Origin of the sequence: Citricoccus sp. GCM10030269 (genome assembly GCF_042665635.1) — a bacterium.
GTDB lineage: Bacteria > Actinomycetota > Actinomycetes > Actinomycetales > Micrococcaceae > Citricoccus.
In genome coordinates, this window is the sequence record NZ_JBHTCV010000001.1 from 338,749 (window position 1) to 395,396 (window position 56,648).

The 56,648-nt window shown below is 66.7% G+C and carries 53 protein-coding genes (2 of these 53 only partly in view); 29 read left to right on the forward strand and 24 right to left on the reverse strand.

The window, feature by feature from the left end; all coding sequences use genetic code 11:
- The 3 genes from ACFQQD_RS01620 to mscL form a co-directional block, all read left to right on the forward strand.
- A protein-coding gene (locus ACFQQD_RS01620) for an amidase (protein WP_378085518.1) crosses the window boundary here: on the forward strand, positions 1-523 show its 3' portion. 977 nt of this gene lie to the left of the window's left edge; 523 of the gene's 1,500 nt are visible here — the last part of the coding sequence; its start codon lies beyond the left edge, outside the window; it ends in the stop codon at positions 521-523.
- A gap of 4 nt (positions 524-527) precedes the next feature.
- The gene (locus ACFQQD_RS01625) at positions 528-1,226 is read left to right on the forward strand and encodes a cysteine hydrolase family protein (protein ID WP_378085520.1); all 699 of its coding nucleotides are present in this window, start codon (positions 528-530) and stop codon (positions 1,224-1,226) included.
- 160 nt (positions 1,227-1,386) lie between these two features.
- Complete coding sequence (mscL, locus tag ACFQQD_RS01630) at positions 1,387-1,812, forward strand: large conductance mechanosensitive channel protein MscL (RefSeq protein WP_378085522.1); 426 nt, start codon at positions 1,387-1,389, stop codon at positions 1,810-1,812.
- A gap of 144 nt (positions 1,813-1,956) precedes the next feature.
- Here mscL and ACFQQD_RS01635 read toward each other — a convergent pair whose 3' ends face one another.
- The 8 genes from ACFQQD_RS01635 to ACFQQD_RS01670 form a co-directional block, all read right to left on the reverse strand.
- A complete protein-coding gene (locus ACFQQD_RS01635) occupies positions 1,957-2,193 on the reverse strand; it encodes a hypothetical protein (protein WP_378085524.1) in 237 nt (78 codons plus the stop codon).
- A 23-nt stretch (positions 2,194-2,216) separates the two neighbouring features.
- Positions 2,217-3,575 carry a phosphoglucosamine mutase gene (gene glmM, locus ACFQQD_RS01640; RefSeq protein WP_378085526.1) on the reverse strand — a complete coding sequence of 453 codons (1,359 nt, stop codon included), beginning with the start codon at positions 3,573-3,575 and terminating at the stop codon, positions 2,217-2,219.
- A gap of 118 nt (positions 3,576-3,693) precedes the next feature.
- On the reverse strand, positions 3,694-5,292 hold the full coding sequence (locus ACFQQD_RS01645; RefSeq protein WP_378085528.1) for an alkaline phosphatase D family protein: 1,599 nt from the start codon (positions 5,290-5,292) through the stop codon (positions 3,694-3,696).
- Between the two features lie 137 nt (positions 5,293-5,429).
- Complete coding sequence (locus ACFQQD_RS01650) at positions 5,430-6,806, reverse strand: FAD-dependent oxidoreductase (protein ID WP_378085530.1); 1,377 nt, start codon at positions 6,804-6,806, stop codon at positions 5,430-5,432.
- Positions 6,763-7,584, reverse strand: coding sequence for a class I SAM-dependent methyltransferase (locus tag ACFQQD_RS01655; protein ID WP_378085532.1), 822 nt, complete (start codon positions 7,582-7,584; stop codon positions 6,763-6,765). Before ACFQQD_RS01655 ends, ACFQQD_RS01650 begins: the two co-directional genes overlap by 44 nt.
- Before the next feature lie 10 nt (positions 7,585-7,594).
- Entirely contained in the window at positions 7,595-8,797 is a 1,203-nt protein-coding gene (locus ACFQQD_RS01660) for a type III polyketide synthase (RefSeq protein ID WP_378085534.1), read from the reverse strand.
- Between the two features lie 3 nt (positions 8,798-8,800).
- Positions 8,801-10,276, reverse strand: a complete 1,476-nt coding sequence (locus tag ACFQQD_RS01665; RefSeq protein ID WP_378085536.1) for an APC family permease — start codon at positions 10,274-10,276, stop codon at positions 8,801-8,803.
- A 57-nt stretch (positions 10,277-10,333) separates the two neighbouring features.
- The gene (locus ACFQQD_RS01670; RefSeq protein WP_378085538.1) at positions 10,334-11,125 is read right to left on the reverse strand and encodes an SDR family NAD(P)-dependent oxidoreductase; all 792 of its coding nucleotides are present in this window, start codon (positions 11,123-11,125) and stop codon (positions 10,334-10,336) included.
- A 331-nt stretch (positions 11,126-11,456) separates the two neighbouring features.
- Between ACFQQD_RS01670 and ACFQQD_RS01675 the strand changes: the two genes are divergently transcribed.
- The 3 genes from ACFQQD_RS01675 (at position 11,457) to ACFQQD_RS01685 (ending at position 14,568) form a co-directional block, all read left to right on the forward strand.
- The gene (locus ACFQQD_RS01675) at positions 11,457-12,518 is read left to right on the forward strand and encodes a phosphotransferase enzyme family protein (RefSeq protein ID WP_378085540.1); all 1,062 of its coding nucleotides are present in this window, start codon (positions 11,457-11,459) and stop codon (positions 12,516-12,518) included.
- Positions 12,515-13,834, forward strand: a complete 1,320-nt coding sequence (locus ACFQQD_RS01680; RefSeq protein WP_378085542.1) for an aspartate aminotransferase family protein — start codon at positions 12,515-12,517, stop codon at positions 13,832-13,834. Before ACFQQD_RS01675 ends, ACFQQD_RS01680 begins: the two co-directional genes overlap by 4 nt.
- 170 nt (positions 13,835-14,004) lie before the next feature.
- Positions 14,005-14,568 (forward strand): TetR/AcrR family transcriptional regulator, encoded by a 564-nt coding sequence (locus ACFQQD_RS01685; RefSeq protein ID WP_378085544.1) that lies wholly within the window; start codon positions 14,005-14,007, stop codon positions 14,566-14,568.
- 9 nt (positions 14,569-14,577) lie between these two features.
- Here the strand turns inward: ACFQQD_RS01685 and ACFQQD_RS01690 are convergent, their stop codons facing one another.
- Complete coding sequence (locus ACFQQD_RS01690) at positions 14,578-15,036, reverse strand: GNAT family N-acetyltransferase (protein WP_378085546.1); 459 nt, start codon at positions 15,034-15,036, stop codon at positions 14,578-14,580.
- 145 nt (positions 15,037-15,181) lie between these two features.
- Entirely contained in the window at positions 15,182-15,340 is a 159-nt protein-coding gene (locus ACFQQD_RS01695; protein ID WP_378085548.1) for a hypothetical protein, read from the reverse strand.
- Between the two features lie 311 nt (positions 15,341-15,651).
- On the opposite strand from ACFQQD_RS01695, the gene ACFQQD_RS01700 reads away from it, so the two are divergent.
- The 5 genes from ACFQQD_RS01700 (at position 15,652) to ACFQQD_RS01720 (ending at position 20,733) form a co-directional block, all read left to right on the forward strand.
- Positions 15,652-16,455, forward strand: coding sequence for an AraC family transcriptional regulator (locus ACFQQD_RS01700; protein WP_378085550.1), 804 nt, complete (start codon positions 15,652-15,654; stop codon positions 16,453-16,455).
- Between the two features lie 258 nt (positions 16,456-16,713).
- A complete protein-coding gene (locus ACFQQD_RS01705) occupies positions 16,714-17,790 on the forward strand; it encodes an iron-siderophore ABC transporter substrate-binding protein (RefSeq protein ID WP_378085552.1) in 1,077 nt (358 codons plus the stop codon).
- On the forward strand, positions 17,787-18,773 hold the full coding sequence (locus tag ACFQQD_RS01710; protein ID WP_378085554.1) for a FecCD family ABC transporter permease: 987 nt from the start codon (positions 17,787-17,789) through the stop codon (positions 18,771-18,773). Before ACFQQD_RS01705 ends, ACFQQD_RS01710 begins: the two co-directional genes overlap by 4 nt.
- Entirely contained in the window at positions 18,770-19,831 is a 1,062-nt protein-coding gene (locus tag ACFQQD_RS01715; RefSeq protein WP_378085556.1) for a FecCD family ABC transporter permease, read from the forward strand. Before ACFQQD_RS01710 ends, ACFQQD_RS01715 begins: the two co-directional genes overlap by 4 nt.
- Positions 19,828-20,733: an ABC transporter ATP-binding protein gene (locus ACFQQD_RS01720; protein WP_378085558.1), complete on the forward strand. Its 906-nt coding sequence runs from the start codon at positions 19,828-19,830 to the stop codon at positions 20,731-20,733. Before ACFQQD_RS01715 ends, ACFQQD_RS01720 begins: the two co-directional genes overlap by 4 nt.
- Here the strand turns inward: ACFQQD_RS01720 and ACFQQD_RS01725 are convergent.
- The 9 genes from ACFQQD_RS01725 to ACFQQD_RS01765 all read right to left on the reverse strand — a co-directional run bounded on the left by ACFQQD_RS01725 (position 20,660) and on the right by ACFQQD_RS01765 (position 30,572).
- A complete protein-coding gene (locus tag ACFQQD_RS01725) occupies positions 20,660-21,424 on the reverse strand; it encodes an HAD family hydrolase (protein ID WP_378085560.1) in 765 nt (254 codons plus the stop codon). The two genes, ACFQQD_RS01720 and ACFQQD_RS01725, sit on opposite strands and share 74 nt — an antisense overlap.
- Complete coding sequence (locus ACFQQD_RS01730; RefSeq protein ID WP_378086084.1) at positions 21,421-22,182, reverse strand: GntR family transcriptional regulator; 762 nt, start codon at positions 22,180-22,182, stop codon at positions 21,421-21,423. The genes ACFQQD_RS01725 and ACFQQD_RS01730 overlap by 4 nt, the downstream gene beginning before the upstream one ends.
- Before the next feature lie 18 nt (positions 22,183-22,200).
- Positions 22,201-23,538, reverse strand: coding sequence for an aspartate aminotransferase family protein (locus tag ACFQQD_RS01735; protein ID WP_378085562.1), 1,338 nt, complete (start codon positions 23,536-23,538; stop codon positions 22,201-22,203).
- A gap of 111 nt (positions 23,539-23,649) precedes the next feature.
- On the reverse strand, positions 23,650-24,678 hold the full coding sequence (locus tag ACFQQD_RS01740) for a phosphotransferase (protein WP_378085564.1): 1,029 nt from the start codon (positions 24,676-24,678) through the stop codon (positions 23,650-23,652).
- 69 nt (positions 24,679-24,747) lie between these two features.
- Positions 24,748-25,731 (reverse strand): phosphotransferase family protein, encoded by a 984-nt coding sequence (locus tag ACFQQD_RS01745; RefSeq protein WP_378085566.1) that lies wholly within the window; start codon positions 25,729-25,731, stop codon positions 24,748-24,750.
- Positions 25,728-27,230: an amidase family protein gene (locus ACFQQD_RS01750; RefSeq protein ID WP_378085568.1), complete on the reverse strand. Its 1,503-nt coding sequence runs from the start codon at positions 27,228-27,230 to the stop codon at positions 25,728-25,730. Before ACFQQD_RS01750 ends, ACFQQD_RS01745 begins: the two co-directional genes overlap by 4 nt.
- Positions 27,227-28,621, reverse strand: coding sequence for a hydantoinase/carbamoylase family amidase (locus ACFQQD_RS01755; RefSeq protein ID WP_378085570.1), 1,395 nt, complete (start codon positions 28,619-28,621; stop codon positions 27,227-27,229). The genes ACFQQD_RS01750 and ACFQQD_RS01755 overlap by 4 nt, the downstream gene beginning before the upstream one ends.
- Entirely contained in the window at positions 28,618-30,210 is a 1,593-nt protein-coding gene (locus ACFQQD_RS01760; protein ID WP_378085573.1) for a sodium:solute symporter, read from the reverse strand. Before ACFQQD_RS01760 ends, ACFQQD_RS01755 begins: the two co-directional genes overlap by 4 nt.
- The gene (locus ACFQQD_RS01765; RefSeq protein ID WP_378085575.1) at positions 30,207-30,572 is read right to left on the reverse strand and encodes a hypothetical protein; all 366 of its coding nucleotides are present in this window, start codon (positions 30,570-30,572) and stop codon (positions 30,207-30,209) included. Before ACFQQD_RS01765 ends, ACFQQD_RS01760 begins: the two co-directional genes overlap by 4 nt.
- 244 nt (positions 30,573-30,816) lie before the next feature.
- On the opposite strand from ACFQQD_RS01765, the gene ACFQQD_RS01770 reads away from it, so the two are divergent.
- The 3 genes from ACFQQD_RS01770 (at position 30,817) to ACFQQD_RS01780 (ending at position 34,881) form a co-directional block, all read left to right on the forward strand.
- Positions 30,817-31,935 (forward strand): hypothetical protein, encoded by a 1,119-nt coding sequence (locus ACFQQD_RS01770; RefSeq protein WP_378085577.1) that lies wholly within the window; start codon positions 30,817-30,819, stop codon positions 31,933-31,935.
- On the forward strand, positions 31,932-33,770 hold the full coding sequence (locus ACFQQD_RS01775) for a glycoside hydrolase family 15 protein (RefSeq protein WP_378085579.1): 1,839 nt from the start codon (positions 31,932-31,934) through the stop codon (positions 33,768-33,770). Before ACFQQD_RS01770 ends, ACFQQD_RS01775 begins: the two co-directional genes overlap by 4 nt.
- A gap of 139 nt (positions 33,771-33,909) precedes the next feature.
- Positions 33,910-34,881, forward strand: a complete 972-nt coding sequence (locus ACFQQD_RS01780) for a siderophore-interacting protein (RefSeq protein WP_378085581.1) — start codon at positions 33,910-33,912, stop codon at positions 34,879-34,881.
- A gap of 12 nt (positions 34,882-34,893) precedes the next feature.
- On the opposite strand, the gene ACFQQD_RS01785 is transcribed toward ACFQQD_RS01780, so the two are convergent.
- On the reverse strand, positions 34,894-36,228 hold the full coding sequence (locus tag ACFQQD_RS01785) for a glycine cleavage T C-terminal barrel domain-containing protein (RefSeq protein WP_378085583.1): 1,335 nt from the start codon (positions 36,226-36,228) through the stop codon (positions 34,894-34,896).
- Positions 36,229-36,337: 109 nt separating this feature from the next.
- Positions 36,338-37,357, reverse strand: coding sequence for an ABC transporter substrate-binding protein (locus tag ACFQQD_RS01790; RefSeq protein WP_378085585.1), 1,020 nt, complete (start codon positions 37,355-37,357; stop codon positions 36,338-36,340).
- Between the two features lie 280 nt (positions 37,358-37,637).
- On the opposite strand from ACFQQD_RS01790, the gene ACFQQD_RS01795 reads away from it, so the two are divergent.
- The 4 genes from ACFQQD_RS01795 (at position 37,638) to ACFQQD_RS01810 (ending at position 42,035) form a co-directional block, all read left to right on the forward strand.
- On the forward strand, positions 37,638-38,594 hold the full coding sequence (locus ACFQQD_RS01795; RefSeq protein ID WP_378085587.1) for a LysR family transcriptional regulator: 957 nt from the start codon (positions 37,638-37,640) through the stop codon (positions 38,592-38,594).
- Positions 38,595-38,758: 164 nt separating this feature from the next.
- Positions 38,759-39,964: an N-acetylmuramoyl-L-alanine amidase gene (locus ACFQQD_RS01800; RefSeq protein ID WP_378085589.1), complete on the forward strand. Its 1,206-nt coding sequence runs from the start codon at positions 38,759-38,761 to the stop codon at positions 39,962-39,964.
- A 51-nt stretch (positions 39,965-40,015) separates the two neighbouring features.
- The gene (locus ACFQQD_RS01805; RefSeq protein ID WP_378085591.1) at positions 40,016-40,768 is read left to right on the forward strand and encodes a DNA-binding response regulator; all 753 of its coding nucleotides are present in this window, start codon (positions 40,016-40,018) and stop codon (positions 40,766-40,768) included.
- A gap of 208 nt (positions 40,769-40,976) precedes the next feature.
- Positions 40,977-42,035: a peptidoglycan DD-metalloendopeptidase family protein gene (locus ACFQQD_RS01810; protein ID WP_378085593.1), complete on the forward strand. Its 1,059-nt coding sequence runs from the start codon at positions 40,977-40,979 to the stop codon at positions 42,033-42,035.
- Positions 42,036-42,294: 259 nt separating this feature from the next.
- On the opposite strand, the gene rpsI is transcribed toward ACFQQD_RS01810, so the two are convergent.
- Positions 42,295-42,792 (reverse strand): 30S ribosomal protein S9, encoded by a 498-nt coding sequence (rpsI, locus tag ACFQQD_RS01815; RefSeq protein ID WP_378085595.1) that lies wholly within the window; start codon positions 42,790-42,792, stop codon positions 42,295-42,297.
- A 35-nt stretch (positions 42,793-42,827) separates the two neighbouring features.
- Positions 42,828-43,271: a 50S ribosomal protein L13 gene (rplM, locus tag ACFQQD_RS01820; protein ID WP_378085598.1), complete on the reverse strand. Its 444-nt coding sequence runs from the start codon at positions 43,269-43,271 to the stop codon at positions 42,828-42,830.
- A 942-nt stretch (positions 43,272-44,213) separates the two neighbouring features.
- Here rplM and ACFQQD_RS01825 point away from each other — a divergent pair.
- The 9 genes from ACFQQD_RS01825 (at position 44,214) to ACFQQD_RS01865 (ending at position 53,441) form a co-directional block, all read left to right on the forward strand.
- Positions 44,214-45,806 carry a DUF222 domain-containing protein gene (locus tag ACFQQD_RS01825; protein WP_378085600.1) on the forward strand — a complete coding sequence of 531 codons (1,593 nt, stop codon included), beginning with the start codon at positions 44,214-44,216 and terminating at the stop codon, positions 45,804-45,806.
- A gap of 330 nt (positions 45,807-46,136) precedes the next feature.
- Positions 46,137-46,346 (forward strand): Flp family type IVb pilin, encoded by a 210-nt coding sequence (locus tag ACFQQD_RS01830; RefSeq protein ID WP_378085602.1) that lies wholly within the window; start codon positions 46,137-46,139, stop codon positions 46,344-46,346.
- A gap of 112 nt (positions 46,347-46,458) precedes the next feature.
- On the forward strand, positions 46,459-46,911 hold the full coding sequence (locus ACFQQD_RS01835; RefSeq protein WP_378085604.1) for a TadE/TadG family type IV pilus assembly protein: 453 nt from the start codon (positions 46,459-46,461) through the stop codon (positions 46,909-46,911).
- Positions 46,899-47,990, forward strand: a complete 1,092-nt coding sequence (locus ACFQQD_RS01840) for a pilus assembly protein TadG-related protein (RefSeq protein WP_378085606.1) — start codon at positions 46,899-46,901, stop codon at positions 47,988-47,990. Before ACFQQD_RS01835 ends, ACFQQD_RS01840 begins: the two co-directional genes overlap by 13 nt.
- A 98-nt stretch (positions 47,991-48,088) precedes the next feature.
- Positions 48,089-48,868, forward strand: a complete 780-nt coding sequence (cpaB, locus tag ACFQQD_RS01845) for a Flp pilus assembly protein CpaB (protein ID WP_378085608.1) — start codon at positions 48,089-48,091, stop codon at positions 48,866-48,868.
- Positions 48,865-50,070, forward strand: coding sequence for a CpaE family protein (locus tag ACFQQD_RS01850; protein WP_378085609.1), 1,206 nt, complete (start codon positions 48,865-48,867; stop codon positions 50,068-50,070). The genes cpaB and ACFQQD_RS01850 overlap by 4 nt, the downstream gene beginning before the upstream one ends.
- Complete coding sequence (locus tag ACFQQD_RS01855; protein WP_378085611.1) at positions 50,067-51,632, forward strand: CpaF family protein; 1,566 nt, start codon at positions 50,067-50,069, stop codon at positions 51,630-51,632. Before ACFQQD_RS01850 ends, ACFQQD_RS01855 begins: the two co-directional genes overlap by 4 nt.
- Positions 51,629-52,564, forward strand: coding sequence for a type II secretion system F family protein (locus tag ACFQQD_RS01860; protein WP_378085613.1), 936 nt, complete (start codon positions 51,629-51,631; stop codon positions 52,562-52,564). Before ACFQQD_RS01855 ends, ACFQQD_RS01860 begins: the two co-directional genes overlap by 4 nt.
- Position 52,565: 1 nt before the next feature.
- Positions 52,566-53,441, forward strand: a complete 876-nt coding sequence (locus tag ACFQQD_RS01865) for a type II secretion system F family protein (RefSeq protein ID WP_378085615.1) — start codon at positions 52,566-52,568, stop codon at positions 53,439-53,441.
- Here ACFQQD_RS01865 and ACFQQD_RS01870 read toward each other — a convergent pair.
- Positions 53,416-54,246 (reverse strand): response regulator transcription factor, encoded by an 831-nt coding sequence (locus tag ACFQQD_RS01870; protein ID WP_378085617.1) that lies wholly within the window; start codon positions 54,244-54,246, stop codon positions 53,416-53,418. The genes ACFQQD_RS01865 and ACFQQD_RS01870 overlap by 26 nt on opposite strands.
- A gap of 126 nt (positions 54,247-54,372) precedes the next feature.
- Between ACFQQD_RS01870 and ACFQQD_RS01875 the strand changes: the two genes are divergently transcribed.
- Positions 54,373-56,145 carry a sensor histidine kinase gene (locus ACFQQD_RS01875; protein ID WP_378085619.1) on the forward strand — a complete coding sequence of 591 codons (1,773 nt, stop codon included), beginning with the start codon at positions 54,373-54,375 and terminating at the stop codon, positions 56,143-56,145.
- A gap of 34 nt (positions 56,146-56,179) precedes the next feature.
- A protein-coding gene (locus tag ACFQQD_RS01880) for a prepilin peptidase (RefSeq protein ID WP_378085621.1) crosses the window boundary here: on the forward strand, positions 56,180-56,648 show its 5' portion. Its footprint extends 212 nt past the window's final position; the window shows 469 of its 681 coding nt (coding positions 1-469); the start codon lies at positions 56,180-56,182; its stop codon lies off the right edge, out of view.

The following is a 56,648-nucleotide window of genomic DNA, read 5'->3' on the forward strand; positions in this document are numbered from 1 at the left end:
GTACGGGACCGTGTCCCGCTCAGTGCTCAATGAGTTCTTTGCCCAGCACGGCGCACCGGTGTCCGGGTATGACGAGTTCCTGGCCTCGGGGGCGCACAACCCGGCCCTCAGCACGTTCCGGGATATCGCCGACGGCAGCGACGATCCCAGCACCGACCCGGCCTATCTCGCCGCGCGCTATGCCCAGACGCAGTTCCGCAGCCTCGTGCTGGACGTGATGGCCCGGCACGGCGTCGACCTGCTGGTGTACCCGACGGTGCGCACACTCCCACCGCGGTTCGACGCGATGGATGCCGAAGTCAGCGTGCCCGGCTTCCCCACGAACACGGTCATTGGCTCGCAGGCCGTCCTCCCAGCGATGAGTGTGCCGGTTGGTTTGTCCGACGCCGGCGTCCCCGTCGGCATGGAGATTCTCGCCCGACCGTTCGCCGAGACCTGTCTCGTCGAATTCGCCGCGGCATGGGAAGCAGCCACACAGCCTCGCGTTCGTCCCCGCCTCGGCTCCGCCGACAACCGAAAGTGACGTCATGCCTTACCCGACCCTTGACGCGAACCCCTACCACTGGCCGTACGACGGACAGATCGACCCGAAACGCACCGCGCTGCTGTGTATCGATTGGCAGACCGACTTCTGCGGCGCCGGAGGGTACGTGGATCGCATGGGATATGACATCAACGCGACCCGGGCCGGGCTGGCCCCCACGGCACGCGTGCTCGCTCGCGCGCGGGAGCTCGGGATGACGGTCATCCATACCCGTGAAGGGCACCGTCCGGATCTCTCGGACCTCCCGTCGAACAAGCTGTGGCGATCTGCTCAGATCGGCGCCGCCATCGGATCGCCCGGCCCGTCCGGGAGGATCCTCGTCCGAGGTGAGCCCGGCTGGGAGATCGTTCCCGAGGTGGCTCCCGTGGACGGCGAACTCATCATCGACAAGCCGGGCAAGGGCTCGTTCTACGCCACGGATCTCGATCTGCTGTTGCGGACGGCGGGCATCACTCATCTGATCCTCACCGGCATCACCACGGACGTCTGCGTGCACACCACCATGCGCGATGCCAACGACCGTGGTTATGAGTGCCTCATCCTGTCCGATTGCACGGGCGCCACGGACCCCACGAATCACGAGGCGGCTCTGCGGATGGTCACCATGCAGGGCGGTGTGTTCGGTGCAGTCGCGGACTCGGAATCTCTGCTTGGAGCGCTGCAGACTGAGCTGACGGCCTGAAACGCAGGCTGAGCGGATGGCCTGGAACAGTGTCCTCGGATACATCCGGGGCATCGCCGTGCACCTTTGGTCAGGTCGCTGTGGACCTTTGGCCAGGTCCTCGGCGTGTCCGGGCCGTGGATCGGGCTGAACTGGGGATCACTCGGCTTACGCTCAAGCCATGCTCCAAGGATTCAAAGATTTCATCATGAAGGGCAACGTCGTCGATTTGGCCGTTGCTGTCGTCATCGGCGGTGCCTTCGGGGCCGTCGTTACCGCCCTCGTCGATTCCGTCCTGATGCCGTTCATCTCCGGACTGGTGAGATCACCGAACTTCGACTCCTTCGCCGTGGTCACGCTCAATGGCAATGACATCAGGTTCGGCGTCCTGCTGACCGCGATCGTCAACTTCCTGCTCATCGCGGCCGCCGTCTACTTCGTCATCGTGATGCCGATGAACAAGATGATCGAGCGCCGCAACCGCCGTCTCGGCATCGACCCGGATGCCGTGGAGCCCTCCGACGACGTCGTGCTGCTGACCGAGATCCGCGACCTGCTGTCCGCGCAGCGTGGTGGCGGAAGCGTTCCTCCTCGCACGGAAGGCTAACCACCACCGGAACTCAGAGAGGGGCACCTGATCACAGGTGCCCCTCTCTGCTTCCACCGTCCTTCTAGTGACGATCACCCTAGATGTGGAGACACGCCGATGGGCGTCCCGAGCAGCGTGATCGTAACTCTCGTGACTCTGGGGCTAGGGGCCGACGCAGGGGGCCCAGGAGTTGGGTGGCTCCTCGCACGACGGCAGGGACATGGAGAAGAACACCAGCCCGATGAGGATCCCCACGCAGACCACCGAGATGAGGAAGACCACCCACTTGCGGCTCGGCGCCAGCCCGGCACCTTCGTCCGTACCGGTTTCCGGGTCCACTTCAGCATCCCACTCTGACCCCGGCACTGAATCCCTCTCCGGACCGGTCTCCGAGCCCATCGCGGCGTCCACCTGAGACGCGCTCAGACCAGGTCTACGGACAGCGCGAGCGCCCGCTTGACGACGGCGGCCAGCTCCTCGGCCTCGTGCCGCGCCTGAGCCTCGTCGGCGGCTTCCACCATGACGCGCACCACGGGCTCGGTCCCGGAGGGCCGCAGCAGGACTCGGCCGGTGGCACCGAGACGGGCTTCGGCGTCGGCCACGGCGGCTTGGACCTCGGCGTCAGCACCGGTCCGGGTCTTGTCCACGTCCTTCACGTTGATCAGCACCTGCGGCAGCCGCTGCATCACGCCGGCCAGCTCGGCCAACGACTTGCCCGTGGCAGCCAGACGGGCGCCCAACTGCAGCCCGGTCAGCACGCCGTCGCCGGTGGTGGCGTGGTCGGCGAAGATCACGTGCCCGGACTGTTCACCACCCAGGGAGTACTCCCCGTGCTTCATGCCGGCCAGCACGTAACGGTCACCGACCTTGGTCTCCACCACGCGCACGCCTTCGCGTTCCATGGCCAGCTTGAGCCCCAGGTTGCTCATCACCGTCACCACGAGGGTGTCGTCCTTGAGCTGCCCGGTCTCTTTGAGGGCCACCGCCAGGATGCCCATGATCTGGTCGCCGTCCACGACGATCCCGGAGGAATCCACGGCCAGGCACCGGTCGGCGTCGCCGTCATGAGCGATGCCGAAGTCCGCGCCGTTCTCGAGGACGGCCTCCTGCAGCTTCTCCAGGTGGGTGGAGCCGAACCCGTCATTGATGTTGATGCCGTCAGGATCTGCGCCAATGACCACGACGTCGGCCCCGGCCGCCGCGAAGACCTCCGGCGAGCAGCCGGCCGCGGCACCATGGGCGCAATCCAGGACGACTTTGAGCCCATCGAGGCGGTGCGGAAGGGTTTGCAGCAGGTGCAGGACGTAGCGGTCCTCAGCATCGGCGAAACGCTGGATGCGGCCGACCTCGGCACCCGTGGGACGGGTCGGCTCCTCGGCCATCTGCTCCTCGATGGCATCTTCCTGCTCATCGGTCAGCTTCTCTCCGCCGCGAGCCAGGAACTTGATGCCGTTGTCCGGGGCCGGGTTGTGCGAAGCGGAGATCATCACGCCGAAGTCGGCATCCAGGTCGTCCACCAGGAAGGCGGCCGCAGGGGTCGGCAGCACGCCGGCGTCCTGAACGTCCACGCCCGAACTGGCCAGTCCCGCCAGCACCGCCGCATTGAGGAACTCCCCGCTGATGCGGGGATCGCGGGCCACCACGGCCACCGGGCGACGCCCACCCGTTTCACGGTGGCCGAGCACCACGGCGGCCGCCTGGGCCAGCTGAATTGAGAGTTCGACGGTCAGTGTTCCGTTGGCCAAGCCACGAACGCCGTCGGTTCCGAATAGTCTGCTCATCACAGTGGATTCTATGCGCACTGGATGGGCACTGCCGGGAGGACAGGACAGGGACGGGCCGCACCTCGCCGAACGGCCACGTCATCGGCGGGTTGGCGCGCCCGTCCCTGTGTCGCGATCAGATGATCTCGCGGTCCTCCATCTGGGCGATCCCGGGGTTACCGTTCTCCACCCAGCCCACGGCGCGCGTGTGGATCGAGGCGCCGGGCTCGGTGACGTAGGGCATCACCAGGTACTCGGTGCGCCAGGTCTCCGGCGTCACCACGCACCGCTGGTACCCGCGGCGTTGGTTGTAGAACTTGATGTGCGGGTTCTCGGCCAGGCGCTGACGCCCACGGTTGTTGATGTCCACGCCGTCTCCCCCGGAGGAGATCGAGGTGCCCAGGAACTCGGCGCCCACCAGCGGCGAGTCCTCCTCCTTGAAGCGCGGCTTCAGGTCCGAGGCGATGTTGACGTGGGCATCGCCGGAGATGGCGACCATGTTGCGGATATCGCGCTCGTGGATGGCATCGAAGAGCTCGGCGCGGGAGTAGGCGTAGCCGTCCCAGTTGTCGTTCGGGTACGTCTCCCCCGGACCCACGATGTCGTCCGACTCGGTCATCTTGGACTGCTGAGCCAACACGTTCCAGTGGGCCGTGGACTCGGTCATCCCGTCGATCAGCCACTTCTCCTGCCGGTCCCCCAACAGCGTGCGCGAAGGGTCCCAGCGGAGTTCATTGTTGTTCTCCTGGTTCTGGTAGCTGCGGTACTGGCGCGTGTCCAGAACGTGGAAGTCGGCGAGTTGACCGTACTTGATACGCCGGAACAACTGCATGTCCGGTCCGGCCGGAACGGAGCTGCGCCGCAGTGGGAGGTTCTCGTAGTAGGCCTGGAAGGCGAACGCACGGCGCTGCAGGAAGACCGCCGGGTCCTGGTCGGCCTCATTGTCCGGCTGGGAGCGGTCCGCAGCCCAGTTGTTCTCCACCTCGTGGTCATCCGGAACCACGACGAAGGCCACCGAGGCGTGCGCGGCCTGCAGGTCGGCGTCGGACTTGTACTGCCCGTAGCGGATCCGGTAGTCGGTCAGCGACTGGATCTCATGGTCGGGCAGATGCGGACGGCCGACCTTTCCGGCGGCACCGCCCTCGTAGATGTAGTCACCCAGGTGGAACGCCACGGCGAGGTCGTCCTCAGACATGTGCCGTAGGGCCGTGAAGTAGCCGGCCGAGTACGCCTGGCAGCTGGTGAACGCGAAGGCCAGGGAGTTCAGCTGGGCGTCCAGCGCCGGGGCGGTGCGGGTCCGTCCCACGGGGCTGATCTCTCCACCCACGCGGAAGCGGTACCAGTACTCGCGGTCCGGCAGCAGCCCGTCCACCTCGACGTGCACCGAGTGCGCCAGTTCCGGCTTCGCATGGGCCACTCCGCGCTGCACGATGGCGTGCGGACCGAAGGAGTCGTCCTTCGAGATCTCCCACTTCACGGGGATCTGACGGTGCGGCTGGTGCACGCCGCCGAGGCCGTCCGCGGCGATGGGGTCGGGAGCGATGCGGGTCCAGAGGACCACGCCACCGGGCAGCGGATCGCCGGAGGCGACGCCCAGACCGAACGGGTTGGACTGAAAGCTGGGCGTGGCCCACGCAGGCTGGCTGGAGGCGGCGACGGTGGCTCCGAGGGCGCCGGCTCCGGCCAGGCCGAGGAACCCACGGCGGCCAATGCCGACACGAGAGGACGAGGACATGAATACTCCTAGTGGTCTGGCGAATACGCAGGAGGACCACACGTTCCGTCCCCCCAGAACGCTGTCAATCTAGGCACTGTGTCCTTCCACACACCGAACGGAACGTCACGACGAGGTGAATGGCAGCCGTCCAGTCGCTACGAATTCGGCCGCGCCCAGCCCATCGTGTACACCCTCGCGAGGCGTTGTTGGAGACCGGCTGTCAGGACCGTCCGGAAAACGGTGTCCCGCCCCCAGCAGACGGTGGCCGGCCAGGGCCGTCCCAGGAGCATGTTGAGCTCGGCCTGTCGAGCCGCAAACCGCGCTGCCCGACGTCGGCCGCGGTCGAAACGCTCCAGCGCTGCGGTGACGCCGGGGTCCAGGGCGCTGCGGGTGTGGCCGGACTCGGCGCCGACGTCGGGGCCGGAGTGCCGCACGCATCGCTGAATCAGTGGAGCGACGGCGAGCGCGTCCAGCCAGCCCAGTGTCATGCCCTGACCGCCGATAGGGCTGATCGAATGGGCGGCGTCACCGACGAGGATGACCCGGTCGGACACCATCCGCCGCGCCAGCAGACGCTGCACTCTGAAGGCGCTGACCATGGTGGCCGTCTCCGCTCGTGGCGGATCGAGCAGCGCCGACGCGGGCAACCGCGCTTCGATCAGCTCGACCAGGCCGTCGGCGCTCTCCTCGCGGCGTGCTCTACTGGTGTGCGCAACCCAGCGTCGTTGGCCGTTCGAGAGGGGAAAGGACTCGACGACGCCGTCCCGGTGCAGATGGATGGCCGCCACTCGATCTGCACCGGCTGCTCCATCAGCATCATCGGCGAAGTCGCCCATCAGATAACAGTCACCCCAGTCGCGCCGCTCGACGCCGATGCCCGCCAGCTCGCGGATGCGACTGCGCGTGCCGTCAGCCCCCACCACGACGTCGGCCTCCCACTCCGCGGTGTCTCCCGCGGTGTCTCCCGCGGTGTCTCCCGCGGTGTCTCCCGTGACCCGCGCGGTGACCCGGACCGGGCCGGCGTCGGGAAGAGGTGTGGGAGGGGGCGTGGAAGGGGGTGTGGAAGGGTCGCTCTGACCGCCGTGGCCCTGCAGATCCACGACCTCGACGCCCCGATGCACAACCCCGGGAGCCAACTCCTCCAGGTGTCCGGCCAGCAACTTCTCGGTGCGCGACTGCGGCAGGGTCAGGACGAACGGTCGCCGGGGATGCGCGCGTTCGAAGGTGATCTCGCCCAGGAACCGGCTGTCGCCGTAGCCCACGCCCCGGCGGACCGTGACACCTTCCGCCACTGCCCTCTCATCCAGTTCGAGGGCGGCGAGTGCGTCGAGCGCTGGCGGGTGCAGGCCAATGGCCCGTGAATGCTCCGGCGGGTTCTCGCGTCGCTCCAGCACCGCAACGTCAACGCCGCGTGACACCAACAGTCCCGCCAAGAACAGCCCCACCGGTCCGGCGCCGACGATGAGGACCTCGGTGCGCCGCGGCCGATCAGCCACGATCGCTGCCACGGTCTTCTTCACGGTCGTCGTCACGGTCGTCGTCGCCGAAACTCTGGCCGTCGGCATCCCAGACCGCGAGATTCCGCCACGGAGGCTGCGTCCGGACGGTCCACCCCGGGCGCAGCACGGCCGAAAGTTCGTCGGGGGTGTAGCTGCGGCGGATCGAAGCCAGCCCGTCCTCACGGATGAACGAGCCGGGAAACAGGGGCGTCGCCAGCCCGGCTCCGGCAGAGAACAGCAGGTAGGCCGCAGTACTCCGGCGGATGTCGCTGTGGATCACACGCTGACGGGCCAGGGCCTCCGAATCTGCGAGCAGCCCCTGGAACTGTTCCGGGTCGAGGTGGTGGAGCAGGTGGTTGGAGAGCACAACGTCGAACCGCTGCCCCTCCGCGACGAGGTCCCCGCTGGTCGCTCGCCTGAATTCCAGTCCCGGCACCCCGGGCTGCGCGCTCGCCCAGTCGTGCGCCCGCGCGTCGGGATCCACGGCCGTGAGGTGTACGCGGTAGCCGTCCGCCCGGGCCCGACGCATCAGCGCCCGGGGCACGTCCCCGCCGCCGGAGCCGATATCGAGAATGGTGGTCGGCCGGCTCTCACCGGATTCGCCGTTCTTGTTCGCCTCCAACAACGGACGCAGCAAGGACCGATACGTCAGTTGCCACCCGGCGACCACCGAATTGACCACACCGAAACCCCGGTAGGTGCGGTACAGGGCGTCCAGGTCGCAGTCGGGATGGTCCATCTGCTCCACAGCGTCGGCCCGACGGGCGCGTAGGTCCGGCACCAGCCCGCTGATCCGGTTCGGTCTCCTCATCTCCGGCGCTTTATCCTCGGCGCGTCATCAGGGCCGATTCCACGGTCAGTCCTGGACCGAAAGCCATCGCGCAGACCCGGTCGCCGTCGTGCCCCGGCCCCTCCAGAATCTGCTTCAACACGAAGAGCACCGTGGCGCTGGACATGTTCCCGTAGTCCCGCAGAGTGTTCCGGGCCGGTGCCAATTGCGCCTCGGTGAGCTCGAGCCGGGCCTCGACCTTGTCCAGGATGCTGCGTCCGCCCGGGTGGATGGCCCAGTGCTCCAGCTCCGCATAAGGTCGCGCGGCGAGTTCGGGTTCGGGCGCCAGCAGGGGTTCCAAGGCGCCGGTGATGTGGTCGTCGATGATGTGTGGGACATAGGTGCCCAGGATCATCTCGAAACCGTGATCGCCGATGTTCCACGCCATCGCTTCCTCCCCCACCGGCGTCAGCACCGTGGCGAAGTTGTCCAGCTGCAGGGCTGGCCCCGTGGAGGCCTCTGAGTGCTGAGCGCCCGTCACCACCGCCGCCCCGGCGCCGTCCGAGAACAAGGACGAGCCGACAATGGTGTCGTGATCATTGCCCACGCGCACGTGCACCGTGCACAGCTCGGCGCTGACCACCAACACGACGGCGGCCGGATCCGCCTCGCAGATCGCCGCCGCCTCGCGCAGGGCCGGGATGGCGGCGTAACAGCCCATGAATCCGAAGTGCGCGCGCTTGGCGGTGGCGGGCAGTCCGAGCCGACGGACCAGCTGATAGTCCGGGCCCGGCGAGTAGAACCCGGTGCAGGAGACGGTGATCACGTGCGTGACATCTTCCGGGGCCAGATCGGGGCACGCGGCCAATGCCCCCTCGGCCGCCTCGACGTAGAGGTCCGTGGCGTGCTCCGTGAAGACCGCGTTGCGCGTTCCGGTGCTGGGGTTGAGGATGTGCCCGGTCTCCGGGTCGAAGAAGGTGCCGGTGCCGGCGTCGTCGGCTGTGTTCACGCCGCCGGTGCTCTCGCCGCCGGCGGTGTTTTCGCCGCCGCTCGCCCGGGCGCCCCGGCCGCCGTCGCGCCATTCCTCCACCACGGTGTGGCGCCGTTCGATGCCCGAGGCATTGAAACTGGCGTTCACCAGCCGGGTGCCGAGCCGGTTGAGCCCCGGCTGGGCGGCCAGCACGTCACGGACCTGATCCTGATACAGCACGGTGGAGGGAACGGCGGTGTGCAGCGATCTCAGTAGCGCGAGCATGCCTCATTGTGGGGTGCTGGCGCCTGCGGGCACAACGGTCTCCGTCTCGTCGAATCGCTCCAGGTCGTGATTGAGCCCGGCATAGACCTCGGGGCGCTTGTTCCGCAGATAGACGGCCCACAGCAAACCGCCCACCAGCGCGGCCAACAGCAGCAGCGGCAATGCGGTGATCACCGGGGCCTCCGAGCCGGCGAGCACGGGGAAGTTGACGATGGCCAGCACCACGATCACGGCCAGACCGAGGAATCCCAGCCCGGGCGCGACCAAGGTCGAGAACCAGCGCGAGTCCCGACTACGGCGGAAGTGCACCACGATCGCCAGCGCCGCCAACAGCTGCAGGGTGATGATGCCCAGCGTGCCGAAACCGGTCATGCTCGGCACCAGTGAGGTGATCGGGTCCAACCCGGCCAGGGCGAACAGCCCCGCGACGATGGTGGCGAAGATGAACTGGGCCATCGACGCTGCCTGCGGCACGCCGCTGGCGCGGGTTCGGCTCAGGCGGCGCGGCAGGATGCTGGCCCGGCTCAGGGAGTAGATGTAGCGAGTCGCCGAGTTGTGCAGGGCCATCAGGGCCGCGAAGAGGCTGATCAGCAGGAGGACCATCATCACGGTGGTCAACGGTCCGCCGAGATACTGGCTGGACAGGGCGAAGACGAGGTCGCCGGCGTCGAGATGCTCCAACGCGGTCTGCTGAGCCTGCGCGGCGCCGGTGGCGCTGACGATCGCCCACGTGGTGAAGGCGGCGAAGGCACCGATGAAGCCGATGGCCACGAAGGTGGCTCGGGGGATGGTGCGCCGGGGATCGCGCGCCTCTTCGCTGAACAGCCCGGTGGCCTCCACTCCGACGAAGGCGTTGGCGGCGAAGAGGAAGCCGATGCCCACGGCCCCGGTCAGCATGATCTCGGGGTTGAAGACCTGGAAGGTGAAGCCGGTGGTGATCAGGACCGCCACATCGAAGATCAACAGGATCGCGACTTCGCAGACCAGAGCGATCCCCAGGATCCGCGCGCTGAACTCGATGCCCTGGCGGCTCAAGAGGAATGCCGCCACCACACAGATCAGGGACCACAGGTACCAGTGCAGGTCCAGTCCCGTGAGGTCGGCGATGACGGATTGCGCGAAGAACCCGATGGTGCCGACCGCGCCGGCCACGAAGAAGTTGTATCCGATCATGGCCACCAGCCCGGTGACCAGGGCAGCCGGCCGGCCCAGGCCGCGCAGCACGAAGGCATAGAAGCCGCCGGCGTTGACCAGTTCACGGGACATGCGTGCGTAGCCGGTGCCGAACAGCAGCAGAATCACGGTCACCGCGAGGAACGAGGCGACCATGCCGCCACCGTTGCCCAGGGCGATGCCGATGGCGGTGACGACGATGATGCCCGTCAGCGGGGCGACCGCTGCCAGGACCAGGAAGGCGATCCCGAAGACCCCGAGGGAGTCCTTGGACAGAGAGTCATCAGAGGAGGTGTGCAAACTCATGGTGGTTGGTCTTTTCTGTTTTCGGGGCTGTTTTCAGGCGAGTTGTCAGGGCCGGCGTTAGGCCGGGAAGGAGGATTTGCCGGTGTATCCGAAGTCGGACAGCAGGTTGACGCCGTTGATGGCGCGGGATCGGCTGGAGGTCAGATAGGCGACGGACCACGCGATGTCGGCGGGGTCTTGGACGGGGTAGGGCTCGTCCTCGAAGGACTCCACACCCAACCCACGCCGGGCCATCGGGGTGTCCACAATGGACGGACAGACGCTGTTCACCCGGACACCGTGGGTCTCGAACAGTTCCACGGCCAGGGCCCGTGTGAGCTGCACGAGCGCTCCCTTGGCGGCGTTGTAGGCGAGCATGCCCGGCACGGAAACGAAGCCCGAATCCGAGCCGACGATCACCGCGCTGCCGTGCGCCGACTCGTGCAGGTGCGGCAGGGCCTGCTGGATGGCCAGGAAGCTGCCGACCACGTTCACGCCCAGGACCTCGCGGAAGGACGGCGCCGTCACCTCGGGGACCGCTGCCCCCATCTCACCCTCGATGCCGGCCGCGGTGATCACCGCGTCGATACCGCCGAGTTGGCCAGCCAGCGCGTCGATCGCGGGGCCGATCTCGTCGTCATTCCCGACGTCGGCCTGGGCCTCGAAGACCCTGTCCTGGCCGTCCTGCGGGGCCTGCTGCGCCAGTTCGGTGGCCGCTGCGTGCAGTCTCCCGCTGTCCCGGCCGATGATCCCGACGTTGGCCCCGTGGGAGAGGAACAACCGCGCCGTGGCCAGGCCGATCCCCGAGGAGCCACCGGTGATGACAACTCGCCGCGGCAGACCGAGTCCAGAATCGAGTTCGCTCTCCATGTCCTCTCCTCTGGGTTCGTTGGGGTTCGTTGGGGTTGGGCTGGGTTGCCCTGGGGTCGACTGGATTGGTCCGGGTCCGTCCGGATGCACGCGTCCGGCCTCCGGCAGCCGAAGTTCCAGTGAGAGTACTCACAGTCCGTGCGGAATTGAGATGGCGGTCCGGTGACTAGACTCGCGTTCTAGTTAATGGATCACAGTTCCGGAGCCCACGCGGTCAATGCCAGTCTTGGGCGCAGTCCAGTGCACTGCCGGGCAGCGCGGTGAAGTGCGACGCAGCACAGCTGCAGTGCAATACGAGGAGCCCACGCGGCTCGAGGATGAAAGGGATCCGATGGCTGAAATCTCGCGGGACGTGGCGCTCTACCTGGCGCTGCAGTCGCTGCCCGCCTTCGGGCTGGAGGCTCAGGCTCAGATCGAGTTCGTGAAACACAGGGAGAATGTGGTGTTCCGCGCCGAAGATGGCTCTGGTGCCTACGCCCTGCGTATCCACCGTCGTGGTCACCGCACCGATGCAGAGGTGCACACGGAGAACGCCTTTATGGAGGCGATGCGCGCGGAAGGCCTACCGGTCTCCGAGGTGATGCGGACCGTCTCCGGCGACCTGTTCACCTCGGTGGCGGACAGCGAAGGCCGGAGCTATCACGTGGACGTGCAGCGGTGGGTGACTGATTCGGCTCCATTGGGAGACGCCGGAGCAGCGTGGCTGGGCGGTGAGAGCCCGGAGCCGGAGCACTTCGAGCAATTGGGCGATCTGTGCGGCAGGTTCCAACAGGCCTCGGCCCGGTTGGGTCGGATCCCGGGCTATTCTCGCCGGGCCTGGGACCTGGATGGCCTCGTCGGGGAACAGCCCCTGTGGGGAGACCCTCGGCGTCTGGCGCAGTCGGCAGACGACCGGAAGGCGATCGACACGGCGCTGGCGGTGATCCGCGAACAACTGCAGCGCGTGGGAACCTCCCCGGAGGTCTACGGCGTCATCCACGCCGACTTCACCCCGGACAACGTCCTCATCTCTCCCCGCGGCCTGACGATGATCGACTTCGACGACTTCGGTGAGGGCTGGTGGCTCTTCGACCTGGCCACCGTACTGTTCTGGTATCAGCGCCATCCACGCGCGGAGGAGTATCGCTCGGCTCTACTGCAGGGGTACGAGCGGCATCTGCGGATACCTCAGCAGGGCCACCACATGCTGGAGGCGCTCGTCCTGGCTCGGGGGCTGACGTACTTGGGGTGGGCGGCCGACCGGCCCAATGACGAGACCAGTGCATTCCTGCGCGCAGAGGTACTGCCGGTGCTCGTGCAGAACTGTCGCGCTTTCGTGGACGCGCAACCCGACGAGACCCAAGACACAACAGACGACGCCACAGAAGACACAGAAAGTGAGCTGTCACGATGACCGAGAACTCCGAGATGACACCACAGGACCGGCGCTTGCTGGAGCGGCGAGGACAGACCATCGGTCCGTACTCCCCCTTGTTCTACAACCGGCCCCGGCACTTCGTCTCCGGCGACGGCGTCTGGCTGACCGACGTCGAGGGCCGGCGCTACCTCGACGGGTACAACAATGTTCCCCAGGTGGGGCACTCGAACCCGCGGGTGGCCGAGGCGGTGTACGCCCAAATGTCCACCTACAACGTGCACACCCGGTATCTCAGCGAGCACGTGGTGGACTACGCGGAGCAGTTGCTGGCCACTTTCGATGACCGTTTGGATCGGGTGTACTTCACCAACAGTGGCTCCGAGTCCAACGACTTGGCCTTGCGCATTGCGCGTCATCACACCGGCCGGGACGGGATCATCGTCACGGACCACAGTTACCACGGCAACACCATCTCTCTTGCGGCCCTCACCACGGGACTGGAGGTCTCCGAGCCCTTCGGTGAGCACGTCCGGACCATCTCGGTTCCCGACCTGGATGATTCGGCCGGCACCACCCCGGAGGACCTTCTCGCCAAGGCCCTGGCCGGCGTCGACGCCGCCATTGCCTCACTGCGGGATTCCGGGCACGGTGTGTCGGCTCTGCTGTTCGACCCGTCGTTCTCCACGGAGGGACTGCCACGGCTGCCGGAGCAGTATCTGGCGGGGGTGACCGAGCGAGTCCGAACCGCCGGGGGTTTGGTGATCTCGGATGAGGTCCAAGCAGGATTGGGCCGGCTCGGGGATCACTGGTGGGGACATCAGGCCACCGGGATCGCTCCCGATCTGGTCACCTTGGGCAAGCCGCTCGGCAACGGCTATCCCGTCGGTGGCGTGGTGACCACGCACGAGCTCATGGATGACTTCAGCAGCGCCAACATGTACTTCAACACCTTCGCCGGCACCCCGGCCTCCGCGGCCGCCGGCCGTGCCGTGCTGGCCGAGGTCCGCGACCGGGATCTCGTGGCCCGCTCCGGGGACTTGGGGCGGCACGTCGCCCAGCGTCTTCAGGAGCTGGTGGACCGGCATCCGCAGGCGGCAGCCGCCAAGGGACGGGGATTGTTCTTCGGGCTGTCGTTGATCGACGATCAGGGACAACCGGACCCAGCACTGGCCAAGCGCATCGTCGAGGCGCTCGTGGACCAGGGCATTCTGATCAGCAGGATCGGGCCCCACGAGCATGTGCTCAAGATTCGTCCGCCGCTGGTGATCGAGCAGGGCGAGCTGGATCAGATCATCACCGCGCTGGACGGCGCTTTGCTGGCCGAGTCGGACGTGACCGAGCGAACCGGATGAGCCCAGCCCGAGCGACGACCAACCAGAACTCGGCGTCACCTCGACCACCGGGTGTGACGAGTGCACCGGGTACGGCAAGCGCGACGGGTGACGCTCCGGGCACGACGGGCGCGACGGGTGGCGCGGAGGAGCAGCCGCCGCGTCCCGTGTCGTTGCGCGAGCGTCAGCAGATGCGCACGCGCCATGACCTCATCCAGGCGACCCTGGACGTCATCAGCGCCGTCGGGCTGGAGAACGCCACCGTGGTGCGCATCACCCACCACGCGGGGACTTCCCGGGGCACGCTCTATGCCCATTTTCCGGACGGGCGACCGGAACTCCTCGCCGAGGCCTATCAGGCGGTGGGACGCACCGTGGTCAAGACCGCGGAGGGCTACCGGTCTCACGCCAGCACGTGGATCGATCGTGTCTGCGCCTATCTGCAGGCCATGCTGGACCTCGCCGCCCAACGTGAGATCGGGTTGTTCTACAACATCTCCGGGCCACAGATGGTCGGCATGAGACGGCGCGGCATCGGCTCACAGACCTCACTGGACGCCATCACGGCAGAACTACAGCAGGCTCAAACCGACGGTCACGTCCACGCCGGGCTCGATGTGGAGTCCATTGCCGCCATGCTCGTCGGTGCGATCCGCGAGGCGGGCATCGACGCTTCCCGCGAACCCGCCATTGCGCCTCGCCGGCTCACAGCCTTTCGCCAACTCCTGGAAGCGCTGGGCGCCAACCTGGCCTAGGCCTCGCGATTATGCCAGCATCAGGTCGCCGACCACCTGCTCCTGAATCTTCTCTCCAGTCGGGCGGAATCCGAGTCGCAGGTAGAAGTCTTCAGGCCCGTTCTCATGCTGCACCCACATCACCGTGACCCGCTGCTGCTTTCGGCGGCGGGCCTCAGCGCACACAGCCTCCACGGCGAACCGACCGTAACCTCGTCCCTGCTGGTCTGCCGCGATGTTCAGCCGCCAAATGCCGCACCGGAACGCGTCGAGTGGACTGTCCGGATCAAAACCACCCATCACAAACCCGACCAGCTGATCACCATCGAAGATCAATCGAGGCCACGCGCTCTCACCGTAGGCGTAGGCATCAGCCAAGGACTGGACGACCGGCGCGACAACACCTTCCTGCTCAGGGTGCACCGTCAGTTGACACGCAGCATCAACGTTCTCCGGGGTAACCATCTCGAGCCGAAGTAGTGAAGTCATATCCTGAGACTACGGATCCATGCGGACACCAATGCGGACAGGTGGACGGGGCACACGGCTGAGGAGCTCTTCGCCCCCGAGACCCTGGAACGCGTCAAGGTCTAAGGTGAGCGCCGGCCTTCTGGAGCGCCGGCCCTCTGGAGCGTCACCCTTCTGGAACGGCGATGATCTCGGAGGTGACGGATCCCTCCGCGTTGGGATCACTGCCCAGCAGGCGGACTAGCCCTGCCTGGCGCGGTGTCTGGAAAGACCTTTCCGGTTCTTCGTCCATCTCGGCAAACCTCAACGCGGCGTCCACGGGCATGTGAGTCCACCCACTCGAGCACCTCGGTGACGGACTCAACCTCCGCCAGGGCATGGGCATCGAGGCTCCATGCCCATCCAGGCGCTGGCCGCTGCCAGAAGTTCACACGGTAAACGGGCGAATCGATGACGTTTCGCGGCTCAGCGTGAACAGTGGGGATCTCTCGCATGCGCCCACGCTACGCGGCTCACCGTCCACTCTGACGGCTGCTTATTCGCCCCAGTCGACAACTGCTCGACGTATTGCGGGCAGAACGAACCGGTTCGTTCTGCCCGCAAAGTGGTCTTGAGGGGCGGGCGTAGGCTCATGCTGTGGCTCTCTCCACCGATCCCACCGGTCCCTACCGTCGCATGCCGTTGCAGGCGGCCGGCTCGGTCTCCGTGGACTTCACCAGCGTGGGCATCGGCGAGGCGCTCGAGACGGCCACCCGTTGGTCGGAGCACTCTCATCCGGTCCATGAACTGCTCTGGAACGACGTCGGCTCCTCCACCCTGCGCGTCGGTCCCCGAACGTGGACGGTCACCCCGACGATCGGGCTCTGGCTCCCGGCCGGAACCGTTCACACCGCCGAGGCGCCGGCCGGAACGGTCTATCGCGCCACCTACTTCTCGCTCGACTCCCTCAGCACCACCACCGCTCCCCAGCCGCCGGACGAGCCGTCGTCCGTGCGCATCACGGGGCTGCTGCGCGAATTGCTGAACCGTCTCAGCGATCAGAACCTCGCGCCGACGTCCCGCCGTCTCACAGAGGCCATGGTGCTTGACGTCCTCTCCCCCGCCCCGCACCAGTTCCTCATCCACGAACCGGCCACCCCGTTGCTGCGTCCGATCGCCGACGCCCTGCTCCAGAACCCCGCCGACCCGCGCACCCTCGGCGACTGGGCACGGGAACTGACGGTCAGCGAGCGCACCATCACTCGAGCCTTCCGGGCGGAAACGGGCCTGGGCTTCACGCGCTGGGTCGGAGCCGTCCGGATCCAGCGCGCCACCTCGCTGCTGGCCGACGGCGAATCACTGGAAGACATCGCCGCCGCGATGGGCTACCGCAGCCCGAGCGCCTTCGGAGCCGCGTTCCGACGGCACACCGGCACGACGCCGTCCAGCCTGCGCCGCTGAATCGGTCACCCCACCGGCGCCAGCCCTTCTCCAGCACCGCCACCAGCGACTCCCCCAGCACTGCCCGCAGCACCACCACAGATCGCGCGTGTCCGAAACGCGAGTGAACCCTGCCGTTTGTCGCGATTGCTCATTACGTCACGGCTGTCTACATTATTTAGGCAAGGCTTACCTGATCTCGTCACCCATCACTACGCCACCATCACACACCCGCATCACTACACCCGCATCATCACCCCGACTGAGTGGAGTCACATCGTGCGTTCCCCCCGCCCCTTGGCCGCCACGGCGGCTATCGCCGGCCTCGCCCTCGCCCTGACCGCGTGCGGCAGCACTGGTTCGACCGCCCCCGGCGCCAACGACTCCGCGTCAGGCTCGTCTTCGTCGTCGTCCTCATCCTCTTCCTCGGGCGCCGAACAGCAGTTCCCGATCACGATCGAGCACGCCTTCGGCACCACCACCATCGAGGAGAAGCCGGAGCGGGTGGCCACCGTCAACTGGGCCAACCAAGAGGTTCCCCTCGCCCTCGGCGTGGTGCCGGTGGGCATGGCCGCCGCCAACTTCGGTGACGACGACGGCAACGGCGTGCTGCCGTGGGTCGAGGATGAACTCGAGGACCTCGGCGCGGAGACCCCTGTGCTGTTCGATGAGACGGACGGCATCGACTTCGAGGCCGTGGCGGACACGGATCCGGACGTCATTCTCGCCGCGTACTCGGGGCTGACGCAGCAGGACTACGACACCCTCTCCGAGATCGCCCCGGTCGTCGCCTTCCCGGAGACGGCCTGGGGCACCGACTGGCGGGACATGATCCGGCTCAACAGTCAGGGCATGGGCATGGCCAGCGAGGGTGACGCCCTGATCGAGGACCTCGAGGGCCAGATCGAGGACGAGGCCGCAGAGCATCCCGAGTTGAAGGACGCCTCGGCGATGTTCCTGACCCACGTGGACACCTCCGACCTGTCCGAGGTGAACTTCTACACCGCCCATGACACCCGGACGATGTTCTTCGAGGACCTCGGCATGACCGTCGCCCAGTCCGTGCAGGACGCCTCGGCGGAGACCGAGGCCTTCTCCGGCACCGTCTCGGCCGAGCAGGTCGACATGTTCGATGACGTCGAGGTCGTGGTGACCTACGGTGATCAGAGCCTCGTCGACACCCTGGAGGCCGACCCGCTGCTGTCCCGGATGCCGGCGGTGGAAAACGGGGCCGTCATCTCCCTCGATGGCACCGGTCCGCTGGGCACGGCCGCCAACCCGACGCCGCTGGCGATTCCCTACGTCTTGGAGGACTACGTGGATCTGCTGGCCGAGGCCGCCGCCAAGTCAGAGTGAGGCGTGCTTCCTGGCTGCTGGCCGGGGCGATCGTCCTCGTGCTGCTCAGCGCGGCTTCCGTCGCCATCGGCTCGCGCACGGTGGCCTGGCCCCAGGTGATGGAAGCGCTCGGTGGGCAGGTCGCCTCGCTCGACCACGCCGCCGTCGTGAAACGCCTTCCGCGCACGGTGCTGGCGCTGGTGGTGGGGGCCGCCCTGGGTGTCGCCGGAGCCGTGATGCAGGGCGTCACCCGCAATCCGCTGGCCGACCCCGGCATCCTCGGCGTCAATATGGGGGCGTCCCTGTCCGTGGTGGTCGGCATGGCCTGGTTCGGACTGTTCGAGGCCCAGAGCATGATCTGGATGGCCATTCTCGGCGCCGCGGTGACCTCCGTGCTGGTCTATGCCATCGCCTCGAGCGGCCGTGGCGGGGCGTCCCCCCTGAAGCTCGCCCTCGCGGGGGCGGCGTTGACCGCCGTCGCCACGTCCTTCATCACGGCCGTGGCTCTGCCCCGTGGTGACATCTCCGCCTCCATCCGTTCGTGGCAGATCGGTGGCGTGGGCGGGGCCTCCTGGGACAACACCGCACTGGTGGCGCCGTTTCTGGCCGCCGGTCTGCTGCTGAGCCTGTTGAGCGCCCGCAGTCTCAACTCGCTGGCCCTGGGCGACGACCTCGCCGCCGGCCTCGGTGAACGCGTCATGGTGGCTCGGTCCCTGGCGGCGCTGTCCTCGGTGCTGCTGGCCGGCGCCGCCACCGCCGTCGCCGGTCCCATCGGCTTCGTGGGACTCGTGGTCCCCCACGCGTGCCGACTGCTGGCCGGGCCGGACCACCGCTGGCTCATCCCCTACTCCGCCGTGGGCGGGGCGGCGCTGCTGCTCGCTTCTGACGTGCTGGGCCGGATTCTGGCCCGGCCCTCCGAGCTCGACGTCGGCATCCTCACCGCGATCGTCGGGGCCCCGTTCTTCATCCACATCGTCCGCCAGCGGAAGGTGCGTGAACTGTGACGGCCCTGACTTCACGCCCGACCCTGAGCTCCCAGACCCAGGCCACGGTAACCGGATCGCGTCACCGGCGGCGCCGACGTCGGGCGTGGGTGATCGGCATCCTGACAGTCCTGGTGGTGACCGTCTTCGCCTTGTCCCTGATCCTCGGCCGGACCGTGTACCCGCCGGCCGATGTGCTCGGGGTGTTGCTCGGCCAGGACGTGGACGGGGCCTCGTTCACCGTCGGAACACTGCGACTGCCGCGTGCCCTGCTGGCGGTGGTGGCCGGCGCGTGCTTCGGCTTCGGCGGTGCCGCGTTCCAGACGATGCTGCGCAACCCCTTGGCCAGCCCGGACATCATCGGGATCAGCAGTGGCGCCTCGGCGGCCGCGGCCTTCGCGATCATCGTGCTCGGCCTGGACGGCCCGGTGCGTTCCGCGTTCGCCATCGTCGCCGGACTCGGGGTGGCCCTGCTGATCTACCTGCTGTCCTATCGCGGTGGCGTGGCCGGCACCCGACTGATCCTGGTCGGCATCGGGATCGCCGCCATCCTGACCTCGCTGACGAATTATCTGCTGTCTCGGGCCGGCTCTTGGGACCTGCAGGAGGCTCTGCGCTGGCTGACCGGTTCCCTCAATGGCGGCGGTTGGGAACAAGTGCTGCCGACTCTGGTGGCGTTGGTCGCGTTGGCCCCCGTCCTCATCGGACAGAGCACGAACCTCGGTGCCCTGCAGCTCGGGGATGACACCGCCGCCGGGCTCGGCGTCAGCGTCGGCCGGACCCGCCTGCTCGTGGTCATCGCCGCGGTGGGACTGGTGGCGTTCGCGACGGCGGCCGCCGGACCGATCGCGTTCGTCGCCTTCCTGTCCGGTCCGATCGCCGCCCGGCTCCTCGGTCCGAACGGGTCGGTCCTGATCCCCGCCGCCCTGGTGGGCGCGCTGCTGGTGCTGGTCGCCGACCTGGTCGGCCAGCACGCCACGGGCACCCGCTTCCCGGTCGGCGTGGTCACCGGCGTGCTCGGAGCGCCCTTCCTCTTGTATCTCATCGTCCGTCAACACCGTTCCGGAGGAACACCATGACCACGAGCATCGACGCCGGGAACGGAAACGAGACCGGGACCAGGAACGGGACCGGGACCGGGACCGGACAAGCGAACGCAGCACCGGCGCGGGCCCGCGAGCGCGATCTGCGGGCCGAGGCACTCGACGTCGGCTACGGAGACCGGCACGTCCTGACCGGCCTGGACATCCAGATCGAGCCGGGCACGGTGACCTCGATCGTCGGAGCCAACGCCTCCGGCAAGTCGACGCTCCTGCGGACCCTGTCCCGGCTGCTCACGCCGATGGGCGGCCAGGTACTGCTCGACGGGCGTTCCGTGCACTCGCTGCCCTCGAAGGAGCTGGCCCGCGTACTGGGACTGTTGCCCCAATCGCCCTTGTCCCCGGACGGCATCACGGTCTCCGACCTGGTCGGGCGCGGGCGGCATCCGCACCAGCGGCTGTTCCGGGCGTGGAGTGCGGCCGACGATGCGGCGGTCGCCGACGCGCTGGACGCCACGGACACCGCGGAGTTGGCCGACCGCCCCGTGGACGAGCTCTCCGGCGGACAGCGTCAGCGCGTGTGGATCGCGATGGTGCTGGCGCAGCAGACCGACGTGCTACTGCTCGACGAACCCACCACGTTCCTGGATGTCAGCCACCAGATCGAGGTACTGGATCTGCTCGCCGACCTCAATCACGACCGCGGCACCACCATCGTCATGGTGCTGCACGACCTGAACCTGGCGGCCCGGTACTCGGACCGCCTGGTGGCGCTGGAAGTCGGCGGTGTCTACGCGTCCGGACCGGCCGACGTCGTGCTCACCGAGCAGTGCGTGTACGACGTCTTCGGACTGCGCAGCCGGATCATCACCGATCCGGTCTCGGGGGTGCCCATGGTGGTCCCGGTGGGGCGGCACCGAACTGGGCCGCAACCTCGCTGAGAGCGGTGACTCGGCGCAGTCTCGGGTGATTCGCCAGCCCAGTGGGTAACTGAGTATTGGGCTGAACTCCGAAGGTGTGGGCACCCGCAGCGATCGCTGCACCAATTCCGGTGGCCGAATCCTCGATGGCGATGCAGTCCTCCGGCCGGACCTTCAACAGCCCTGCGGCACGTTGGTAGCTCTCCGGGTGAGGTTTCTGCTGGCGAACCGTGTCACCGGTGACGACGGCGTCGAAGTCCCGTTCTGCCATCCGTTGCGCGAGGTCCCGGCGCAGTGCTGTCGTCCCGGCCGCATAGGTGGCGGTGACCAGCGCGACCGGCACGCCCGCGCGCCTGGCCGTGGCGATCAATTCCACGGCGCCGTCTCGCCACGGCACATGGTCGGCGATGACGGCGGCCAGGGTCTCATGCAGACGACTGACGATCTCCTCGGCCGGCAGGTCCACACCGCGCTCCTGCACCGTCTGCACCAAGCGGGGGATCGGCCACCCCACGATGTCCAAGTCGTCCTTCACCGTCCAGGACAGCCCGTGGGCACGAACGACGTCCCCCACGGCACGCGACCACGCCGGCTCGGTGTCCACGAGAGTTCCGTCCATATCGCACAAGAGCGCCGCCGGTCGCGAGAGCACCGTGGACGACTGGACGGTGCTGAGGTCGGTGGTCGGGTCAGTGGTCGAGTCGACCTTCATCCCAGCGACCCTGCTTTCATCTCGGCACTGCGATTCGGGGCGACATACCCGAGTTTGCGGGTATGGACGCGGGTGCGGTCGGCGCGGAAGTAATCCACGGCAAACTCGATCGGCGTTCCGAAGCGTGCCCGGCAGACGCGGATGACTTTGAACACGGGATCACCCTCGGCAATGCCCATGTACTGTGCGTGCTCCGCACCCGACGGGACGACTTCAATCGTCTCGTCAGACGCCTCGGGGCGCAGACCGTAGACCTCGTCGAACACGTGATACAGCGACGTTTCCAGGGGCTGTCGGAGAAGTCCGGGGAACCTGCGGGCCGGCATGATCGAGGTTTCGACCGACCACGGCTCCCCGTTGGCGCAGCGAGCGCGGGTGACGCGGAAGACATGCCCCTCATCGTCCGGCACGGCGAACAATTCGAGGGCGCGGGATTCGGCCGGTGACGCCGTACCCAGGTGGGCGCTGATCACCTCGGTCGACACGGTAAACCCCTGCTGACGCAGAAAATCTGGGACGGACTGAGAGGTATTGACCTGCCTCTCGATCTTCTGGTCCGCGGCGAACACTCCCCCACCCCGGCCGATCTTGCGCCGGATGCGTCCCTCAGCCTCCAGCTGGACGAGCACCTGGCGCATCGCGTTACGGGTCACCCCGAGCTTGAGCGCCAGTTGACGTTCGTCGCCGATCCGTTCTGTTGCCCGGAACTCGCCCTCCCGCAGCAGCATCAGCATCCGAGTGTAGACATCAACGCTGATGGCGTCCTCCCCGTGCTTTCAAGGCCTCAAGGCGGTCAGGACATCGTCGAGTGTCCCCACCAGGCGATCGATGTCGCTTTCCTGGAAGGCGAGTGTGGGACGCAATTTCAGCACATTTCCCCCGGGCCCGGCGACGGACGTCAGGACGTGTCGTTCTCGCATCTCATCGATCACTCGCAGAGCGAACTCCCGGTCAGGGGTTCGCGAGGCTCGGTCGACGACGAGCTCGAGCCCGATGAACAGACCGCTGCCCCGGACGTCCCCCACTTTCTCGTGCCGGTCCGCAAGAGTCAGCAACTCGTCGCGCACAAGTGTGCCGACCTTTAGAGCATGCTCCTGCAACCGGTCTTCCCGGATGGTCGTCAGCACCGCTTGCGCTGCCGCGATCGAGACGGGGTTGCCACCGAAGGTGTTGAAGTACGGGAACTTTGCGGCAAAGGCCGCCAGCACGTCCGGACGGGCCGCCATCGCGGCGACCGGTATGCCGTTGCCCATCGGTTTGCCCGTGGTGACGATGTCCGCATCGGCGGTGTGCCGGGCGAATCCCCAGAAGGCCTCGCCAGTGCGCCCGAAGCCGGGCTGCACCTCGTCGGCGATGAACAGTCCACCGGATTCATGGACGGCCTCGATGGTCTCGTGAAGGAAACCAGAAGGTCCGGAGTGGACGCCGTCGGACGAGAAGATCGAGTCGATGAGCAACGCCGAGAAGCCGTACTCGGTGGACTGCAAGTCGGTGATGGCCGCTTTCACGTCCGCGGCGAATCGTGCCCCGGCGCCTGGACCCTCACGGTAGAAGTCCGGAGCATCGACCAGTCGTACGACATCACCGATCACCACCCCGGAACCCAGTGACGGCGAGACAAGCGCGGTGAGTTCGGTCGCCCCGTGGTACGCCTCCGATGTCACGATCACCCCACTATGCCCTGTGGCCGCACGTGCCACGCGGAGGGCCAGGTCGTTCGCCTCCGAGCCGGTGCACTGGAACATGATGTTGCCGATGCCAGTGCGACCTGGGGATGGTGCCGGCATCGTGGCGAGGAAGTCCGCAGCGTAATCGAGAATCGCTCCGTGCAAGTAGCGCGTGTGCGTGTTCAGCGTCTGCATCTGCTGATGCACGGCCTCGACGACGGCCGGGTGACAGTGGCCCAGGGAGACGACGTTGTTGTAGACGTCGAGATACCGGTTTCCGTCAGCGTCCCAGACATCGGTTCCTTCGCCCCGCACCAAGTGAACCGGGTTGGAGTAGAAGAGGCGGTACGCGGGACCGAGCAGGTCCTCGCGGCGACGAGTCATGTCGAGGGTGGTCGACTCGAGATTCGAGCCGGGCTGATCGGCGCGGAACGAATTGGCGTCCATGATGCTGGAGAGCATTGTCACTGAAATGGTCCCTACTTTCTGGCCTGCGGGGTAAGTTGCGGATTCACTGGTAGAGGGATTCGAGGTGCTCGAAATGATGCGAAGAACGGGTCAGACGAGGGAGAGCCACGTCCCCCAGCGAGGATCGGCCATCTTTGCGCGGGCCCGTGAGAGCTTCCAGACGCCGTACTTGTGATAGTCGTAATCCCAGTTGTTCTGAAGCTTCGCGTAGAGGCAGCCCCACGTGCCCCATTTGGTGTCCGCCAGGGCCATGTTGACGTGGACACGGGCCACCAGGGATCTGTCGGCCGTGCCGAAGTACTCCTCGACGAGAGCGTTGACTCGTTCGTCGTCGAAGAACATCTCCTGGGCGAAGAGCCCGAGTTCTGAACACCGGTCGTTGTCCCCGCCGAACTCGTAGTCGACCATCTTCAGCGGCCTGCCGTCACTGAGTAGAAAGTTGCCGGGCATCGGATCGTTCTGGCAGAGCACGAAGTCCAGGCCGGATGCCTCTATCGCCGCCCGGGCGGCCCAGGCTTCAGCATGCACGGTGGTGGCAATTGAGGGCAGCGGAACGTCGAACTGATCGACTTGTTCGACGTGTTCGTCGATCATGTCGAAGATGGTTTTCCGGGTACCTATGGGCGGGGACGCGTGCAGGGTCCGGTACAGGCCGATGGCCTGAGAGACGATGGCAGGGTCCTTCATGTCTCCGGTGGTGCAGGCACGGTAGCCTTCGAGGAACTCGATGATCTCGGCGCCGCTGTCAGCATCGTGGTAGATACTCCGGGGGCCGACACCGAGTTCCCCCGCCGTCCGCCCGACCACGTTGGTCAAGGCTCGATCGACATACTCTTCCGTACCCATGCCGGGCACCTTGAGGAAATAGGTGACTGGATCACCTTCAACAGCGATCTGCCAATTGCTGTTCTGCAACCCGCCAGTGACGGGGCAGTACCACAGGGTGCGGTCCCGCCACATCTCGACGGCGCCGAGAATCTCCTCGGCACGCAGTTCGGCGGCGGTCCGGGCCTGGCCGACGACGCGGACTTGGGCATGGTCGAGCACGGCTTGGACGGCCGCCGAAGTGATGGGCGTTCGGTTGCCTGTCTTTCGAGTACCCGGGGTGGTAATGGTCATCGTGGACTCCTAGATAGGTCGAAGGAGGTGCTGTTTCGGAAAGGTCGCGAGGTGAGAGCAGGCGTTACCTCAGATGAGGTGCATCAGGTCGTCCAGCTCGGCAGCACCGAGGGCGATGCGAGCACGGAGGTACTGCCAGTCCGCGAACTTGATGTACTCCTGGGTTCCAGGCTCCAGAGCGTCGTAGCAGCTGCCCAGGAGCGCCCATCGCAAAGAATCCACGGGACCGTATGCCGTGGCGCGAGCGTGGGCTGAACGGTCGTAGGAACCCCACAGCTGCTCGAACGTCTCGTACGATTCGAGGGACGTCATGCTCCACGACGGGCCAGTGAGTTCGGCCAGCAGCGTGCCGACGTCGAACAGCGGATCGGTGTTGGTGGCGACGTCCCAGTCGACGAGCGACAATCGACCGACCTCATCAATGAGCACATTGGACAGGTTGCCGTCTCCGTGACAGGGCACCACGTCGTATCCCGAGGCCAGTACGGCAGCCTCGACCTGGCCAGCCCGTCGCATCAGGTGGTCCAGATCGCTGGGCACGGTAGCCCCGAGATGCTCAGCTTCGGCACGCAACGTGCGCAAGTCCTCGAACACCGTCACGGTGCGGCCCATGGCCGGCAGTTCGCGGACTCGTCGGCGAAGCTCTGCCAGCGGCTCCAGTTGTTCTGGGGTGCGGAAGTCTCCGAGCGTCGCGGTATGGCCGACCACGGTCGACGTGACCAGCACTCCGCTGGCGGGATCGGCAGCGATCACCGCGGGGCTGATGCCGGCGGCCGCAGCATGTGCAGCGGTGGAGAAGACGGAGGCGACGTCGGTGAAGCGTACCGCGGACGGCACCATCACTTTGACAAAGGCCTCGCGCCCGTCTGTTCCATGGAGGAGATACCGCTGGGAATCCGCACCCCACCAGGACGGACTCGCGAAGGTCGGCGTGGCGGGTTCCATCTCCACCTCATCGCACGGTCGCAAACCTGTCGGCAGGATCGCGTCAAGGATCTGCTGCACTTCGGCCGTCGACGCCGGCGTCAAGATGCTGGGGGCGGTCGTTGTCATTGTGCTCCTCCGGTAGTGATGGTGGTGGTGTGACGGACACGCGGCGTGGTCGGCCAGGCCATCTCGAACGGTCGGTTCTGCTCGAGATACAGGCCCAAGCGCAGGACGTCCTGGTCGGTGAACCGTTTGCCGGCGAGTTGCACTCCGATCGGCATTCCACTGGCTGACATGCCGTAGCAGAGGCTGAGCGCGGGCTGGTTGTTGATGGCGAACCAGGCAGTGAACGCACAATGTGCCAAGGGAACCGACTCGTCCAGCCCCACTCGCTCCGCCGGGAACCCCACCGCCGGAATGATGGGGCTGAGTACCATGTCATAACGATCCAGCTGTTCGGTGAAGTGCCGCTGAGTCGCGTGGATCTCCGTCAGATCTCGGCTGTAGTCGGAGGCGGTGAGTCTCCCGGCCACGCGTTCGGCCCAGGCGGTCATCCGCGGATCGATCAGAGCCGCCCGGTCGGCGCCGACCTGTTCGATCTCCACTCGAGCTCGCACCGCATAAACGCGGTCCAGCGTCGGATACGGGTCGCCCCCGGCAAAGTGCCGCGAGGAGATCGCAAACGGAGGAGGCACGTGCTCGACGACGGCGCCGCCTGATCTGAGAACGTCAGCGCACCGGTCGACGGCAGCCAGCACTTCCAAATCGACGTCGGATCCGAAGGCACCGTCGCCCAAGTCCGTCAAGAGGCCCACCCGCAGATGATCGACCTGGACAGGCTCGTCCATTTCATCGGAGATCTCCGCCGGGAGCCCCCAGGAGTCACGGGGATCCGGTTTGGCCAGGACCCGGTACATCTCCATGGCCTCGGCGACAGTCCTCGTCATGGGCCCGGCCGACCGCATCACAGACGAGGGAGCATGACCGACACGACCCTGAGTCGGTTTCAGCGCGACGATCCCGTTGTGCCCCGCCGGCAGCCGGACGGAACCAGCGATGTCCGTGCCCACCGCACCGACGCCCACGCCCGCCGCGATCGAGGCGCCCGCACCGGCCGAAGAACCGCCGGTGTTCTGGGAGGTGTCCCAGGGATTGCGCACGATTCCATAAAGAGACGAAACCCCGGAGGCGGACAGGCCGAGATCCGGCATGGCCGTCTTGCCGACGATCACCGCTCCCGCCTCCCGGAGTCGGGCCACCGGTGGGGCATCCTCGGTCAGGTCCGGTTCGCCGTCGTGTGCGGCCGTGCCATGGCGCCACGGCATGCCCGCTGCGGGTATGGAGTCCTTGATGGTGATCGGCATACCGTCCAGCGGTGAGATGGGAGTTCCGGCCGCCCATCGAGCATCGGCGGCTGCCGCCGACGCGTCGGCTACCTCGTGGTCGACGAAGACCACAGCGTTGATGTAGCCGTTCACGCGATCGATCTGCGCGTACGTCTCTGCGAGGACGCGAGAGGGCGACGTGGTTCCGGCAGCGAACGCGTCGCGGAGTTCAGCGATGGTCCATACGTGCGCGCTGCCTTCGTCGCGGTGTACGCCGGTGGGTTCGGTTGTTGCTGTCATCGGGCCGTCACCGCCCCTTTCCCGCTCGCCCGGCGCTCCGGGCTCGACATCAGAGGCGAACGATGTGGCCGGTCGGCATCGATGACCGCACCACAGACCATCCGCTCGGCGACCCCCCGCAGCACCGACAGACCGCGCAATAGGTCATCGTCGTGGGTGTACTCGGCCTCATGGTGGGATACGCCTTCCACCGAGGGAACGAAGAGCATAACGGTCGGTACCACCTCGCTCAGGGGCACTGAGTCGTGTCCGGCACGGGTGAGCATCCTGCGGTGAGACAGCCGCAGTTCGTCGGCAACCTGTTCGGCGACCTCGATTCCCACCGGTGCATAGGTGGCCCCCGCCCTCAAGTACTCGCTGTGAACCCGGAGATCGACTTCACCGTCAGCGGCGATCTCCGTCAGCGATCGATGGAACTCCTCAGCGACAACCGGAACGAGCTCCGGGCTGTCCGATCGCAGGTCCACGGATACGGTGGCCTTCGAGGCGATCACCCCGGGAGACTCGGGCTCCAGCAGGAGACGGGCCACGGCCGTGAACACCTTCGCCCGATCGGCACGGTGCGCGTGACGGTCGGCGATGGCTCGAGCGGCCAAGACCACTCGAGCCGCACCGACCAGTGCGTCATGACGATCCGACATGTCCGTGGCACCAGTGTGCCCTTGCGCTCCGATGACCTCGACGGTCATCTTGGTCGCGGTCCAGCCGCCGGTGACGACGCCGATCTGCAGCCCTTCACACTCGAGGATCCGCCCCTGTTCGATGTGGATCTCCGCATAGCCGCAGCATTCCGGTGGTTCGTCGTCACCGAGAAAACCGGAGTCGGTCAGCGCCTGGCGCACAGACGTCCCCTGAACATCGTTCACGTCCAGTGTCGAGGCAGCGTCGCGGGCACCGGTGAAGGTCGTCGAGCCCATGATGGACGGCTGGAACCGTGCACCCTCCTCGTTGAACCAGTCGACCACGGCCAAGTTCACCGTCGGGGACAATGAGCCCTCCTGCACCCGGGCTGACACATGGGCGACAGCATGGGCGGCGGCGAGCACGCCGTAGGCGCCGTCGAACCTGCCGGACGTGGGTTGGGAATCCGTGTGGGAGCCGATCAGCACGTAGGGCGCGCCGGGAATGACTGTGGCCGTACCGTACACATTGCCGACTCCATCGACGATCACCTCCAGCCCGAATTCCCGCAGTCGGCCGATCAGCCACATGCGGCTGTCCGTGTGCGAGGTGGTTGCGGCCGGACGGTGAACACCACCGGCGTCGGTAGCGCCGAAGGAAGACAAGATCCCGAAGTCCTCCAGGAATGCTTTCGCTTCGGCCGTACCCGGCATCACCGGTCCAGGGCCGGTGACCCCGTGATCGGTGGTCTGCTGGCTTGCAAGGGTCATTGCTGGCCTCTCTGGGTGATGGGGGCCTCGGGCCGGGTGTCGGATGGGGCTTCGGGCTGGGCTTCGTCCAGGATCTCTTCGGCGTCCTCGACCACGGACGTCACCGCGGGTCGCGAGGCCACGTCGAACAGTTCGTCCACGCGGGCCTTGGCCTGCTCTGATGCTGGGAAGATCAGTGAGAACACGATGTAGCACAGCAAGTTCACGCCGAGGGCGACCATGCCGCCGGTCAGCGATCCAAGCGCCAGGATGTCGTCCGGCCAGAACAGCGTGAGGCCCACAGCCGTGACGAAGCCGGCGATCATGCCGGTCACCGCACCGGCCTTGGAGCCGAACTTCAGGAAGATCCCGAGGAAGAGCGGCACGGCCAGCTGGACGATGCCCTGGTAGGCCATCTGACTCAGCAGCTGCAACCGTTCCATTCCGAAGGTCATGTAGGCGATGGCCGCTGCCAAGATCATGTACACGACCATCGACCCTTTGGAGATGATCATGAGTTGCTTATCGGTCAGGGGACGTTTTTCGGATTGCACGATGTCATTGGCCACTTGCAGGCCGGAGACCTGGACCGAGGCGTCAACGTGCCCCATGGATGCAGCGAAAACCATGGTGACGCCCAGACCGAGCAGCCACGTGCCGCCGTACTCGTTCGTCAGTGTGAACCAACCGGCCTGAGGGTCCGAGGCCACTACGTCCCAGGAGGTCGCGGCGATTCCGACGAGCATGAGCAGGGTGTAGAACACGCCGGAGATCAGCAACGTCATCAACGTCCCTGACTTCACCGAACGGACAGACGAGGCGGTGTAGATCCGTTGGAAGCTGGTCGGCCAGCACATGGAACCGAGCACACCGGTGAAGATGAGCGAGAACAGGTACCACGGGCCGTAGTCATCACCGTCACCGGGAACGTTTAAGATCTCCGCGGGCACCTGGGCCAGAGCGGCGAAGCTGATAGGGCCGCCTGCGAGACCCGAGAGAAGCACCAGGCAGACGGCCGCCGCCCCGGCGTAGGCGACCAGCCCCTGGAACATGTCGGTCATGATCAGGCCACGCATGCCCATTCGAACCGTCCAGTATTGGCGGACCACAATGGCGACCAGGCCGATCACCAGACAAGTTCCGACCGACCAGGCTCCGACCGAGGCGATTTCGAAGATCTCGCCGAGGGCCTGCATACCCAGCACCGTCCAGGGGAAGAGCGATACGACGCCGATGATTGAGGCCACCACTCGCACGGTGGGTGAGGAGAAGCGCAGGGCCAGCAGATCCGGCTGAGATCGGAGTTCGTAGCGCTTGCCCCAGCGCCAGGCCCGAGTGGCCAAGAAGTACATCAAGGCGATACCGAACGTGGAGTAGGCCAGCCCGTAGAGGCCGAACACCCCGGCGCCGGCCGAAATCCCGAAGAATGCGATGAACACGGTGCCCGGCCACCACGAATTCACGTAGCACATGGCCACGTACCACGGCCCATAGGCGCGGCCACCCACAGAGTATTCCTCGAAGGAAGGCTTCTCCTTCTGCCGAGTGGCGTAAAGCACCCAGATCACGATCGCGTAGAAGACGGCGAGCATACCGAGAATGATGATCATCGGGTCACCCCCGTAAGGGTGTCAGACACGGTGGTAGTACCCATGGCTGCAGCACCAGCTCCGGAGGTGGCAACAGCCGCGGCCGGGACAGCGTGTGGGCCGTGTGCCGCCTCAGTTTCACTCTCGTCGAGCTCGCCGCGTACGCTCTCCACCCAATAAAGTGCCCACAGGCTGAGACTGACCATTAGCGCGTCAATCACCCAGTAGGACACCGCGAATGGCATCCAGAGGACCGTGGCGGTCGAACCGGACGCCCAGAAATACAACGGCGGAAAGACGGCGAAGAGTAGGCAGGCGGTATAGATGCCAACAAATACTCCATTTATGACTTTCTTGTTGAGCATTCTAATGAAATTTCTCATCAAAGGTTCCTCACTCGGGTCGACTTGTTTCCAGTCTCCCAACTGTTTCGTTCCACGAAATGAACAAACTGGCTTCCAGGGTGTTACGAGCAAGGGCCGAATGTTAAAGGTTGATTTCCTGTTCACGAGCGGAGTCCTCGATGGCCTCGACCGGTGAGGCCGGGACGGGCGCGTCCGGAGCCCACCCGTACCGTCGCACGAGGGAGGTTGGTGAACCCGCAGGTCATCTCGAATAATGACCACCATGCGCCCTTCCTACCGAGTCGATGTGTTCGCCGATCCCGGATTGCCGTCCCAGGTGGTGTCCCGAATCCTGTCCGCCGAGAGTGCTCATGGCGGTGACCGTGACGGCGACAGTGCCGACGACCGAAAAGGCAACTACCGACTGGCCCTGAACCGGCGTCAGATCCCGCTGCGGCCGGACGGCACACTCGACCTGGAGATCGTGCGGGAATGGGCCCAGCGTGACGAGGCGGATCTGATGGTCATTGTGACGGAGATTCCGCGCCGTGCCGGCCGGCGGCCGAAGATCGCGGCACTGCACTACACCGAGGGACTGGCCATCATCTCCCTGCCCGCGCTCGGGGCCTGGGATCTGTCCACGAAACTTCGCCGCATGATGTTCGCCTCGCTGGATGCTCTGGCCGACAACGAGGTGCCCCGCCGTGACGATTCGCGCTTGGGTTTCGGTGTGGTCCACGAACAGGAGTCCAGTACGGGCCCGTCCGTTTACATCGCCTCACCGTGGTGGTGGCCGGGCCGGCTCAGGCTGGCGTTCGGCATGGTCCGCATCAATGAACCCCTGGCGGCCGCGTCGAAACTGTCCGGCGCTCTAGCGGCGGCATCGGCCACCGGAGCCTTCGGCATCTTCTACTCGTCGATCTGGGAGATGGCGAATGCCCTGCCGCCCTGGCGACTGGGCCTCGTCACCTTGACGGTCGTCCTCGCCATGGTGCTGTGGCTGATTGCCAGCAACGGTTTGTGGGAAACCCGACGGGAACACAGCGACCTCAGTGAGGCCGCGATGTACAACGCCTCCACGGTGATGACCCTGCTCGTGGCGGTGACCCTGCTGTACGCCGTACTGTTCGTGGGCATCTTCATCGCCGGACTGATCATCATCGAGTCCGGCTACCTGGCCCAGACCATCGGGAAGTCGGCCTCGATCGCGAGTTATCTCGAGATCGCCTGGCTCTCCGCCTCCTTGGGCACCGTGGCCGGCGCACTCGGGGCTAGCTTCGACCATGAGGACGACATTCGGAACCTGACGAACGGCACACGCAAGGCACAGCGGTACGAGGAACGGAAAGCCGCCGAAAAGAGAGAGAGCGCCGGCAGCGGCAGCGATCGGGCCTCATCGTGATCCCTTTGTCGAACCACTTACCCGATCACCTACTCGACCGCGAAGACGGCTATGTGGACCTGCGCTCCTACGCTGCTATCGGCAACGGTCGCACCGTCGCGCTCGTGGCCCACGACGGCTCGGTCGACTGGCTTCCCGTGCCGGACCTGGATTCCGCACCGGTCTTCGCCCGACTGCTCGACGCCGGCCGCGGCGGGTACGTCGAGCTGCATCCGGACCTCGAGGCCCTCACCGCGGCGGGCGTCGACGTCACCACGAACCTGCGGACCCACCGCGAGTACGTGGCCGGGACCAACGTGCTGTGCACCACCTACACCACTGCCCTGGGCGTCGTCCGGGTCACCGACTCCCTGAACCTCGGATCCACCGGCGCGCTGCCGTGGTCCGAACTGGCCCGGTGCGTGGACGGGATCAGCGGCGCCGTGCCGATGACGTGGAGCGTGGTCCCGGGCACCATGCTGAACACCGCCTCCCCCTGGGTGCAGCACACCGACCAGGGCCCCGTCATCCGCGTCGGCGAGGTCTCGCTCGGTGTGCTCAGCAACCATGCCGGCCAGCACGACGTCGGCCCGCAGGCCATCCGCGGCCGGTTCACCACGGGCGAAGGTACAGAGCACCTGGTGGCCGTCGTCGGGACCGCGGCGGAGCCGCTGCGGCTGCCCGAACCGGCGGCGATCCACCGCAATGTGGGACTGAGCGTGGATCTGTGGCGACGGTGGGCGGACCTGCTCGAGTACAACGGCCGCTACGTGGACGACGTGCATCGCAGCGCGCTGGTGCTGAAGATGCTCGGCCATAACCCCTCCGGCTCGATCGCCGCCGCAGCGACCACGTCCCTGCCGGAGAACCGAGAGGGCACGAAGAACTACGACTACCGCTTCGCCTGGATCCGCGACGCCGCCTACACCCTGCACGCCTTGCTGCGGCTGGGTGAACAGGAGGACGTGCACGCAGCCGTCTCCTGGCTGCTGCGGCTGGCCCGGGCCCAAACACCGGACCTTCACGTGCTGAACCGACTCAATGGAAGCGTCCCCCAGGCCGGCACCACGGAACTGGACGTGCCCGGTTGGCGCGGCATCGGGCCCGTGGTGACCGGCAACGACGCCGCCGACCAGCTGCAACTCGGCGTCTACGGGGACATCTTCGACATGGCCACGCTCTACGTGGAAGGCGGCAACGTGCTGGACGCGGACACGGCCCGCATGCTCTCCGGGCTGGCCGACGCCGTGTGCGACCGCTGGATCAGACCCGACGCCGGCATGTGGGAGCTGGAAAAGCACCGGCACTACACGAGTTCGAAGATGGGCTGTTGGGTGGCCCTGGACCGGGCCGTCACCCTCGCCGACCGAGGGCACCTGCCCGGGACCGAGGACCGGTGGCGGGCCGAACGCGACCGGATCCGAGCGTGGATCGAGGAGTATGGATGGTCCGAGGAGCGCGGCGCCTACGTCTGGTATCCCGGGACGGACCAGCTGGACGCCTCTGTCCTGCTCCACACGATCAGCGGCTTCGACACCGGTCCGCGCATGTCCTCCACGATCGACGTACTGCGGACCGAGCTGGGGCGCGGGCCGCTGCTCTACCGCTACAGCGGGATGCCCGACGAGGAGGGCACCTTCACCGCGTGCGGGTTCTGGTGCGTGGCCTCACTGGCGCTGGTGGGCCGGCGCGAGGAGGCGGAGAACCTCATGGGCCAGTTGCTCGACCTCTCCAACGACGTCGGCCTGTATACCGAGATGATCGACCCCGAGGACCGCTCCTTCCTGGGCAACATGCCCCAGGCGCTGAGTCACCTCGCGCTGTTGGTCGCGGCCCTGACTCTCAACGGGCAGTGAGGCTCAACAGGCAGTGACGCTCAACCGGCGCTGGTTCTCGACCGGTAGTGACGTTCCTGTGGGTGTGGTGAGGAGTTCCCACGGCCAGCGCTGCATGCGATAGAGTTAGGCAAGCCTTACCTCCATCGGGAAGCAGACCATGACCGAGACAGCCACCCAGACTTATCCCGCCACCCGGGCCTACCGGACCCACGTGGCCCGGGTCAGGCGCCTCAGCGAACACTTCGTCCGCATCACCTTCGCCGACGAGGACCTGCAGCACTTCGGCACCGGCGGGCTCGATCAGCGCATCAAGCTGATGATTCCCCGCGCGGATGGCACGCTGCCGGACGTGGGACTGTTCGAGGAACCGGCCCCGCCGATGATGCAGTGGTACACCCGCTGGCGTGAACTGCCGGACGAGGAGCGCAATGCCATGCGCACCTACACCGTGCGTGCCGTGCGTCCCGAGGCCGGCGAGATCGACGTCGACTTCGCGCTGCACGGCGCCGACGGGCCGGCGTCGGCGTGGGCGATGGGGGCCGGCGTCGGGAACGAGATGGTGATCATCGGCCCGGACGAGCGGTCCGAGACCGGCGGCCGGGGCCGCAGCGGCGGCATCGAATGGAACCCCGGCGAGGCGACCACGCTGCTGCTGGCCGGTGACGAGACCGCGGCGCCGGCCATCTGCGCGATTCTGGAATCCCTCGACGAGAGATACACCGGCCACGTGTTCATCGAGGTTCCCAGCGCCGACGACATTCTCCCCCTCCAGACCCGAGCGGCGGTTCAGCTCAACTGGCTGGCCCGCGGCGAACGCGAACACGGCGAGATGCTGACCAAGGCCATCCAGGCGTGGGGCCGTGAGCACGGCGCCGAGGTGGCCGGAGGAACCCAGAACGGCTCCATCGCCTACGTGGTCCGCAGCGACGAGGAGTCCGGTGACGGCGCCGAAGCTCCACTGTGGGAAGTTCCGCCGGAGAGCCCGCACGGGCACTGGTATGCCTGGCTCGCCGGGGAGGCCGGCACCATCACCGGACTGCGCCGCTATCTCGTCAAGGGCTTGGGCATCGACAAGAAGTGCGTGTCCTTCATGGGCTATTGGAAGATGGGTCGCGCCGAGGGCAGCTGAGCCAGTTGCGGGCTAGAAGGTTGCTGCGGGCTCAGCGGTGGCCGAGGTCGCTGAGGCCATCAGTGCCTCGTGGAGGTTACCGCGCGACCGATCCGTCTTGTACGGAGCCGGCTTCACCACCGCACGGATCGTCTTCTGCCGGTGCCCGGGAGCGCCCCAGATGACGTCCACCTCGGTGCCGATCTCAGCATGATCCACGTCAATGGTGGCCAAGGACAGCATCTTGCGGAAGAAGTAGCTGTACCCGCGAGACGTGGCCGTGCCCACGAGCCGCCCGCCGATCTCCACCCGATCAGTCCACATGTAACCCCGCTGATCTCGGGGCATCTCCATGTAGTCGTAGTGCTCACCCTCCTGCAGCAGCGAGTTCTGGACGTCGGCGACATCATCGGCATTCCACTCCAGGGTCCTCAACACCCGGCGGGGATTCGCCTTCTCGGCGGCGAGCGCCTCGGCCCCCAGGTAGTCACTGCGCCGCGTGGTGACGACCTTGGACCAGCCGAGCTCGATCGGACTGCGGTAGTAGTCCGAGGGCTGCTGGCCGTCGAAGCTGCCGGCGATGTAGGCGGGCTGAGCGAAGGAGGGCATCGAGGACAGGAAGAAGGCCATGTAGTCGGTCATGTCGTCGTCGAAGATCGCGGGGATGTAGTCCGAGGCGATCGTCGGGTAGGCCGCCTCCAGGTGGTTGATCATGGCGATCCGACCACCCATCTTGCGGATCCCGTGCGGCCGGCCGGCCTCCAGCACCGCCTGGTACACCTCGTCGCTGAACTCCTTCGGCCCCTGGAGCTCGAATCCCGGCTCGCCAGCCATGCCCTGGCGGAGCGCGTAGACGTCATGCCCGGCGATGGTCACCGGAACCGCGTACATGTACTTGGCGTCCAGCAGCGCCTCGGCGTTCGTGAGCTCGTTGAGCACGGCGATGGCCTTCGGCCCCGAGACCTGGAACATGAACCAGTCATCGCGTTCGACCTGGGCGTTGTAGTCTCCGCGCTCCAGGTTGAAAGAGAGCCAGTAGCCACCGCGGCCGTGCACCATGAAGTCCTCGTCACCGAACCGGGTCAGCACCCCCTCATGGATGACCTTGCCGTCCTTGTTGGTGTGGATGGCGTGCTTGGACTGGCCGATCTCGAAGGTGCTGAAGTCGTTGACCGTGTAGTCGGCGATCAGCCGGAGTGCGTCCGGACCCGTGAAGCGGTGCTGCCACAGGAAGGACCAGTCGCCGATGTAGCAGTCCTGTTTCCACGACAGGCTCTCGTCCAACCAGTCGGTGTACTCGGGCTGGCCGAATCGGCTCCAGGCGTATCCCTCGGGTCCCTGGCGCATGTCCTGGACGGTGATGCTCATACTCAATACTCCTCGTGACGGGGTTGATAGTGGGGGTTGATCAGACGGGTTGATAGTGGGGGCTGATACTGGTCTGTTGGTGTTGCTGAGGCCGTGGTGCTGGGCGGGGTCAGTTCGTGCCGGACAGCACCACGTCCTCGACGCTGAGGTCGCCCTCGAGCAAACCGTCCTCGCTGCTGATCTCGATCAGCCGTTCCACGGATTCCACGTGCACCTCATCGCTCCAGCGCGGCAGGCGCAAGGACTCGGCCACCTCCGGCGGGATCGAGGTATAGGTCTGCAGGATCTCCCGGGTCTCCTCGGGGTTGCTCTCGGCGTACTCGGCCGACTCGGCGATGGCGTCCTGGAACGCCGAGACCAGTTCGGGGTCCTCTTCGGCCATCGCGCTGGTGGTGAAGTAGGTCGAGGCCATCAACTCCGGGGAGACTTCCATCCAGTTCCAGAACACCGGACGCATGGACTCATCCAGTCCGCTGGAGAGGAAGGGTTCCACCAGGAAGGCTGCGTCCACGGTCCCCTGCTGCACGGCGGCCACCATGTTGGGAAAGGGCATCTCCACGAACTGGACCTTCGAGGGGTCGCCGCCGTCCTGACGGATGGCTTCCTTGACGGTAGAATCGGAGATGTTGTTCAGCGTGTTGACCGCCACTTTGTGGCCCTCCAGATCGGAGGCGGAGGAGATGTCCGTGTCCGGCATGACGACGGTGGCGCCATAGTCGGTCTCGGCGTCGCCGGTGCTGGAGCCGCCCGGGGCGATGACTTTGACGTCCAGGCCCCGAGAGGCGGCGACGATGACGCTGGTCGGGTTGCTGAACCCGAATTCCAGCTGTCCGCTGGTCACCGCAGGGATGATGGCAGCGCCGCCTTGAGCGGACTGCAGTTCGACGTCCAGGCCGTGATCCTCGAAGATGCCCTGGTCGATGCCCAGGTGCAGCGGTGCGACGTCGACCAACGGCATGACGCCGACGGTGATCTCCTGCAGGTCGCCGGCCTCGGCGCCGCCGTCGTTGGTGTTCTCCCCGGCTCCATTGCCGGTGCCGGTGGGCTCCGTGCCCGACGGGGAACCCGCCCCGCCGCAAGCGGTCAGAGACAGGGACAAGGCCAGCAGTGCGCCGGCGGTCCATGCCACGGAGACTCGAGACGAAGGCGATGACGGTGAAATGCGAGAAGGACGAGCGGAATGCAAAGTACCCATGATGGTCTCACCTCTGATTGGCAAAGCTCCGGGGCGGGATCCCGGAACTGCTGATGAATGTGATGTAGAGCACTCTGGTATCGAGGTTAGAATCAAGGCACTTATCAAACCAATCGAAAGTGCGGATAGGACTATCTAGCATCTCTATATGCCGGCTTGACGAGGCGGTCGACCAGTCGGTCGACGAAGCCGGCGAGACGCAGAGAGGATCACCATGGCCATTGCCGGCTCGGGCTACGACATGAACCTGATGCGCACTTTCGTGGTGGTCTACGAGACGCGCAGCGTGACGGAAGCCGCCAAAGCCCTGTACATCAGCCAGCCCTCCGTCAGCTACGCCCTGGCCAAGCTGCGCAAGATCTTCGCCGATCCGTTGTTCCTCCGGACGCGGCAGGGACTGGAGCCGACACCCGCGGCCGAGTCGCTCTATCCGCAGATGGTCCAGGCCATCCAGTTGATGGACTCCGTGGTCCAGAGCGCCACCGACTTCCGGGCCGAGGAGACTACCCGCACCTTCCGCCTGATGATGACCGACCTGGCTCTGATGGCGCTGTTCTCCTTCGTGGTGCGCGCGATCCAGGGACTGGCTCCGCGAGCCCGGATCGAGGTGACCCTGCTTGATGTGGCCCAGCTGGAGGACAAGCTACGCCGCAATGAGATCGACGCCGCCATCGCGATTCCCGCCTTCCCCGCCGACATCGTGGTCCGGGACCACCTGATGGACATGCCCTACGTGGGCGTCTGCGCGGCGTCTCACCCGCGCCTCTCCGACGCCCCGTCCGTGGAGGATCTCGTGGCGGAACAACGCATCGTCGTCTCCGAGGCCCTCGGGCACCAGCACGTGGAGCAGACGCTCAGCAGACTGCACGGGCATCAGCAATCATCCCTGGCGCTGCCGAATTACTCCGTTGTGGACGAGACGATCGCGGCGACCGAGTCCTACTGCGTGGTGCCGCTGTTCCTCGGAGACATGTTCGTCAAGCGCAGCCCCGTGCGGAAGTTCATCCTGCCCTTCACCTTGGAGCCGGGCCACGTGGGACTGCACACCCTGCGCCGCGTGGCTCCCTCACCGCCGGTCGAGTGGTTGCGTCAGGTCATCTCCGAGGCGTTGCAGGCCTATCCGTATCCTCAACACATTGAGGACTACGACGACAGCTGGTTCACTCCCTGAGGACCGAAACCGGACGACGTCGGCGTTTCTCCGGCGAACATCGCTGGTCACCTGCCTATGGTGAGCGCGCCGTCTCTTGACGAATACCCCTATCGGCCCCGGCTTCGTGTGCTTCCCCGGCAGTCCCCCGCGAAGTCCCGGTGCCGTGCTGAATGGAGCCAGAAGTGTCGCACCACCTCACCGGACCGCAGCAGTATCCGTCCCCGACCTCGTCGGCGCCTTGGTCGCCGCAGGCTTCTGCAACGCCGCAGACGTTCGGCTCACGATTCTCCCGCCGTCGTCTGCTGCAGGGCACCGCCGTGCTCGGCGGGGCCATCGCTTTCGGCTCGGCCGCCGTCGGGCTTCCCGCCTTCGCCGCCACCGTGAGCCGGCCTGACGTGATTTCGACCTCCGGCTGGGGCGCCTCCGACCCCAAGCGTTCACTCAAGACCTTCGGTCGGGTGCCGACCCACTTGGTCATCCACCACACCACCCACGAGAACTCCAGTGACTACTCCGCGTCAGCCGCTGAGGCCCTGGCACGGCTGCTTCAGCGCAACCACTTCACCAACGGCTGGGCGGACACCGGTCAGCACTTCACGGTGGCCCGCGGCGGCCAGCTGCTCGAGGGACGCCACGGTTCACTCGACACCCTGAAGGGCGGCAAGACGTTCGTCGAGGGGGCCCATGCCTATGGATTCAACGATGAGTCCGTGGGCATCGAAGTCGACGGGATGTACATGCACGCGGTGCCCACCGAGGCGCAGTGGACGTCCTTGGTGCACTTGAGCGCCTACATCTGCCAGCAGTACGGGATTCCGGTGGAGAACGTCATCGCCCACCGAGACGTGCCTGGAGCTCAGACCCTGTGCTGCGGTGACGCCTTCTACGCAAAGCTCTCCGCGCTGCGGAATGAGATCTCGGCTGCACGGGCCAACGGCGTCGGCGGCTCGTCCTCTGCAGGGACCTACCCCACAGTCCGCAGCGGCGACGAAGGCGAGGCCGTTCGCCGCTTGCAGGCCTCCCTGGACGCCACGGGGCACGATCCGGGCTCTGTGGACGGGGTCTTCGGACCGGCCACCGAACAGGCTCTTCGCGACTATCAGGCCTCCATCGGCACCCTGGTGGACGGCATCGCCGGGCACAAGACCTGGGGCGCCCTGGCCACCCACCACGCGGCCGGGACCACGGTGCGCCGGGGTGACTCCGGGACGCAGGTGGAGTACCTGCAGCGCGGCCTGAGCGCGTCCCTCGGAAAGTCTCTGGCCACCGACGGCATCTTTGGGCCGAACACCGAGTCGGCGGTGCGTTCATTCCAGGAAGACCGTCCGCTCGCCGTGGACGGGATCGCCGGGCCGGCCACCTGGTACGACCTCCAGCACGGGCGCTAGACCGGACGGAAGCAACAACCGGAGAACGAGCGGGAGGACGAGCCGACCGGGATGAAACCTGTTCACGTCATGCTCGTCTCGGCGCAGCCGCTGATCCTCCGGGCCCTGACTGATTGTTTCGACGGAGCGGGCGCGACTGCTCCCCACTCGGATACCCGCTCAGATAGCCGCTCCGAGGCCCGCTCTGTTGGCCAGTTCAAGGTGACGACCGTGCTGTCCTCGGTGGACGAGGCTGTCGCGGTGGCACCGGATCTGAAATCCCACGTCGTCGTGCTGGACACCGAGAACGGCGTGAACCGCGGCAGTTCGGCCGTCGTCGACCTGTTGTCCGCCAACCCCCGACTGCGCATTCTGGCCCTGACGTTCGCGGCCGAGCCGGGCGCCGTCGTCGCCATTCTCCGAGCCGGTGCCATCGGCGCGGTGAGCAACGTGGCCAAGCCGGCCGACATCCTCACGGCCGCAGCCGCCACCGCGACCGAGCCCCTCGTGCTGAGCCCCGACCTGCAGTTCATGCTGGCCGCCCGCGCCGTCGGCCGAACCGGGCACCGCGAGGCCGAGGCGCTCAGCCCGGCGGCGCAACGGCTCGGCGTAACCAAGCACGAGGCTGAGGCCATCAGCTACTTGGCGCAAGGGCTCAACAATCATGAGATCGCCGAGGCGATGTTCGTCTCTGCCAGTTCGGTCAAGGCCTATCTGAAGGGGGCCAAGCGCAAGGTCGGAGCCCGGGACAAGGTTCAGCTGCTCGTCCGGTCCTATGAGCTCGGGCTGACCGCTCCGCGGCGTGCGCCGGAACGGCTTGATTAGCTGAACTGGCTGGTCGGTTCTGGTTGGTCGGTTCTGGCTGGGCTATCGAACGGCGACTATCGGAAGGGGCGAACCGGGACTATCGGACGAGGTCGACCGGCACTTTCGTCCAGGGTCAAAAGGTCAAGCGGACAGTGTTGCTGTCTCCGGAGACGCGTGACCGGTCCGGGGGGTTCTCTGCTCGATCTCGCCACGCAACGGTAGAGCTATGACTACTTCGGCTCGCGCCACCCACGGCACCTCTGACCACCGCAACGACAACATCCTTGACCGCCCTCAGCCCGTCCGCCGGTTCGCCGCCCGTGTCGCCGCGATGTCGGCCACCGCTGTGGTTCTGGGTGCCGGCTTCGTCGGGCTCGGCGCCACTCCGGCCTCGGCCGAGACCGGCGCCATGATCATGCCGACCAGCGGTTCGATCACCGGGACGCCCAACGGCTACTGCCGCTCGGGCAACTCGCACGAGGGCTTCGACATCGCTGCTCCCACCGGCCGGAAGGTCGTGGCCGCCGCCGACGGCAAGGTCGTCACCTCCGACTACGCCTCGAGCCCCGGCAACCGGGTCGTCGTCGACCACGCCAGCGGCTGGGAGACCCGCTACCTGCACCTGAACTCAAAGAGCGTCTCCGTGGGCCAGACCGTCAAGAAGGGCCAGACCGTCGGCTACGTCGGCAGCACCGGCGGCTCCACCGGCCCACACCTGCACTTCCAGATCGAGCGCAACGACGTAGTCGTCCGCGACGGCAGCCTGTTGAACGACTTCACCTGCGGCTCCACCGTGACCTCGGGCCGTGCCATCAACTACGCGTTCCCCGGACTGTCCGGCGGCTCGAGCGGCTCGGTCGCCTACCCGAAGTTGCGGGAAGGTGACCGCGGAGAGGCCGTGACCCAACTGCAGAACGCCCTGAAGAACGCCGGCGTCAACCCCGGAACCATCGACGGCGTCTTCGGCACCGACACCAAGTCCGCCGTGCGCTCCTTCCCGTCCAAGGTCGGCACCGGCGTCGACGGCGTCGTCGGACCCAAGACCTGGGGCGCCCTGGTCACCTACCCCGCCAACGAGACCAAACTGCGCAACGGCTCCACCGGAACCCAGGTCATCTACCTCCAGCGCGGACTCAAGGCCACCACCGGCATCAACCTCGCCACCGACGGCAAGTTCGGCTCCAACACCGAATCCGCCCTGCGCCAGTACCAGAGCTCCCGCAACCTCGAATCCGACGGCGTCGCCGGACCCAACACCTGGAACGCCCTCAAGAAGGGTCAGTGAGAGTCACTGCGGTCGGGCCACTGCGCAGGAAACCCCGCGGCCTTGTTCCTTCTGGAACAGGGCCGCGGGGTTTCGGGATACTGCGTGCGAGCGGGTGACGCCTGCGCTACCGGTGATGCCTGCGCTACTGGCGCGGCCGACGTCGGGAACGTGGTTGACGTGCCAGACGTGCCCGACGTCGCAACTACTCCTTAAATGCGCTGTGCGGGCAGATATGACTGGTCATATCTGCCCGCACAGCGGCGAAGGGTGAAGAAGATCAGCGCTTCGAGAACTGCGAGGCCTTGCGCGCCTTCTTGAGGCCGGCCTTCTTGCGCTCGATGACGCGGGCGTCACGGGTGAGGAAGCCGGCCTTCTTGAGCGCCGGGCGGTTGTTGTCCCGGTCGATCTCGTTCAGGGCACGGGCCACGCCGAGACGCAGTGCACCGGACTGACCCGAAGGGCCGCCGCCGGAGATGCGGGCGATGACGTCGTAGGCGCCGTCGAGCTCGAGGAGCGTGAACGGATCGTTGACTTCCTGCTGGTGCAGCTTGTTCGGGAAGTAGTTCTCGAGGCTGCGACCGTTGATCGTCCACTGGCCGGAGCCGGGGACCAGGCGGACGCGGGCGATGGCCTGCTTACGGCGACCCACGGCGCCGCCACCGACAGTCAGCGCGGGGCGCTCAGCAACGGCAACGGTCTCGGGGGCTTCGGTCGACTCGGAGGTGTAGCTGGTCAGCTCCACTTCCTCGGTGGACTCATTCTCATTGAGAGTCATGGTTCTCCTTGAAAGATTGTGTTGGTGCTGACCCGTTACTGGGCGACCTGGGTGATCTCGAACGTCTTCGGCTGCTGAGCGGTGTGCGGGTGCTCGGCACCGCGGTACACCTTGAGCTTGTGGAGCTGCTCAGCGGCGAGGGAGTTCTTCGGGAGCATGCCGCGAACGGCCTTCTCCACGGCGCGAACCGGGTTCTTCTCCAGCAACTCCGCGTAGGAAACAGAGGAGAGGCCACCCGGGAAACCGGAGTGGCGGTAGGCGCGCTTCTTCTCGAGCTTGGCGCCGGTCAGGGCCACCTTCTCAGCGTTGATGATGATGACGAAATCGCCCATGTCCATGTGGGGGGCGAAGGTCGGCTTGTGCTTTCCGCGCAGCAGTGTTGCGGTCTGGCTGGCAAGACGACCCAGCACGACATCAGTGGCGTCAATGACGTGCCACTGGCGGTCGGCATCGCCGGGCTTCGGGGTGTACGTACGCACGTTGTTTGCCTTCGTGTTCGGTGTCGGTTACAGCGTCCCGGCCTGCGGGCGTGAATCCGTGGGCCGGTTACTGAGTTCATCGGTGCGCAGCCGGTACACCAGGTGAGGACTGGTATGAGGCCGGGTCCGAAAGCTTCCCGGCGGCACCGGGGCTTCAGCGGCCATGCAACCAGGCCACCCAACGGCGCAGCGAATCCGGGAAAGGACACGCACAACGAGTAGCAATACTACCGGTTCCGCGACGCAGGGGCAAAGCGTCCCGCTTTTGTCGCCGCGGGGAGCCTTGGGAACATGCCCAGCCCGACGGCGGCCCGTGCCGGACGCTGCCAGCGCGACCGATAGTGGTGGTGCCGAGAAGCGGGCGGAGCCGGAAAGCGGCCGGCGTCGGGCGCTGGCGTCGGGTGCTGGCCTCTCGTGGAGCCGGGGCTGCTGAACGACAACAAGTGGACAGCCGGTGGGCAGCTGGCAGCGGGAGCGCGCCCCTCTCCCTGTCCACTACTCCACAGGTACCTGTTTGTGGCGTGTCGTCCACAGATTTGCCGAAGCCCTTTCAGAAGCTCTCACCCCATGATCGAATGGAGTTATTCGAACATCAGTTCCCATAGGATCCCCTCCAGTGCATCGGGGCGGGAAGCAGGAAAAGACAGCAAGGCAAAGACAGACGGAGAGGAGGGTCTGATGGCAGACGACACTGGACCAACCCGGCGGCCCCGTGGTTCCGAGCCGTCGCCTCAGCCTATCCCCGCCCGAATGCGCCGACCCGCCTCCAGTCCCTCAGGCTCACTCAAATCCGCACGCCACTCCACGGATGCGCCGGAACCCGCGCACGATTCGACGGCCCTACCAGAACCCGCACCCCACGCCACACCTTCCCTGGACGATCTGCCGTTGTGCCAGCTGACCGCTCTGCTCCAGACGGCAAGCACCGCACTGGTACGACGCATGTCGTCCTCGGACGCTCTCCGCGAGCTGTCACCCATGACGCCTTCCCAGTCCGGCGGTGGGGCCAGCGATTGGGGGTCGATGCTCCCGCCGGCAGAGGCTGATCACGAGATACCGGATATCGCCACGATGCAGGATGACACCTTGCCCGCCCTCCACGCGACGCTGGAGACTGTTCACCGTTCTGTGGCGGCGGCTCAGATGTCCCTGGCCGGCCACACTGTGCAGACCTTCGAAAATCCGTCAGAACGCCGGCGCCTCCTCGGACTACCCGAAGGCAAGACCGCGTTCCGGGATGCCACTGACTACCTCAAACTCTCGCTGCGAATCGACGGCACCGAGGCCCGCCGCCGCACGCGGTGGGCCGCCACGCTCGAGCCAGTGCGGACCATGTCCGGTGAGCTGCTGCCCCCGAAACTTCCGTTGTTATCCGAAGCCGTGCATGACGGTGCGGTGGATCGTGTCGCTGTCGACGTGATCACCGGTGCCATCGACAAGGCGCGGCAGATGGCCCGCCGCGTCGGAGTCGACCCACAGGCGCTGGCAGTCGTGTTGGACGACGGTGAAGAACGCTTGGTCTCTCAGGCCCTGTCTGTAGACCCGGGCACGTTGCGCAAGGTGAGCGACCACTGGTTGAAGTGGGTCGAGGCCACCGTGGATCCAGACGGCGCCGAGCCGAACGATGCGGACCTGCCCCAGTTGCAGGGCGTGATCCGCAAGGGCAAGCGCAATGGCTTGCACCACTGGCATCTCGCGGTGAACGACGAGCAAAATGAGTACCTGCTGACCGTCGTCAATGCCGCCACCAATCCGCGCGCGCCATACCGAGGCGATCCTACGGCCCCGGCATCAACTCTCAGCGATGGGGAAGAGCAAGCCCCCGACTCCGACGGCACCTGGGATGAGACTGTCGAGAGTTACATGACCGCCGAGGTGTTGTCCGAAGTCGATGGCTCCTCCACTGCGGTTCCGGCGCTCGATCCGCGGTCGAGGAACCAGAAGCAGCTGGACGGCCTCATTGCCTGCCTTGCCGGTGGACTGGCCCTCATCGAGTCGGACAAGCTTCCCTCCACCGGCGGAATGCGGCCACAGGTCGCCGTCACGATCGACTACAGGACCTTGCTCAGCGACCTCGAAAAGGCCGGACGAGTCACCGCCGAGGACCTCCGCCAGTTCGAGTCCTCAGCCGCGTATTCCGGCCCGATCCATCCCAACACCATCCGGACCATGGCCTGTGACGCAGATATCCTCCCCGTCGTGCTGGGAGCGGACGGCGAAGTGCTCGACGTCGGCCGAGCCCAACGACTTTTCCCCGCGCGGATGCGACAAGCGATCGCCACTCGAGACGGCGGCTGCGCTGCCCCTGGCTGTTGGATACCGGCCCCCTGGTGCGATGTCCACCATGTGGAGCATTGGGAACATGGCGGGTCTACCAGTGCCGCCAACGGCGTGCTCCTCTGCAATCATCACCATCACGCCGTGCATGCCGGCGCCTGGGACATCGACATGAGATCAGGAACGCCCTGGTTTGCCCCCGCGCCGTATCTCGACCCCCGGAGACAACCCCAACGCAACCGCTACTGGCGGAGGTAGCGAACCCTGACCTTGGCGCTCGTGGCACTGGTGTGCGCTCATCCGGGCGACCATGGTGCAGCTTCCTCAGTTTCGCGCCGCTGATCCTGCCTTTGCACGCCATCCGGGCCCGCTCTGCCGAGGTTATCCGCAGAACGAACTCAGGAACGAGTCAGCCCTGACCTAGTTCGGCAGAATAGGGACAGAGTTTCCGCAGAAAAGCATTTCTAGGGCGACATTTAAGTCCTCTAGACCTACTCTTTTATTACCGGCACGGATCACCACAACGCCAGCCGGACAAGCCACCACACATCTCGCTACGGCTCACCGGCCGAGTACCAAGGAGAAACCATGCAGACCATCCTGAACCTCATCGCCTCCCGCCTCCGCCGCGACGAAGAGGGCGCTTCCGCCGTCGAGTACGGCCTGCTGGTCGGACTGATCGCTGTCATCATCATCGGTGCGGTAGTCACTCTGGGCGGCCTCCTGAACACGAAGTTCGGCGAGATCAACACCGAGTTGGGGGCCGGCTCCACCAGCGGCTCAGTCATCATTCAGTGACCTCGGGGCTGCCCGCACCACGGAGACAATAACGTCCTTCCCACCAGGGGCGGCCAGCACACTGTCGCCGGCCGTCCCTGAGGGGTAAACGCACCCAGACACGGAGCACACCATGACACGGAACCATCACCGAGCCTTCCGGGTCGGCCGGGCGACGAGCCACCCTAATTCTTCTGAAGAGGGCTCGTCCGCCGTCGAGTTCGCGCTCGTCGTTCCCGTGTTGATGCTGATCATCATCGGCATCATCGAGTTGGGCTTCGCCTTCAATTCCCAGCTGCAGATCACTGCGGCCGCCCGCGACGCCGCCCGGGTCGTCTCCATCAGCGCTGAGCCAGAGGCGGCCCTCGCCCAGGCCCGCACCTCCGCCGTGAACGCCGCTCCGACTGTCGCCATCGATCCCGCCACCGTCCACATTGCTGTGAGCCCGGCCGGGACGGCGGAACAGCCCTGCCCTCCGGGCTCGACGGCCACGGTTACCATCGACCATACCGTCGACCTGCTGACCGGTCTCCTGGGCGAGACCATGACCGTGAGCGGAAAAGGGGTGATGCAGTGCGGCATCTGAAACACCACCTTCAGCATCGGCTCCGGAGCCCGGCCGGCCACCGGCACCAAACGGGCCGCCGGACCGCGATCGATCTCCGTGAGGAAAGCGGCCAGGTCTCCGTCCTCACTGCCCTCCTCCTGGTCGTCCTGCTCGGCATGGCGGCCCTGGTCGTGGACGTCGGCCTGCTCTACTACGAGCGAGCTCAGCTCAAGAACGGGGCCGACTCCGCGGCGCTAGCCATCGCCCAGAACTGCGCGGCCGACCAATGCCCGCAGGACGCCTCGTCCCTGGCCACCGCGCTGGCCGGGCAAAATGCCGGGGATCACGTGGCCGATGCCTCCGTGGACCTCGACTCGGCCGCCGGCCGGGTCACCGTGGAGACCGTCACGCGGACGGAGGACGGCGGGCACGCCCTGGCTCTGGCCTTGGCCCCCGTGCTCGGTATCGACTCCGCCACCGTGACGTCGCGCTCCTCCGCGGGATGGTTCTCACCGGTCTCCGGCCGCAATGTACTGCCCCTGACAGTCTCCTGGTGCCAGTTCAACGGCATGCTGGACGGCGGGGTGCAACTCGTCCGGACGAACCCCAACGAGAACGCCGGCTGCTCGAGCACCTCGATTCCCGGGGACACGAGCCAGCAACGCAGCATCCCGGGCGGCTTCGGCTGGCTCAAGCAGCCCGCTGGCAAGGACTGTGCCACCGAGATCAGCCTCACCGACGTGGGCAATGACGATGTGTTGGTGGATCCCTTGATCACCAGTGACCCCGGCAACGACGTACCCCAGAACTGCCGCAATGTCCTCCCGGAACTGCTCAACAAGCCGGTCCTTCTGCCTGTCTACAGTGAGGTCGGCGGCCAGGGAGCCAACGGCTGGTACCGCATCATCGGATTTGCGGCCTTCGAACTGCACGGGTGGAAATTCAGCGGCAGCGAACACAACAACACCTCACCGTCCTCCGTGGCCTGCACGGGCAATTGCCGCGGCATCATCGGAGAGTTCGTCACGTTTGTCTCCCTGGACGCCGGTGAGCAGGACTACGTTTTTGGACCAGGAGGAAAGGACTTCGGCGTGCGTTTGGTCACCCTCATAGAGTAGATCGCCACAGACCGTGTCGACCAAGTCCCGGCAGACCAGAACCCCGGACCGAAGATCCTGACCCAGCACACCAGTCATCCCCGCTTCCCAGGAGCACCGTGAAGAAACGCATCATCGGCGGCATCGTCGCCGTCCTGCTGGCCGCCATCGGCACGTACGTAATCCTGGCCTACGTGACCGGTGCGGAGCGGCGAGCTCTGGGCGAGGCCGAGCCGACCTCCGTCTTCGTCGTCTCGAAGCAGGTCCCCGCGGGCACGCCGGGTGAGCAGCTCGGCGAGTTCGTCGAGGTCACCGAGGTACCGGCCAAGGTCGTCCCCGAGGGCTCTGTGCGGGACCTAACGGAGGTGACAGGCCAGGTGGCCGCCGTCGACCTCCAGCCCGGTGAGCAGGTCCTGGCCGCGCGCTTCGCGGACCCGGCCGACCTCGAGGAACAACGCCAGGTCGATGTGCCGGAAGGCATGCAGGAGGTGACCATGGCCCTGGGATCCAATCGCGTCGTCGGCGGTCAGGTCCAGCCCGGCGACCTGGTGGGGATCTTTTTCTCCTTCGACCCCGGCACCCCGGAATCCGACAGCGATCCCGTCTCGCAGCTGGCTCTGCACCAGGTCCTCGTCACCCAAGTCCAGGGAGTTCCCGCCCAATCGGCCCCCGCAGAAGGCGCGGAGCAGGAGGGCGCGGCGGAAGGCGCCGGCGGCACGGCACCACAGGCGCCGCCCGTACCTCAGGACAGCGTGCTCGTCACCGTGGCCGTGGACACCGCCGACGCCGAGCGAATCGTCTACGCCCAGGAGTTCGGCCTGACGTGGCTGAGCCTGCAGCCCGAGGGCACGCCGTCCGAAAGCTCCCGCCCTGTGACCCGTGAGGAGGTCTACGAATGAGCCGCTACGCCTTGCTGGCCACGTCGCCGTCCTTCGAGGAGCGCTTCGTCCAGGCCACGGCCGGTCCACTGGAGGGGCAGGTCACCGTGTGGGACAGGGAGAATGTGCCAAGCCAGCCTGCCCAGGTGCTGGTCGGGGTCACCAGTCCGGCGTTGTTGGACGTCGTCGTGCTCGGCGACGAGTTGGACCCGGCCGAGGCCCTGCGGATGGCCGCGGCCTTCGAGGTCCACCGGCCCGAACTCAGCATCCTCATGGTGGCCGAACCGACGCCCGAGCTCGTCGTGTCGGCCATGCGCGCGGGCGTGCGGGAAGTCGTCCGCGCAGACGCGTCCGTCCAGGACCTCACCGGCCTGCTGCACCGGGCTACCCGCAGTGCAGCCATCCGACGTCGAGGTGGTCCCGGCAGCGCCGACGACGCCGGCTCGGGCCGCGGACGGGTCATCGCCGTCCTGTCCCCCAAAGGCGGCTCAGGCAAGACGACCGTGGCCACCAACCTCGCCGTCGGCCTGGCCCGCGAGGAGCCGAATGCCGTCGTGCTGGTAGACCTGGACCTGCAGTTCGGGGATGTGGCCACGGCACTGCAGCTCTACCCGCAGCACACCGTTGCGGATGCCGTGCAACCCGCCGCGCAGCGGGACTCCATGGTGATGAAGAGCTATCTCACCACCCACCCCGAAGGCCTGTACGTAGTCTGCGCCCCCGAGTCCCCCGCCGAGGCCGACGACATCTCCTCCCAACAGGTCACTCAGCTCATCGACCAGCTCGCCGAGCAGTACCCATATGTCGTGATCGACACGGCGCCTGGTCTCACCGAGCACACGCTCGGGGCTTTGGACGCGACCACGGACCTCGTGCTGGTCGGCGGTCTGGACGTGCCCAGCGTCCGCGGACTGCACCGCGAGCTAGACGTCCTCCGGATGCTGGACCTGGGGATCCTGTCCCGGCACATCGTGCTGAACTCCGCCGACCCGCGCAACGGGCTGAGCCGATCGGATGCGGAATCGACCCTGGGCGCCAAGGTGGATGTGGTGGTTCCCGAACATCGGGCGATGCGCGTGGCCACCAACCAAGGGGTGCCGATCTTGATCAGCTCCCCACGCAACCGGGCCGCTCGTGAACTCGAACGACTCATCCCGCTGTTTCACACGGATCGGGACGCGACAGCCGGACAGCGAGCACGGCATCGAAAGGACCGTCGATGAAACTCTCTCAACGACTTCAGGCCTCTCAGTATCCGGAAGACACCCAGTATCCGGCAGACGCCCCGCATACAGACTCGTCTGCGACGGCCAGCGACCCGGGGCAGGACACCGGACAGAACGAGCGCCAGGACGCGGTACATGACCACGCCGGACCCCGGACACCGGGCCCGACGACGGCTCCGGCCACCTTGGGAACGGCTAGCCGTCCGGACGACGACCCGGATGAGCTCGTGGCCCGGCCGGCCGAGAATGCGCTGACGGCCCTGAAGGACAAGGCCTCCTCTCTGCTCTTCGAACGCCTGGGTACCCGGTTGTTGGACACCTCCCTGGACGAGGGTCGGCTCCACCAGATGGTGCAGCAGGAACTGGCCGCCGTCGTCGAGGAGGAGAACATCCCGCTGACCCGGGATGAACGCCAGCGACTCATCCGCGGAGTCCAGGATGACGTACTCGGCTACGGGCCGCTGCAGCCGCTGCTGGAGGACGACGAGGTCTCCGAGATCATGGTCAACGGTCCGGACATGGTCTACGTGGAACAGGGCGGTCGGATCACCCGCAGCCCGACCCGGTTCGCCTCCGAGGAGCAGCTGCGCCGGGTCATCGAACGCATCGTCTCCCGCGTCGGCCGCCGCGTGGACGAGTCCTCTCCCCTGGTGGACGCCCGCCTGGAGGACGGCTCTCGCGTCAACGCGATCATCCCGCCACTGGCGGTGAACGGCTCGTCGCTGACCATCCGCAAATTCTCGCGAGACCCGCTCAAAGTCAACGACCTCATCCGCTTCGGTACGCTGACGCCGGCCATGGCGGAACTGCTGCAGGCCTGCGTGAGGGCGAGGCTGAACATCATCATCTCCGGCGGCACGGGCACCGGCAAGACCACTCTGCTCAATGTTCTGTCCTCCTTCATTCCCCACGGCGAGCGCATCATCACGATCGAGGACGCCGTGGAGCTGCAGCTGCAGCAGAGTCACGTCGTGCGACTGGAGTCCCGCCCGGCGAACATCGAGGGTCGCGGCGAGATCACCATCCGCGACCTGGTCCGCAACTCCCTGCGCATGCGCCCGGACCGGATCGTCGTCGGCGAGGTCCGCGGCGGGGAGACGCTGGACATGCTCCAGGCCATGAACACCGGCCACGACGGCTCGCTGTCCACCGTGCACGCCAACAACCCGCGCGATGCGATCTCCCGCCTGGAGACGCTCGTGCTGATGGCGGGCATGGATCTGCCGCTGCGGGCCATCCGGGAGCAGGTCACCTCGGCCATCGACCTCATCGTCCAGCTCACCCGCCTACGGGACGGCACCCGCCGGGTCACCCACGTGACCGAGGTCCAGGGCATGGAGGGCGACGTCGTCACGCTCCAGGACGCGTTCGTTTTCGACTACGCTGCCGGTGTCGACGCCGAGGGCCGGTTCCTCGGAAAGCCGATCTCCACGGGAGTCCGGCCGAAGTTCACCGAGCGAATGGCCGACCTCGGCATCGAGTTGCCGGCCGAGTTGTTCGACGTCCCGGACCGGGACGGCTCCGGCACGCCCCACGGCGCACCGAGGACCCGGCGGTGAACCCGGTCATGCTCATCACCGGGCTGGTCCTCGTGTACGCGGCACTGGCCGTCTCCGTGTGGATGCTCGGGCCGGTGCGCCGGCGCCCGGGCGCGAATCGCCGGGTGCGTGACGCTGAGCACGAGAGCCCGCTGTCCCGTCTGGCGGCCCGGACCACGCGGTTCGTGGAGTCCGTGATGTCCCGCCGCAAGGAGTCCGCCGTCCTCGCGCGGCGGCTGGAGGACGCGGGACTGGCCCTGAGCCCGCCCGAGTTCATCGTTCTCGTAGTGGTCGGCATGGTGGTCGGCTTCGCCATCGGCCTCACGGCAGGCTCCATGGCCCTCGGAATCCTCATCGCAGTCCTCGCCCCGGTACTGGCCTGGGTGCTGCTGGGCGTGCTCGGCTCCCGCCGCCGGGCCGCGTTCGCCGGACAGCTCGAGTCCTCTCTGCAGTTGATCGCCAGTTCTCTGCGCGCCGGCCACAGTCTGTTGAGGGCCCTCGACGCCGTCGCCCAGGAGGCCGACTCCCCGACTCGAGAGGAGTTCTCCCGCGTCATCAACCAGTCCCGGCTGGGCCGCGATGTGAACGACGCCTTGCGTGACACGGCCGAGCGGATGCAGAGTAAGGACTTCCTCTGGGTTGCCCAGGCGATCGCGATCCACCGCGAGGTCGGTGGTAACCTCGCCGAGGTGTTGGACGGGGTCGGCCACACCATCCGCGAGCGCAACCAGGTGCGCGGGCTGATCAAGTCCCTCAGTGCCGAGGGGCGGTTGTCCGGGATCATCCTCATGGCGCTGCCCGTGTTCATCGTGGGAGCGCTGATGGTGATCCAGCCCAGCTACATCACGGTTCTGTTCGAAGATCCCCTGGGCATCGCCATGCTCGTGGCAGCCGTCGTGATGTTCGGCATCGGCGGTTTTTGGATGAGCCGCGTCGTGAAGATCGAGTTCTGACATGCCGCCGATCGTGATCATCGCCGCCCTCGCTGTAGCCGTTACTGTGCCGTTACTCGGCTGGGCCCTGTTCCGGGGCACCACCCCGCTGGAGAAAGCCGTCCGTGCCAATCTGCGCCGGGGGCTGCGGACCGCCGAGCGCGAGGCCCGCCCCCGCCGGGACGTCCAGGCGATAGCGAAGCGCTTCACCCCCGCGGCCGTCACCGCACGACTCGACCGCTCCCTGTCCCTGGCCGGACGGCCCCCGGGCTGGCCGCTGGGACGCGTGGTCACGGCAAAATTCGTGCTGGCCGGCGTCGGGCTCGTGCTGGGCGTGCTGTTGGCGCCGTCCCTGTCCGGCATCCTCATGCTCCTGGTCCCAGTCGGACTGGTAGCCCTCGGCTATCTCGCCCCGGACCTGGTGCTGCGCAGCCGGGGGAAGGACCGGCAGCAGCGGATCACCCAGGACCTGCCGGACATCCTGGACCAGATGACGATCGCCGTGGAGGCCGGGCTGGGGTTCGATGCCGCCATGTCCCGGACCGCACACAGCTCCACCGGACCACTGGCCGAGGAGTTCGTCAGGACGCTGCAGGACGTCCAGGTGGGCCGGTCCCGGCGCGAGGCCTACATGGCAACGGCGGAGCGGACCACCAGCGCGGACCTGCGCCAATTCATTCGGGCGGTCGTCCAGGCTGACGCTTTCGGGGTGTCCATTGCCGGTGTGCTGAAGAGTCAGGCCGCCGAGATGCGCGTGCGCCGGCGTCAGCGAGCCGAGGAGAAGGCCCAGCAGATCCCGGTGAAGATCCTCATGCCCCTGATGCTGTTCATCCTGCCGGTGCTGTTCATCGTCCTGCTGGGGCCGGCCGCGATCAATGCCCTGGAGACTCTCGGGTGAGCCGATAGCCGACGCCCCGGACAGTCTGCACCCATCGCGGTGACCGACTGTTCTCGCCGATCTTGCGGCGCAGATTGCCCAAGTGGAACTCAACGGAATGCTGGTCGGCCGCGCTGACGAAGGAGTCGGATCCTGGGCGCTCGTGCCTCAGGGCACGGACCAGCCCTGATTTGCTCACCACGGTTCCATCGGCCCGCAGCAACGTGTGCAGCAGGTCGAATTCCATACGCGTGAGCTCCACGGCATGGCCGTCCACGGTGACGTTACGGCCACCGGGATCCAGAACCAGACCGTTGTGCCTTAAGAGGCCGGGGCGTGCGGTGGCCCTCGGCGGTGGGCTGGCCGGGGAGGTCGCAGCAGGGGCGGCAGGAGGGGCGGCCGCGGTCGGTAAGGCGTCCGGCCGCCTCTGCGGATCGGCACCAGCCACAGCCTCCGACCGTGGACGGCGCAGCATGGCCGCGATCCGGGCCCGCAACTCGCGCGGCCGGAAAGGCTTGGTGAGGTAGTCGTCAGCGCCAACCTGGAGGCCGGTGAGCATGTCGATCTCGTCATCCCGTCCCGAGAGCATCAACACATAGCAGTCGGTGACCGTCCGGATTCGGCGCAGGGCCTCATATCCGTCCATGTCCGGCAGGCCGACGTCGAGAGTCACCACCACGGGCTGTCGTTCCGCCACCGCCGCCACCCCGTCACGACCCTTGGCGGCTTCCACCACCTCAAATCCCGCATCGCGCAGGACGTCCCGCAGCAGTGAACGGATCTCGACGTCGTCGTCGATGACCACTGCCGTGTCAGAGTCCGCCATGCGGTGACCTCCCTCGATGGGCTGCTCTTCAGAGTAACCATCTTTGGTCACAGGTGTCCTATGCCGTCAACGGTCTAAGGGCGGATTGGTCATGGACGCCGGGCTTTGCTGGGACATAATGGCCTTATGCGCAGCCACCCTGGCCCGGAGCACCCGCCCGGTCACCCGTCTGGCCGGCAGGGCATCCCGACGGGCACCGGCCGGGATGAGCCATGGACCACTTCCCTCGCCCGGCGCATCTTCGCCGCCGAGGGCGGAAGGTCCCGGTCACTCCTGGTGCAGTTGCCCCTCGCTTGGGTCATGCTCGTCTTCTGGCTGACATCACTGGCCACCGGTGACGGTCGCCAGGTGCTGTTCTACGTCGCCTTCGTACTCATCGCGGCCCTGCTCTGCATGGGCCTCCTGATCCCGTGGCGGCGCCTACCGCGGCATGCCAGCCTGGCCATCCCCGTCCTGGACTTCGTCGCCATCGCCCTGTGTGCAGCGGCCAGCAACCAGCGGGGCATCAGCATGCTAGTGATGTTCCCGGTCGTCTGGCTCGCCGTCTCCGGCGCCCGGTCACGGTGGACGCTGCCGACCGCCTGGGCCGGTACCGCGCTGTGCACGGTCCCCCCGTTGCTACTGCACCAGGACCTGGCCACCGCGGACCAGGTGGCGTTCGCCGTCATCATGCCCGTTGTCATGACTGCACTGGCTACCAGCATCCACGCCGCCAGCGCCAACCAACGGGCGCAAGAGCGGCAGATCCACCGGCAGCGACGGCGGCTGGAGCGGACGCTCGCAGAGAGCCGGAAGAACGAGGAACTTTTGCGCACCACCGTGGAGGCCATCGACGTCGGCGTCCTGGCCATCGATGTCGAGGGCCGCACGCTGCTGCGCAATACCCAGCAGCTGCGCCACCTGCGGGCTGCCACGCAAGCGGCCGTCCACGCGGGGCAGGACACAGCCGGGACCAGCACGATCAACCCCGCGGACCTGCGCATCTTCGGACCGGACCGCTCCACGCCCTTGCCGCCGGAGAAGCTCCCGGAGAACCGAGCTAGCGCCGGGGAGGAGTTCTCCCATCAGCTGATCTGGCTCGGAGAGGGCGAGGACCAGCGGGCGGTCTCCGTGACGGCCCGGTCGATGCTGGACGGCGATACGCGTCATGGCTCCGTGCTGGCCTTCTCGGATGTCACCGACCAGGTGGACGCCCTGACCGCCAAGGACCAGTTCCTCTCCCACGTCACGCATGACCTGCGCTCACCTCTCGCCGCGATCCTCGGCCGGGCCGATCTGGTGCTGGAACGCGGCGGCCTGCCGGAACGATCGGCGCGGGATCTCGAGTCGGTCATCACCAACGCCGAGCGACTGCAGACCATGGTCCAGGACCTGCTGTTCTCAGCCAGCGGGACACTTCGGGTCGACCAGTGCACCGTGGACCTGCACCACTTGGTGGAGATCGGCGTGGGATCCGCCACCCAACTGGCCGCCGAGTCAGAAGTGCGCCTGGTGGTGGAGGCGGAACCGCCCATCCGGGCCTTCGCAGACCCCGTGCGGGTGCTCCAGGTCCTGGACAATCTCATCTCAAACGCCATCAAATACTCCCCGGACGGCGGACTCGTCACCGTCCGCGCACGGCTGGAAGGGCCGGCTGCCTACGGTCGCTGCGCCGTCCTTGAAGTCGAGGACACCGGCCAGGGCATGACGGAAATCGAGGCCAGAAACGTCTTCAACCGGTTCTACCGGACGGACCATGCCCGGCGCAGCCGCATCCCTGGCGTCGGCCTAGGGCTCTACATCACCAAAGCCATCGTAGACGCCCACGGAGGGACAATCGCCTGCCGCAGCCGGCCGGACCAGGGCACCACGTTCACCGTCTGTCTGCCCGTGGCCGACGCCATGGACCAAGCAGCATGAAAAACCGCCCAACGAGCTGTACACCGTGATACCCGTGGGGAACCTCGGAATCTTTCTCGTGACCGCCCTGGCCGGGTTGACCGCGCTGGCCGGAGCCCTCGTCGGCCACTGGGGCTGGCGGCTCGCCGCACGCGGTGCCCGCGGGAATGGCGGGAAAGGCACTGCTCTGCCGGGCCGGTGGCGACCCTGGCTGGCCTTGGCCACGGGCGTCGTCTGGGCGGCGGTCGTCCTGCTGACCCGCCCTGCGTGGTTTTGGCCGGCGGCGCTCTGGCTCGGGGCCGGCGTCGTGCTCCTGGGCGCGGTCGATCTGCGCAGTAGGTTGTTGCCGAACCGGCTGGTGGGCCCTTTCGCGATCGTCGCCGCTGCCACCCTGGGGGTGGCGGCGCTCGGTGTGGGCGAGCCCATCCGGCTCCTCGGCGCGGGGGCGGGAGGGGTGGCCTTGTTCGCGATCTACCTTGTCCTGGCGCTGATCTCGCCCGGCAGCCTCGGGATGGGCGACGTCA

What these genes read in the sequence shown, in the direction of transcription:
- ACFQQD_RS01625 (WP_378085520.1), top strand. Translation starts at nt 528, where the DNA reads ATGCCTTACCCGACCCTTGACGCGAACCCCTACCACTGGCCGTACGAC.
- mscL (WP_378085522.1), top strand. Translation starts at nt 1,387, where the DNA reads ATGCTCCAAGGATTCAAAGATTTCATCATGAAGGGCAACGTCGTCGAT.
- ACFQQD_RS01635 (WP_378085524.1), bottom strand. Translation starts at nt 2,193, where the DNA reads ATGGGCTCGGAGACCGGTCCGGAGAGGGATTCAGTGCCGGGGTCAGAG.
- glmM (WP_378085526.1), bottom strand. Translation starts at nt 3,575, where the DNA reads ATGAGCAGACTATTCGGAACCGACGGCGTTCGTGGCTTGGCCAACGGA.
- ACFQQD_RS01645 (WP_378085528.1), bottom strand. Translation starts at nt 5,292, where the DNA reads ATGTCCTCGTCCTCTCGTGTCGGCATTGGCCGCCGTGGGTTCCTCGGC.
- ACFQQD_RS01655 (WP_378085532.1), bottom strand. Translation starts at nt 7,584, where the DNA reads ATGAGGAGACCGAACCGGATCAGCGGGCTGGTGCCGGACCTACGCGCC.
- ACFQQD_RS01660 (WP_378085534.1), bottom strand. Translation starts at nt 8,797, where the DNA reads ATGCTCGCGCTACTGAGATCGCTGCACACCGCCGTTCCCTCCACCGTG.
- ACFQQD_RS01665 (WP_378085536.1), bottom strand. Translation starts at nt 10,276, where the DNA reads ATGAGTTTGCACACCTCCTCTGATGACTCTCTGTCCAAGGACTCCCTC.
- ACFQQD_RS01670 (WP_378085538.1), bottom strand. Translation starts at nt 11,125, where the DNA reads ATGGAGAGCGAACTCGATTCTGGACTCGGTCTGCCGCGGCGAGTTGTC.
- ACFQQD_RS01675 (WP_378085540.1), top strand. Translation starts at nt 11,457, where the DNA reads ATGGCTGAAATCTCGCGGGACGTGGCGCTCTACCTGGCGCTGCAGTCG.
- ACFQQD_RS01680 (WP_378085542.1), top strand. Translation starts at nt 12,515, where the DNA reads ATGACCGAGAACTCCGAGATGACACCACAGGACCGGCGCTTGCTGGAG.
- ACFQQD_RS01685 (WP_378085544.1), top strand. Translation starts at nt 14,005, where the DNA reads ATGCGCACGCGCCATGACCTCATCCAGGCGACCCTGGACGTCATCAGC.
- ACFQQD_RS01690 (WP_378085546.1), bottom strand. Translation starts at nt 15,036, where the DNA reads ATGACTTCACTACTTCGGCTCGAGATGGTTACCCCGGAGAACGTTGAT.
- ACFQQD_RS01695 (WP_378085548.1), bottom strand. Translation starts at nt 15,340, where the DNA reads ATGCCCGTGGACGCCGCGTTGAGGTTTGCCGAGATGGACGAAGAACCG.
- ACFQQD_RS01720 (WP_378085558.1), top strand. Translation starts at nt 19,828, where the DNA reads ATGACCACGAGCATCGACGCCGGGAACGGAAACGAGACCGGGACCAGG.
- ACFQQD_RS01725 (WP_378085560.1), bottom strand. Translation starts at nt 21,424, where the DNA reads ATGAAGGTCGACTCGACCACTGACCCGACCACCGACCTCAGCACCGTC.
- ACFQQD_RS01735 (WP_378085562.1), bottom strand. Translation starts at nt 23,538, where the DNA reads ATGGACGCCAATTCGTTCCGCGCCGATCAGCCCGGCTCGAATCTCGAG.
- ACFQQD_RS01740 (WP_378085564.1), bottom strand. Translation starts at nt 24,678, where the DNA reads ATGACCATTACCACCCCGGGTACTCGAAAGACAGGCAACCGAACGCCC.
- ACFQQD_RS01745 (WP_378085566.1), bottom strand. Translation starts at nt 25,731, where the DNA reads ATGACAACGACCGCCCCCAGCATCTTGACGCCGGCGTCGACGGCCGAA.
- ACFQQD_RS01750 (WP_378085568.1), bottom strand. Translation starts at nt 27,230, where the DNA reads ATGACAGCAACAACCGAACCCACCGGCGTACACCGCGACGAAGGCAGC.
- ACFQQD_RS01755 (WP_378085570.1), bottom strand. Translation starts at nt 28,621, where the DNA reads ATGACCCTTGCAAGCCAGCAGACCACCGATCACGGGGTCACCGGCCCT.
- ACFQQD_RS01760 (WP_378085573.1), bottom strand. Translation starts at nt 30,210, where the DNA reads ATGATCATCATTCTCGGTATGCTCGCCGTCTTCTACGCGATCGTGATC.
- ACFQQD_RS01765 (WP_378085575.1), bottom strand. Translation starts at nt 30,572, where the DNA reads ATGAGAAATTTCATTAGAATGCTCAACAAGAAAGTCATAAATGGAGTA.
- ACFQQD_RS01770 (WP_378085577.1), top strand. Translation starts at nt 30,817, where the DNA reads ATGCGCCCTTCCTACCGAGTCGATGTGTTCGCCGATCCCGGATTGCCG.
- ACFQQD_RS01780 (WP_378085581.1), top strand. Translation starts at nt 33,910, where the DNA reads ATGACCGAGACAGCCACCCAGACTTATCCCGCCACCCGGGCCTACCGG.
- ACFQQD_RS01785 (WP_378085583.1), bottom strand. Translation starts at nt 36,228, where the DNA reads ATGAGCATCACCGTCCAGGACATGCGCCAGGGACCCGAGGGATACGCC.
- ACFQQD_RS01795 (WP_378085587.1), top strand. Translation starts at nt 37,638, where the DNA reads ATGGCCATTGCCGGCTCGGGCTACGACATGAACCTGATGCGCACTTTC.
- ACFQQD_RS01805 (WP_378085591.1), top strand. Translation starts at nt 40,016, where the DNA reads ATGAAACCTGTTCACGTCATGCTCGTCTCGGCGCAGCCGCTGATCCTC.
- ACFQQD_RS01810 (WP_378085593.1), top strand. Translation starts at nt 40,977, where the DNA reads ATGACTACTTCGGCTCGCGCCACCCACGGCACCTCTGACCACCGCAAC.
- rpsI (WP_378085595.1), bottom strand. Translation starts at nt 42,792, where the DNA reads ATGACTCTCAATGAGAATGAGTCCACCGAGGAAGTGGAGCTGACCAGC.
- ACFQQD_RS01825 (WP_378085600.1), top strand. Translation starts at nt 44,214, where the DNA reads ATGTCGTCCTCGGACGCTCTCCGCGAGCTGTCACCCATGACGCCTTCC.
- ACFQQD_RS01830 (WP_378085602.1), top strand. Translation starts at nt 46,137, where the DNA reads ATGCAGACCATCCTGAACCTCATCGCCTCCCGCCTCCGCCGCGACGAA.
- ACFQQD_RS01835 (WP_378085604.1), top strand. Translation starts at nt 46,459, where the DNA reads ATGACACGGAACCATCACCGAGCCTTCCGGGTCGGCCGGGCGACGAGC.
- ACFQQD_RS01850 (WP_378085609.1), top strand. Translation starts at nt 48,865, where the DNA reads ATGAGCCGCTACGCCTTGCTGGCCACGTCGCCGTCCTTCGAGGAGCGC.
- ACFQQD_RS01855 (WP_378085611.1), top strand. Translation starts at nt 50,067, where the DNA reads ATGAAACTCTCTCAACGACTTCAGGCCTCTCAGTATCCGGAAGACACC.
- ACFQQD_RS01865 (WP_378085615.1), top strand. Translation starts at nt 52,566, where the DNA reads ATGCCGCCGATCGTGATCATCGCCGCCCTCGCTGTAGCCGTTACTGTG.
- ACFQQD_RS01870 (WP_378085617.1), bottom strand. Translation starts at nt 54,246, where the DNA reads ATGGCGGACTCTGACACGGCAGTGGTCATCGACGACGACGTCGAGATC.
- ACFQQD_RS01875 (WP_378085619.1), top strand. Translation starts at nt 54,373, where the DNA reads ATGCGCAGCCACCCTGGCCCGGAGCACCCGCCCGGTCACCCGTCTGGC.